Here is a 57671-nt window from a genome sequence, read left to right on the forward strand (position 1 = left end):
GTATATATGTCATATCAATATTAATTTAATTGGCAGAATAATTATAATGGAAAAAATCAAAGCTCCTTGTCCATACTGTAAAGGTGAAAAAAATTGTCACACAATAGGCTATAAAAAAAGAGAATGGAGTGAGGGTGATGGGGACAACTATTTTTGGGCTGAAAGTGAATACAAATTATTAGAGTGCATGGGATGCGACGGAATATTTACATATATTAAATCCCGTCATAGTGAAGATTACGACTATGAAAGAGATGAGTCAGGCTATGATTGTATAGTATATAACTATCATATATCAACATATCCTACGCAAGAGCAAGAAGAGATTAGACCCACTTGGTTTGGCGAGATATTAAGCAAAGATTATCAGCTTTATGTGATAATGAACGAAATGTATATTGCATTTCAAAATAAATCACTCATTTTAGCGGCAATTGGGCTCAGAACTATTTTTGATAGAACAGTCGAAGTTTTAAACATTCACCCGGGACATACATTAGGCCAGAAGGTTGACATTCTTAAAGAGGAAGGTTTTATTGGGGAAACAGAAAGGAGCCAACTTAAAATTGTAACCGAAGCTGGCAACTCAGCAGCACACAGGGCGTGGTCACCGAACGAAGCTGAATTTAAATCACTTTTGGTAATTATAGAAAATTTTGTAATGCGAACAATACTAAAAGATGAGGGTGTATTTAAGATTGCAGAAAAATTACCTGAGAAACACCCAAAACCTCCCAAAAAGCAAGAATAATGTAGGCAAGTCTAAATAGAGCCAAGATATTATACCTTGGCTCTGGTTACATCTATTTTTAATGCCTTAACTGATTCTTTAAACAAGAAACTACCTCCTGTCAGCTTTCGCTCACAGCAGACCTTGTGGCACTCCAGGCGGTCCGCTTTGTTCCAGGAGCGGAAGTAGCTAACAATAGTCTATGTGGAGCAACGGGGAGCAGATCACAATCCTAAACTGGCGATGAGTCGTTTTAGGATCGAGTTAGGTGATCGCCTGAGCGATCACTTATGATACGATTGCAGCAACACTGAATTATGGGTACACATTAAGATATTTTATAGTTCTTTTTAGCCAATCTATCGTTGTTATATTTATTCTCTAGCTTCACAATAATTATGTCAATATACTCAACCCTTGTTTTCAATAAATAATAACTTTCTTCTAATTTAATCCTGATTACATTTCTCCTGCTTGTATCATAAGCAGAAAACTTAACTTTAACTCTTCTCTCATGCTCTTCGATAGCATTAGTCACAGTATTAATTAAATTTGTCATGTTTGGGTCATAACAAAAAAGAACCAATTGGAGGATTATGTTATTTTCTATTCTCCTATAATGATTTTGTGAATATCGTTCATATAACTGATCCAATCCCTTGCGAATAACCTCGGTTCTATTTTCATCTCCTTGCTTTAAAAGCTTGACTTCTATAATGCCGATGGTTTCCTTATTGTGCTTTATTTGTATATCTGTCCTTCCATTGCCGTTTAACTCTTCTTGAGTAAAATCAATGTAAGGTTTTTTGTTACTAATTGATAATAATTCCTTGTATATCCCTGCGATGTTCGTCTCGTGAAATAGCGTGTTTGAATGTTCTATTTTATAAAGATATTTATTCTGTGGAATGACATAAACACACTTGTTAAGGTCGTTCACTAATGAATTTATTCCATTTATGGTATCAATCCTATAGTTACAGTTATCAACAAATCTCTGGATGGTCTCAATAGCACTACTATGTTCGTGAAATGCATCTGAAAATAAATCATTCATAAGTTTTTCGCAAATTGAGCGAAGATGGCTCAGATGATAATCTATATACTCAGATTTAATCCCATAATCAAAGTATATGCCAATGTTATATTTTTTGAGTTCAATCTTTTTGATTAGGAGTTTAACTCTGGATACCACTTTGCTTCTTAATTCATCTTCTATAATAAAGCTCGCATTATTATTATTTTTTACGCTCGACTCAAGCCTGTACATGTTTCTGCAAAAAAGGTCAAACAGAGCGGTGCAACTGTAATGAGATACATGCCCGCTACCACTCATCCAAATAACTTTTGAAATAGGTCCTAAAGTGTAAAGCTTCAGAATTTCCTCATCAGAAAAATCTTCACTTAAAATGCACAGAACTAAATTTTTCTTGAAAAGATCGGAAAGTTCTTCATATTTATTTTTCAGCGTACTGTCAAGAAAGCATAAGGCGTAGCCGGGAAAATCCACAAACCACCCGCATGCAAATCTGGTGAATAAATTTGGTAGGGGGGTGTTATTTACTAGGCTATCATGGTAACACTCAACCAAATAGTTTTGATCATATAATTTGACAAAATAATTCCTGGATTTATTTTTTATACTTATTTGTTCTTCACTCAAGAATTTAGCGGCAAGAATTATGTAATCATTTACAGCATCAGGCAAAGAAGAGCTTTGGCTATATTGCTTCAAATCCAAACTCAATATAAAACGTTCGCGTCTAGAAGTATAGCGACCATTTGGAGGGTTTTTGTGTAGCGATTCAGCAATGTTTAGTGCGTATAAAATCGGCGTATAGTTGTACCCATTACATAAAAGCTTAGAACCATCATATGTTTCTTCTATATCTTTTTTTCTGTCAAATATCATTTTTCGCTCTGTTATATCAATAATTTAAAATTAGGGTTTTATCCTACATAGGTACGCAAAATAGTAGATCATTTGAAGGTAACTCAGCCCGGGTAGTATGATCTGCTCCATCGGCAAATATTACAATTCATCAACCAGACTGGGCGATGACGATCATAGCACCAATTTCCAGTGACGGATAACGCGCTATGCATAAAACAGATCCTCTAACTGAAAGCACTAGTAAACCACCAAAATATTTCCGCTTGCAACTACCTCTCGTCATCATAAGGCGTGTTGAGGTGAACTTCCGCTTTTCGCTCATTTCAGACGCGTCTGGTCTCTTTTACTGTTCATTGTACCGCCTCGATTAGCTCCGGCCCCTGGTTCTTCACATTACCCACGGCGCGCGTCACGGCGTGCCAGATAAATTTGTCAGCTGGCACAGCACCGTCTGCGGCTATCTCCTCAGCTTCTTTCCCGGCTATATCCTGGCGCATCCACGCTCTAGCAGCTTCAGGCGATAGAACCAGTGGCCTACGGTCATGAATGTCGACCAGTCCTTTGTCAGCTGCAGACGTCACTATCAGGAAACCTTCTGCTTCATCGCCGCGTTCGAATGGCGTACTGCCGATCGCGGCCATAAATATCGGCTGACCGTCTGCCCGGTGAATAAAATATGGCTGCTTTTTGTCGCCTTCCTTCTTCCACTCGAACCATCCATCAGCAAAGCAGATTGCCCGGCCATGCTGCCAGAGAGGTTTGAACATCCTGCTGGTGGCCGCTGTCTCGACACGCGCGTTTATCAATGGTGTTTTATCCCACCATCCGGGCGCGTAAGACCACAGGACCGGATCGAGATGCAGCTGCTCGTCACGTTCGCTCAGCAACAGAACTTTGGTACCTGGCGCCACGTTGTAACGTCCAATAGGCTCAGGGTCGTATGCGATGTCGCGATCGGCTTCATCGGCCAGGTAAGCCAGATATTCTTCACGTGTTTGAGCTTGTGCAAAGCGTCCACACATAGAAACCTCGAACCAGATGTCAGACTTAAAGTATAGGGCAGGGAGAATAAGGGTGGCGCACTGGCTAAAGTTAGGGGCAAATTTAGGGGCAAAAATGCGAAATAGGGGCAAAAAAGGGCACTAAAGTTGTAGTTCTGGGTAGCTTTAGGGAGAAACTATAATACTATAACTAATTGATTTAAAATAAAAAACAAATGATATCAATGAGTTGGAAAAATCAGCGTAGCTTATTGAGGTTGTATTGCTCTTTTTTGTTAATCTCTTGATTTTCTTGCATTGAGTACTACCTTCGGAGCCAGCAGGGGCAAACATTGTATGCCGCGTATGGTACGGATTCCGGCGACGAATACCAGCACGTTTTACAGCTCATTAAATCCGGAGCCGATACGCGAAAAGCGTAGCAGACTTTCTGTGTGCCCCTGTGCATCCTGGGCATAAAAACAAATCGCAGGTTTTGATGCTCCCATGAGGACCAGCGCGAGGAGAACTTACGTTGTCTTTTACCGGAACGAATTCAGCGAAGGTACCATCCTGGCCACTTAATCTCCGCTTACAGCACATCAACCAATTCAAATTCTTCTGCGATCAGTTCCATATCTTTAGAAAAATGACCTTCGCAGACGAAAAATCGCTGATGCTCTTTCTGCCAGTATTCAAGGCTTAAATCACCTTCACCCTCTTTGCGAGCGAATTCTTCAGTAACATCGCAAAAACGCACCAGCCGCTGTGAAACCAGCCTGATCACACAGACCGGGACGTTTTGTCCATCAAGGATTATGTTGTAGCTACCCACCCGCGGTGCAGACACATCCTGCGAGTACGAGGCAAAAGATCCGCAGGTGGCCGTTTTGATTCCTTTTTTAATCAGGTCCGCAAGCTTGCTCGCCAGTTCCGGGCTGTCACCCATTTGCCAGGCCGCTGCGCCTGGGTACTTCGTTTTTAATACCTCAACCTTAACCATTCAAATTCCTTCTAAACACTTGACCAAAAGAAACGAAGTAGCGTTTTTAGCATAAACCCCCTCGATATTAGAAGCGTAGTCGGCTTTCCTTCCACCTTTTTGCTCTGGTGGGTACGAAAACAAAGCGTTGCGCGTATTGCCCGAGTAAATATAACCTTATGGGGTTATCTGTGTGGTGAATCTGCTGTCTTCAGCCAGGCGCGTGGCTTTGTATATCATTAACGTGTCACCAGGATGCAATCAGCACCATGCTTTTCTTATAACTTTATCCCATTGGAAGGGGGCACGTGTTCAAATTTAATTCATTACTACTGGCGGTTTTGCTGTTATCAGGCTGTAGTTCCGATCTTGTTCTCAATCCACCTACACAACCCGAATACAAGTCAATGCCAGAAATTACGCAGTCTGTGACGCCAACGCAACAGCGTGCCATCATGGCTGGCGAGCGACCTGACTGGTCAGAAAGAACCCCTATCAATACAATAAAGCGGTACTAATAAACACTTATCCATCAGGGCTGCCGTTCGGTGGCCCTTTGTTCCCACTCCATCTGGCTTGCGAGAAAATTTCTGACGCCTGATATGGTATTTATTTCTTTATCAACCATGCTTAAGACGAAGATAATTCAATCACTTCAGGATCGCTGAAGCGGCAACTTTACTCAAATCGAGAACCCTAAATGCGCCATGCATCTATTCCCTTAGCTGCAGCCACGACAATGTTTTTGCTCGGCGTTTTTATCATCAATTTACAGGTTTGGTATTCTGCACGTGCTGACAGCCTGGCAGAGGCGCGCTACGTCGTACGGAACATGAACGTTATTCTTAAAGAAGCCCGTCATGCGACTCAGATGGCAATGCAACTTGCCGAGAATGAGTGTGATGCAGAAGGGCAATATCGGCTGGGTACCGAGGCAGCATTACAGCCTCACCTGAGAACGATCATTATTCTGAAAAATAACGCGGTCTGGTGCTCCTCATTACCGGGAAACCGCGTATTGTTGGTCAATAGCTCAGTGCTGCCTGAGTCATCATTGCTCCTGGTTCCTTCGGGGAGTACCGTCAACGGTCTTCCGGTTCTCTTATACCAGACAACCCACGCCGGAAGCCGAATCATCGTTAGTATCAGTGATAGCCATATCCGGGATGCGCTGGATATGCCATTAAACGGCGTTGAATATTCTCTAAGAGTAGGCAATACCCTTTTAGGCCTGACAGGCGATGTGACTACGGTAGACCATACGAAGAAAGAGGTATTAACGGTCAAGGCCTCAGCTTTTCCTTTCTCGGTACAATTTAATTCTCCACCTCTTTTTAGTCTTAAGAGATTACTCAATCGAGCCGGAGGCGTAGTGTTATTCCTGCTGATAATATCGTCTCTTTCTGCTTATATTCTTCAGCGATATCTTTCTAAGGATGTTTCACCGGAAGAGTCACTGCGTACCGCCATATACAGAAATGAAATTATTCCGTATTACCAGCCCGTTGTCAGCGGCAAAGAGGGGGCGCTACGAGGTGTGGAAGTGCTGGCCAGATGGAAGCATCCACAGTCAGGGTTTATTTCTCCGGCTTCATTTATTCCTCTCGCGGAGAAATCAGGCTTAATCATTCCCTTAACTCAGAGCTTAATGCGTCAGGTTGCATCGCATATGAATTCGATCTCTACGTTGCTGCCAGAAGGGTTCCACGTCGGTATTAACTTCAGCGCGTCCCATATCGTTGCGTTCACCTTCGTTGAAGAGTGTCTCCATTACAAGCAAAGCTTTACTCGACAGGATCTTAACCTGGTCATTGAGGTGACCGAGCGTGAACCTCTCGATATCGATGACCATCTCGTTAAGACCCTCAATGCGCTACATGAGATTGGATTTGCCATTGCTCTTGATGATTTTGGTACGGGGTATTCTGGTCTGTCCTACCTGCAGGATCTGCATATCGATTACATTAAAATCGACCAAAGCTTTGTTGCCAGGGTTAATGCCAGTGAGGACTCAACCGTTATACTGGATTCGGTACTGGAACTGGCAAAAAAATTATCAATCAGTATTGTGGCGGAAGGTGTTGAAACACAAGAGCAACTTGATTATCTCACCCATAACCACATCAAGTTCTTACAAGGTTTCTTCTTCTACAAACCCACGCCGTTTAAGGAACTGGTAAAAGTCCTTCTGTCGAAACCAAAAGTGAAGATAATGGTGGAATGAGGTTTATCACATCGGAAAAATGGGGGGACATCACCCCCCCTAAAGGAATGCAGATATTATTTTTTAACTACGGTGATATTTTGTTATTCATTGACCATCTGGTCAAATTAATTGTGTTCAACTGTAATGCTAAACGCTGGGCATGACACGACGCGGCTAAAAATTATCTGCTTGTTTTATAAATTGATCTCCATCAATATTTCTTACCCGTCTGTTTACACAGCCACTGCATTCGTTTTTATTTTGTTAAAGGGATGCACGCACAATGTGTTTTTGCAGTGAGCCGTTTCAGAATATTTTTTTAAGAAAAATATGTAAACTGCACGATTATAATGAAAGGATGCTTGACTGATTAATGCCGTTTAAATGTTAATCAGTAAAGCGCCAGGCATTCACCCTGTTTTAAAGAAGTAAACTTTACCTGTTTTGGGTATCATATGCCGTCGAAAACCGTTTAACAGCCTGTGACCAGAACAATGACTCTCAATCGCTTTTGCTATGTACTACTGATTTTCGCTGCTATTGCTAGCCTGTTGACTCCGAATCCGTTGGTAATCTGGTTTCTGCTGATCAATCTGCTGACAATAGTCATGTATGGCGCCGATAAAATGGCGGCGCGGAAGGGGATGCGCAGGGTGCCGGAAGCTACTTTGCTGGTATTTGGCGTAACAGGTGGCTGGCCTGGCGCCATTGTGGGGCAACAGCTCTTTCACCATAAAACCCAAAAGCAGCCTTTCAAAACGTACTTTTTCATCAGCGTCGTGGTCAGCATCGCCATGATGGCGGTGGTTTACCATTTATCTTCTTATTCTTCTTTGTATTAATCCCTCTGTTACTGCCAATAGTAGTAGGGCTTTTCTTAAGGGGTTGCTGTTTTTTGCACAATCTGAATAATACGTGCAACAACACGGACGACAACATCCCATGAAAATAGAATCTCTTATACTGGCAGTGCTGGTGGTCTTTTCTGCGCCTTCCTGGTCTGCTTTTCAGGAGCGGGAATATAATACCTGGTATATGAAAAATGCCGTCCTTTATGATATGACTCAGACCTCGGAAGGTTTCCCGGTCATGGTGAGTGTTTCTCAGCCAGGGAGGAAATCCGCTAACTTGCTGGTGTCATTTATTACTGAAGGCCGTTGTAGTGAAAACAACCAGTCGCTAAATGTTAATGGTAAGGAGCTGCCCGCAAAATATTATTGTGTTGAGGTAGGGCAAAATAGAATTGAACATTTTTCTGTGGTTGATGCGGACAGCGTCAATGGAATGGTGACGCATTTAAAATCAGATTTCACTATTCTGTTGCAAAACAATATCAAGGTTTGGGCTGCAAATATCAAAACGCCAAAGTATGGGCTGACGCCGAGATTCTAAATAGAGAATGGCTGCGTTGTCACAGGATTTTTTGGATGTAAGACAATCATTTATAAAGTAATAGTTTCTGCGCATTACTAATCAAAATGAAGAGTAAGTGGCCCTGTTTTTTTACGTGTTTAAATGTACTGTATGCAAACCAATACGAAGCAGCATAAGTAAACCTTGCTGAAATTATGGATAAAGCTCACTGCCAGACTTACGCTTGTTAGCAACTTTTTAGTTGTTCAACACATCTTTATTGGTAAGGAGCAGAAAATGTCACAACGTAATAGTCTGGATTTACTAAGCCGTAAAGAAGGAATGTGTTTGTTAGAGCAAAGCATGGGTTTTGTCTGGCAGGCAGCACTTCGGGCTGTCGCGGTATTAGGGGTCGCAGATCGTCTGGTTGATGGAAAAAAATCCGTGAATCAACTGGCGAAGGAGTTGAATGTCGACGTTGACTATCTTCATCGAATCATGCGCTTATTGTCCTCTCGTGGGGTTTTCAACGAATTATCTGACGCCGAATACAGCCTTAGCCAATCAGCACAATTCCTCTGTTCTGAGCATGAATTTTCCTTGCGTGCAGCAGTGCTCATGCTTACAGACCAGACATTCTGGCAGCCAGCGGCAAAAATGGATGAGATATTGCAAGGCAAACCTGTCTTTAATGAATTGTTTGGCAAGCCTTTTTACGAGTACTGGCAGCATGACGATAGTGGGGCTGACAGCAACATTTTTCATGCCGGTATGGCCTCTATGTCATCCGTAGAGAATGAAGTCATCGCAGACAGCTATTCGTTCCCTCAAAACGCTGTCGTTGCCGATATCGCCGGTGGGCTGGGTAATTTATTGCTGGCCGTTTTACGGCGAAACCCGACCCTGACGGGGATCCTTTTTGATCAAACAGACGTGCTTGAGCGGAATCGACTGTATCTGTTGAATGATCATCGCCGATGGGAGACCGTAGAGGGCAGTTTTTTTGAAGCCTGTCCTGTAGCAGACATTTATCTACTTAAATACATTTTAATGGACTGGCCTGATGAAAAGGCCATTCAGATACTTCAATGCTGCAGAAATGCTATGAAAGAAAACTCCAGGCTATTAATTTTTGAGCCACTTATTAAAAAAGAAAATAATGAACAGGGACGATTTGAAATTGATCTTCTTTTGTTAACAAGCTTTGATGGAGGACGGGCAAGAACAGAGTCCGAGTATCAGACCTTGTTTGAAAAGACTCGTCTGAAGCTAAACAAAATAATAGACACCCGTTCGTATCTGTCGATTTTAGAAGTCGTACCTGTTTGAACTGTTTAAATATTATTCACAGATCATGTGTCTGGCATTCCGTTTTACCATATTCCTGCTACCCTTGTTTGTTGTACCAGGAGCATGAATATGAAAAACAAAGATGAACAAACCGGATTAGTGGGGCTGGCGATTGGGGCCGCCGTTATTGGGCTGGTTTCAGCGCAAAAACCGATCCATCGCAACAGTATAGTGGATGAACTGGTCAGACTCGGCAGGCAAAAAGGCGATGGTGTAGAAGACGAGGTTTTCGTTAAAGCGGCCGAGCTCGTGAGAAAAGGGGTATAGCCCATGGCTGAAAGACGAAATGCGAAGTGCCACTGCGGCGCGGTGGCATTCACCGTTGAACTTACTGATGGCCTCAACACCGCGCGGCGCTGCAGCTGTTCCTTTTGTCGAATGCGAGGCGCTGTCGTCGTTTCTGCGCCGCTGTCTGGGATTACGGTGACCAAAGGTGAGGATAAGCTCACCGAGTACCGCTTTAACACGGGAACGGCACGGCATTTCTTCTGCTCGGTGTGCGGGATTTACACGTTCCATCAGCGGCGTTCTAACCCAAACGAATATGGTGTGAATGTCGCCTGTTTTGAAGACGTTTCACCATTTGATTTTCCAGAGGTGAAGGTGATGGACGGGGTTAACCATCCCATGGATGGAGAAAGTGGCGTATTTGGCTATCTCACTTTTCGCGAGAAAGGTGAACAGCAGGCATGATTGCCGCCTGGCCACTCTTTAATCAGCCTGGCTATAGTGGAGAATGGTTATCTGATACAGGAGAAACTATGCTTTGTGTTGAAAAAGACGATCCGCGTGAGGCCCCTGAATCAGGCGATAAAAAGCCTCAACCTGTGAAAAAATAACGCGACCTATGCGTATATCCGCCACCGGCACTGCTGGTGGCTTTTTGTTTCCAGGGAAACGGTCAACTGCCATCCAGATGGTTTAACAGCGCGCCGAGATGCCCGACAATATCACCAAAATCAAAAATTAACGCCATCCACACCAATGCTAAAAGGGTAAGAACGGCAAGAGATACACGACCGAACAACGCTGTTATCCTTAATGACAAAAGGGCTATCTCCGTAGTCTAACCAGCTTTCTTTCAACTTTCCCTCAACCAATCCCTTTCTGAAACTATCTTTTGTGACGAACTTCAAATACAAGCGAGCCCGCACCATGGTGCGGGCTCTGACAATCAGAACTGGTAAACCAGACCTAACGCTACGACGTCATCCGTGCCGATGCCGTTGTTTTTGTAGAAGCTGTCATCTTCATCCAACAGGTTAATTTTGTAATCAACGTAGGTTGACATGTTTTTATTGAAGTAATAGGTCGCGCCTACGTCAGCGTATTTAACCAGATCCCGATCGCCCTGACCGTTGCCCAGGTCCTTACCTTTCGACTGCAGGTAGGAAAGGGACGGACGCAGGCCAAAGTCGAACTGGTACTGGGCGGTCACTTCAAAGTTCTGGGTTTTATTCGCAACGGAATCGGTTTTATCACCATACGGGGTCATATTGCGGGTTTCAGAGTACATTGCCGCCAGATAGATGTTATTGGCGTCATATTTCAGACCCGCAGTCCACGCATCCGCTTTGTCACCGCCCGCTGTGGTATTCATGACCTGTTCGTTGGTGCGGTCTGAAGAGGTGTACGCCGCACCTGCAGTAATGCCCATGCCGAAGTCATAGGTGGTAGAGATACCGAAGCCGTCGCCGTTCTCGTGACGCGTGTCGCGACCGTTGTTGGTGCCTTCCTGGTTGTTGCTGGCGTCTTCATTCTTGCCCTGATACTGCAGCGCAAAGTTCAGGCCCTGCACCAGACCATAGAAGTCGGTGTTACGGTAGGTTGCCACACCGTTGGCGCGGCTGGTCATAAAGTTGTCGGCTTTAGAGTAGGAGTCGCCGCCGAACTCAGGCAGCATATCGGTCCAGCCTTCCACATCGTACAGCACGCCGTAGTTACGACCGTAATCGAAGGAGCCGTAGTCACCCACTTTGACGCCCGCGAAGGCCAGACGAGTCCAGGACTGATTATCAGACCCTTCGGTGTTATTCGCCTGAATGTTGTATTCCCACTGCGCGTAGCCGGTCATCATGTCGTTGATCTGGGTTTCGCCTTTGAAGCCCAGACGCATGTAGGTTTGATCCCCGTCAGCGCCTTTATCGTCGGAGAAATAGTGCAGACCATCTACTTTTCCGTACAGATCTAATTTGTTGCCGTCTTTATTATAAATCTCTGCTGCATGAGTTGCGCCAGCCATTAACAGAGCCGGAATCATCAGGGCCAGTACTTTTCTTTGCATTTTGATATTCCATGGTGGTTGTTTTTATTTAATTACCTGTTGAACTTTCAGAATGAGAACGTTGTCTCATGCTAAATCACTCCGCTGCGAGAGTAATAAAATATAATTGTTACGAACTAAGTAAAATCTAAACCGAATAAATCAACTGAAACGGTCATTGACTTGATGAATGATTTAAAGTTAAGCATATTAAATTGAAATTATTAATCGGGCGTTAATTAAGGTAACCTTGATGCGTTATATGCCTTTAAGATCATTCATCCATAATTAACATGAATACTATTAAGGAAACAAAATAGATATTCAATGATTATCTGGATTCGCCCGGTGTGAATACGCCGGGCTTTTTTTATAGCAAAAAAATGCCCGGACAAGCCGGGCAGAGGTACTAGTCGCTGGTCGGTTTTTCGGCTTTACCCGCCATTTGCGCCAGGAAGTCATAACGTTTTTGCAGATCGGCCGCGGCGTCTTTCCAGAGCTGTTCCGCCACTTCCGGCTGCTGCGCGTTAAGGCGGCGGAAGCGCTGTTCCTGCATTAACGTCTCGGCCAGGGCATCTGACGGTGGACGAGAGTCCAGCGCCAGCGGTAATTTACCCTCATCAGCACGACGCGGGTCGAACCGGTACAGCGGCCAGAAGCCCGTCGCGGTCAGCTGGCGCATCTGGTCGTGGCTGAGCGCCAGATCGTAGCCATGCTCTTCGCAAGGGCTGTATGCAACGATCAGCGATGGGCCAGGATACGCTTCCGCCTCCTGAATTGCTTTCACCGTCTGGTTAAGCTGGGCACCCAGCGAAATTTGCGCGACGTAAACGTGACCGTACATCATCATGCTTACACCGAGATCTTTGCGCGCCTTGCGTTTACCGTGTTCGCCGAATTTCGTCACTGCGCCAAGCGGCGTCGCTTTCGACGCCTGACCGCCGGTGTTGGAATAACACTGCGTATCCAGAACCAGGATATTGACGTTTTCGGTCAGGCTCAGCACGTGATCCAGCCCGCCAAAGCCGATGTCGTAAGCCCAGCCGTCACCGCCAATCAGCCAGATCGATTTTTCGACCAGCGCGTCCGCGTCGATCAGCAGCTGCTCAGCTCCCGCCACGCCCTGAAGCGCCTGACGCAGCTCGGCAACCTGCTCACGACGTTCTTCTGGCGTTGCATCCGCATGAAGCGCGTCATTGAGCCCGGCAGGGAGCTGCCCGGCAAACTGCTCCAGCAGGCGCATCACGCGTGCACGGTGCTGGTCAACGGTCAGGCGGAAGCCCAGACCAAATTCGGCGTTGTCTTCGAATAGCGAGTTTGCCCATGCCGGACCGCGACCGTTGGCATCGGTGGTGTACGGCGTGGAGGGCAGGTTACCGCCATAAATAGAAGAACAGCCGGTTGCGTTGGCAATCAACATCCGGTCACCGTAAAGCTGGGTAAGCAGCTTGATATAGGGTGTTTCACCGCAGCCCGAGCAGGCGCCGGAGTATTCAAACAGCGGCGTGATCAGCTGCGAAGTGCGAATATCAATGCGTTCCAGTTTGCTGCGGTCGATTTCCGGCAGGTTCAGGAAGAAGTCATAATTGACCTTCTCCTCTTCAACATGCTCCAGACGCGACATCATATTGATGGCTTTGATCTCCGGATTCTGCCTGTCTTTCGCCGGACAGACCTCGACGCACAGGTTACAGCCGGTGCAATCTTCCGGCGCGACCTGCAGAACGTATTTCTGCCCGCGCATATCGCGGGATTTCACATCCAGTGAATGCAGGCTCGCAGGCGCGGATTCCATCTCTTCCGGTGAAACCACTTTGGCACGAATGGCTGAGTGCGGGCAGGCCGCTACGCAGTGGTTGCACTGGGTACACAGCTCTTCTTTCCATATAGGGATCGCTTCGGCGATGTTACGTTTTTCCCAGCGCGTGGTACCCATCGGCCAGGTTCCATCCGGCGGCAGCGCAGAGACGGGCAGGGCATCACCCAGACCGGCCAGCATCGCCGCCGTCACGGTCTTAACGAAATCAGGCGCCGCATCGGACACCACCGGAGGGCGGTTCGGGCTTGCGGCATTGACCGGCTGCAGCGGTACCTCATACAGCGACTCGCGCGCCAGCGCCAGCGCCTGCCAGTTACGCTCGACTAATTCCTGTCCTTTGCTGCTGTAGCTTTTGGCAATCGCGCCCTGCAGTTCCGCCAGCGCGCTGTCGCCCGGCAGGATGTTCGTCAGATGGAAGAAGGCCATCTGCATAACGGTATTGATGCGCGCGGCCAGGCCACATTCGCGGGCAATTTTCGCCGCGTTCACCACAAAGAAACGGACTTTTTTCTGGTTCAGCACCGCCTGCACTTCCTGCGGCAGGCGCGACCAGACTTCATCCACGCTGTATGGCGTATTCAGGAGGAAAATACCGCCAGGCTTCAGGCGCTCGGCCATCTGGTATTTATCGATAAACTGCAGCTGGTGACAGCCAACAAAATCAGCCTGAGAAATAAGATACGCAGAGCGGATGGGCTGTTCGCTCACCCGCAGGTGGGAAACGGTCAAGCCGCCTGCCTTTTTGGAGTCGTAAACGAAGTACCCCTGGGCATACCACGGCGTAGAGTTACCGATGATTTTGATGTTGTTTTTGGTAGCGGAGACGCTGCCGTCGCTGCCCAGACCATAGAACAGCGCCTCAAGTTTGGCGGTCGAGGGCAGGGTGTTTTCCGGCAACGACAGGGACAGATTCGTCACATCATCATAAATGCCGACGGTAAAGCGCGGCTTGGGCTTCGCTTCGCTAAGTTCGTTGAATACCGCCAGCACGCAGTCCGGCCCAAATTCCTTGGACGATAACCCATAGCGACCTCCGATCACGCGCGGCAGCGTTTCACGTTCGCCCTGATTAAAGGCTTCTGCCAGGGCCGTCATCACATCCAGATACAGCGGTTCCGCCTGCGCGCCCGGCTCTTTAGTGCGATCGAGCACCGCCACAGCGCGCGCGCTTTCAGGCAGAGCCGAAAGCAGATGTTTGGCCGAGAACGGGCGATAGAGCCGCACCTTAAGCACGCCAACTTTTTCGCCGCGCGTCAGCAGTTCATCAACAACTTCCTCGCAGGTGCCAATGGCCGACCCCATCAGCACAATGACCCGTTCCGCCTGCGGATGGCCGTAGTACTCAAAGGGTTTATATTCCCGACCGGTCGCGGCGGCAAAGTCATTCATCGCCTGTTCAACATGGTCGTAAACCGCGTTGTACCACGGGTTCGTGGCCTCGCGGGACTGGAAATAGGTATCCGGGTTTGCCGATGTCCCGCGAATAACCGGGTGTTCCGGATTGAGGGCCCGGGCACGGTGCGCGTCAATGTCCGCCTGCGGGAGCAGATTCAGGATTGTCTCGTCAGCCAGCGGGACGATTTTGTTAATTTCGTGAGAGGTTCGGAAACCATCAAAGAAGTGAATAAACGGCACGCGGCTTTTAAGCGTGGCGATATGTGAAATTAAGGCAAAGTCCTGGGCTTCCTGAACGCTGCTTGCGCACAGCATCGCGCAGCCGGTCTGGCGTACCGCCATCACGTCAGAGTGATCGCCAAAGATAGAGAGCGCGTGAGTGGCAACGGTACGCGCCGCAACGTGCAGAACGAAGGGGGTCAGTTGACCGGCGAGTTTGTACAGAGTAGGGATCATTAACAGCAATCCCTGAGATGAGGTAAACGACGTGGAAAGCGCGCCGGTTTGCAGCGCGCCGTGCACCGTGGCAATCGCACCGGCTTCAGACTGCATTTCTACCACTCTCGGGACATCGCCCCAGACGTTTTTTAACCCGTTACCAGCCCAGGCATCCGCCTGCTCGGCCATGGTAGAACTTGGCGTAATCGGGTAGATGGCGATAACTTCACTGGTGCGAAACGCGACTGAGGCAACTGCACCATTACCGTCAATAGTTTGCATAGGACAACACCCTTACATTGCGCAAAAAATAGGGGTCTGTATTACGGCAACAAACCCTGAATATTATCTGTGTATTCTAGCAAACGGGTGATTTTACGATTTTCGCTTTTGTGTCCTTGGTATTCTCGCCATCAATGAGTAGATCAAACTTTTGGCGAAAAAATTGCGAAAAATTGTTTCCGGAGCGCATAAATACGCACTTTCGCTCTCGACGACACGGGCTGTGATGCCTATTATGCATAGGTTTCGCATCATTTATGGGGGAGAAAGCATGCGCTCAGCGTTTTTGGTAGGGTGTGCCGCATTATTGTTGTCGGCATGTAGCAGTGAACCCGTTCAGCAGGCAACGGCAGCCCACGTGGCGCCGGGAATGAAAGCGGCGATGTCCAGCGCTGGTCAGGCTAACTGCGCAATGATTGGCGGTTCGCTGTCTGTCGCTCGCCAGCTTGATGGTTCTGCTATTGGGATGTGCGCCTTGCCAAACGGCAAACGCTGTAGCGAACAGTCGCTTGCCGTTGGAAGCTGCGGTAACTACTGATTATTCTACACGCTTAAACATCAGCGTTTTATCGGCTGTCGCCAGCGTTAACTGGTCCTCAGTCAGGTCGACCTGCGCCCCTTTGCGCAGCATGTCGCCGATGGCCTGATCCAGCTCATTCAGCTGCGGTTCAGTACAGAGCTTGCGCGTCATGGCCAGCGTTTTAACCTTAAGCTCGCCTTCGGACAATTTCCCCTGTCCGTTGAAGCGGTTACACATCTGGCCGGAAACGCTGATGTTATTCACCAGGCTGATATCAGGCAGCGCGCTAAAACTGAGCTCAGGTGGCGTTGTCGCGGTCTTCACGGCCTTACCGTTCACGTTTTCCAGCACGAAGCGGTGATTCTGAAGTTGCTCCGGCTGAACGGAGGCTTTACCCGGATTAACGCAGCCGGTAAGAACAAGACTGATAACACTTAACGCGATGAGCTTTTTCATTTTTCTTCTCAAACTATAAACACTGTGAATCTTTTTCCAGTGTAACGATACGCTGCCATGCGTTAATGGGGTTTATCTGAAAGTGCGGGGGAACAGGGCAACGCAGCGGTTGCCCGGAATGATGTTAATGCGATTTAAACCCTGCAGCCGTCATTAGCATACGGAAGAGCATGCTGACAGCAGCCAGTGCCAGTACGCTGCCGCCCCAGATAATGGCCAGCCACAGTAATCTTTTCCAGACCGGTTGTTGCATCAGTGATAACCCTCCCCATGCTGAACTTTGCCGCGAAATACGTAGTAACTCCAGAAGGTGTAGACCAGAATAACGGGAATGATCAACAGCGCGCCGACCAGCATAAAGCCCTGGCTTTGCGTCGGTGCGGCGGCCTGCCAAAGGGTGATCGACGGTGGAATAATATGCGGCCAGATGCTGATCCCAAGCCCGCTAAAGCCGAGGAATACCAGCCCCAGTGTCAGAATAAACGGACGGCTATGGCTGGCGGGATTATTCAGGCAGCGCCACTGGTACAGGCTAAAAATCACCACCAGAGCAGGAACCGGCAGCAGATAAAACAGATTCGGCAGCGTAAACCAGCGCGCGGCGATGGCCGGTTGTGCCAGCGGCGTCCAGAGGCTAATGGCGGCAATAAACGCCAGCAGCACGATTAACAGCGTTTTCGATACCTCGCGCATCCGCTGCTGCAGCGCGTTTTCGCTTTTCATCACCAGCCAGGTCGAGCCTAACAGCGCATAGGCCACCACCAGCCCGGCGCCGCAAAACAGGTTAAACGCGGTAAACCAGTCAAAGGGGCCGCCGGTATAGGCCCGGCCGGTGACGGTAAAGCCGTTAATGACGGCGCCTACCGTCACGCCCTGGGTAAACGTCGCCAGAATGGAACCGCCTATAAACGCCTTATCCCAGAAAGGACGGTGCGCCGGGGTGGCCTTAAAACGAAATTCAAATGCCACCCCGCGGAAAATAAGTCCGATCAGCATTAACGTCAGTGGAATGGTGAGGGCATCCACGATCACCGCGTAGGCAAGTGGGAATGCGCCAAACAGCGCAGCGCCGCCAAGCACCAGCCAGGTTTCATTTCCGTCCCAGACCGGCGCGACGCTGTTGACCATTACGTCGCGATCGTCGGCGTTCTGCGTTGCCGGGAACAGAATGCCAATCCCCAGATCAAAACCGTCCATGACGATATACATCAGCGTGGCGAAAACGATGATCACAAACCAGATAATGGAAAGATCGATACCCATTATGGCTGCTCCTTATGTTCAGTTGTGACGGCAGAAAGCGGGCGCGCCGGACGTCCGTCGGACTCGGTGGCGAAAGATTCATGCGGCTGCGGGCCTTTTCGGATGAGGCGCACCATATAGCTGTAACCCACGCCGAATACCGAGGTATAGACGACGAAGAAGGCCAGCAGGCTCACGCTCATGTGCAAATCACCATGGGCAGAAACCGCATCCTTCGTTCGCTGGAGCCCATAGACCACCCAAGGCTGGCGGCCCACTTCGGTGGTGATCCACCCGGCCAGAATGGCAATCAGCCCCGATGGCCCCATCAACAGCGCAAACCACAGGAAGGGGCGCGACGAATAAACGCGCTTTTTATATCGCAGCCAGAGTGCCGTTACCCCAAGAAGCAGCATCAGCATGCCCAGACCCGCCATAATGCGGAACGACCAGAAGACGATGGTGGAATTCGGGCGGTCTTCCTTTGGAAACTCTTTCAGCGCCGGAACCTGTTTATCCAGGCTGTGCGTCAGGATGAGACTCCCCAGCGCCGGGATCTCCAGCCCAAAGCGGGTGCGCTCCTGCTCCATATCCGGCCAGCCAAACAGCAGCAGCGGGGTAGGCTCACCCGGCGGATTTTCCCAGTGTCCTTCAATCGCGGCTATCTTGGCGGGCTGGTGCTTTAAGGTGTTCAACCCGTGCATATCGCCAACCATGGCCTGGATGGGGGCGACAATCAGCGTCATCCACAGCGCCATCGAAAACATCGCCCGGATGGCGGGGGTATTATTCCCGCGCAGCAGATGCCATGCCGCGGATGCGCCCACAAACAGGGCGCTGCTCAGGAACGCGGCTATCGACATATGCAGCAGGCGGTAAGGGAAGGAGGGGTTAAACACCACCGCGAACCAGTCCACCGGCACCACCTGACCGTTGACGATCTCATAGCCCTGCGGGGTCTGCATCCAGCTGTTTGAAGAGAGGATCCAGAAGGTAGAGATAATGGTCCCCAGCGCCACCATGCAGGTGGAGAAGAAGTGCAGACCCGGTCCGACCTTGTTCCAGCCGAACAGCATTACGCCGAGGAACCCGGCTTCGAGGAAGAAGGCGGTAAGCACTTCATAGGTCAGAAGCGGGCCGGTAATACTGCCCGCAAACTGCGAAAAGCCGCTCCAGTTGGTGCCAAACTGGTAGGCCATCACCAGCCCGGACACCACGCCCATGCCAAAGTTGACGGCAAATATCTTCGACCAGAAATGGTACAGCGAGCGCCAGACCGGATTTTTTGTTTTCAGCCACAGCCCTTCGAGCACGGCAAGATAGCTTGCAAGACCGATGGTAATGGCCGGGAAAATAATGTGAAAGGATACGGTAAAGGCAAACTGTATCCGCGCAAGGTGAAACGCATCTAAACCAAACATGCACAGCCTCAATGTCAAACGGTGTGCTGTTATGGTATAGGGGCGAAGATCTGACTATCAGACTCAGAAAAGTGATTTTTAACCATAACAGTTGGCATAATACTCATGCTTTAGCCATCTGATATACTTCTCGAATGAGGAATAAAAACACTGTTTTTATGAATTTTACGCATAAAACAGCTTGCTTTGTCGCCAACGCCGTGCGTTAATGGTCTTCTGGTTTTGAGTCCAAATAAATATCTGACGTAGTTTTATAAAGCAGTTCTCATCACGTTGTGCCTCTCCGCAGCCTCTCTTGGGTCTTTATCTACATTCCGATTCGTTTTGTTTAAAACCATTATGCCCAATCGGCCCATTAGTAATTTACGTTTTTACGTTCACAGGAGAATCCTATGACTTCTTATATTCATTTCCGCTGCCCATGCTGTCATGGCTCGCAGTACCGTACCTCAGTCTTTGATGTGTCTGAGAAAAACCCACTCGGCGCGAAATGCATCTTTTGCAAATCGTCGATGATAACGCTCGATCACCTGGCCGCTGCGCGTCAGGCGCAAAGCCACGTTACCGAGTACCGCAAGTAATTCGTTTCCCGAACTATAACAGTTAGCTAAATCTTCTCTTTTTCTCCTGCTGATATACACTGTCAGCCACAAGGAGAATCTGATGAAAAAATACCAGCGTCTGGCGCAACAAATTATCTCGCAGATAGAGCTCGGCGTATGGCTGCCGGGCGATAAGCTGCCTTCTCTGCGAGAGCAGGTGGCGAGCAGCGGCATGAGTTTTATGACCGTTGGCCATGCGTATCAGATGCTGGAAAGTCAGGGGCGCATTGTCGCCAGACCGCAGTCGGGCTATTACGTTGCCTCGCGCCCGACCGCACATCAGCCTGCTCCACCTGCCCAGGTGATGCGTGACGAAGTCGTGGATATTAACACCTACATCTTCGACGTCTTACAGGCCAGCCGCGACCCGTCCGTTGTCCCTTTTGCCTCCGCCTTTCCCGACCCACGGCTTTTCCCGCTGCAGCAGCTCAACCGCTCGCTGGCGAACGTCAGCAAAACCGCAACGGCGATGAGCGTGATTGAGAACCTGCCGCCGGGTAACGTTGATCTCCGCCACGCCATTGCCCGCCGCTACGCGCAGCAGGGGATGAACATCTCCCCGGAAGAGATTGTGATCACCGCAGGCGCCCTTGAAGCGCTCAATCTCAGCCTGCAGGCGGTGACCGAGCCGGGCGACTGGGTGATTGTCGAAAACCCCTGTTTCTACGGCGCGCTGCAGGCGCTCGAACGCCTGAAGCTTAAAGCGTTGTCGATTGCGACGGACGTCCGCGAAGGGATTGACCTGAATGCCCTTGAACAGGCGCTGAAGGAGTATCCGGTTAAAGCCTGCTGGATAATGACCAACAGTCAGAACCCGCTTGGCTTCACGCTGAGCGCGGAGAAAAAAGCGCAGCTTGTCGCCCTGTTAACGCAGCACAACGTTCCTCTGATTGAAGACGACGTCTACAGCGAGCTCTATTTTGGGCGCGAAAAACCGCTTCCGGCGAAAGCATGGGATCGTCAGGATATGACGCTGCACTGCTCGTCCTTTTCAAAATGTCTGGTGGCCGGTTTTCGCATCGGCTGGGTTGCGGCAGGAAAACACGCGCGACGTATTCAGCAGCTGCAGCTGATGAGCACGCTCTCCACAAGCTCACCTGTGCAGCTGGCGCTGGTTGATTACCTGGCGACGAAACGCTACGACGCCCATCTGCGCCGCCTGCGGCGTACGCTCGCCGAGCGAAAGCAGCAGGCCTGGCAGTCCCTTTTGCGCCATATGCCTGCCGGCGTCAAAATCCATCATAACGACAGCGGTTACTTTTTATGGCTGGAGCTTCCGGCGCATCTGGACGCGGGGCTGCTGAGCGAAAAAGCCCTAACGCATCACATCAGCATTGCCCCCGGAAAGATGTTTTCCACTTCTGACGCATGGACGCCGTTCTTCCGTTTTAATACGTCGTGGGCCTGGGGAGAGCGAGAAGAGCAGGCGGTCATTCAGTTAGGCAAATTAATTAGCACGATGCTTGAATAATCCTTTTTTCGTTTTTTAAATATTCATTTCTTATCCTGATGACGGCACTGTGAATATTTCGCGGTGCCCTGTCATAGGAAATCTGCATACCGTCTCTCGCGGCTAACTCCTTGTCTATAATCCAGTTAACGGGGAATGCGTCCTCGGTCACACCTTGATGAAATTTCCTGAAGCCGAACGGTGCGGCGCATTTGCGCGGTCTACGTTTAATGAGGGAGATATTTTTACGGCACGGCTGCCGCTAAATTTCATTGCGACAGGAGTAACCCTTATGAGCAAAAAATTTGCCCGCAGCAGCCTGTGCGCGCTCGGCATGACTATCATGACAGCGCAAGCCGCAGAACCTCCAAAGGCCATCGGCGACGGGGAAGGTCGACTGGATATTATCGCCTGGCCGGGGTACATCGAACGCGGACAGACGGATAAAAACTACGACTGGGTCACCCAGTTTGAAAAAGAGACCGGGTGTGCGGTCAACGTCAAAACGGCGGCCACGTCGGATGAAATGGTCAGCCTGATGGCGAAAGGGGGATATGACCTGGTCACCGCCTCAGGTGACGCTTCCCTGCGCCTGATCATGGGCAAACGCGTCCAGCCGATTAACCCCGACCTCATTCCCAACTGGAAAACCCTCGACGGACGGATTGTGAAAGGGGAATGGTTTAACGTCGGCGGGAAAGTCTACGGCACGCCGTACCAGTGGGGGCCAAACCTGCTGATGTACAACACCAAAACCTTCCCGACGCCGCCTGACAGCTGGAGCGTGGTCTTTACCAAACAGGATCTGCCGGACGGTAAAACCAATCAGGGACGCGTGCAGGCGTATGACGGCCCGATTTACATCGCGGATGCCGCGCTGTTCGTCAAGGCCACGCAGCCGCAGCTGGGTATTAAAGACCCGTACCAGCTCACCGAAGCACAGTATGCCGCCGTGCTTAAGGTGCTTCGCGACCAGCATGCTCTGATTCACCGCTACTGGCACGACACCACCGTCCAGATGAGCGATTTCAAAAACGAGGGCGTCGTGGCCTCCAGCGCCTGGCCGTATCAGGCGAATGCCCTGAAGGCCGAGAACCAGCCTATTGCAACCGTCTTCCCGAAAGAGGGGGTGACCGGCTGGGCGGATACCACCATGCTGCACGCGCAGGCAAAACACCCGATGTGCGCCTACAAGTGGATGAACTGGTCGCTGACGCCGAAAGTGCAGGGCGATCTGGCAGCATGGTTTGGCTCCCTGCCCGTGGTGCCGGAAGGGTGTAAAGCCAGCACGCTGCTGGGCGATAAAGGCTGTGAAACAAACGGTTATAACGAGTTCGACAAAATCATGTTCTGGAAAACCCCCATCGCCGAAGGCGGCAAATTTGTGCCTTACAGCCGCTGGACGCAGGATTACATCGCCATCATGGGCGGTCGTTAATTGCCCGGGAGCAGAACATGACGTACGCGGTAGAGTTTAACAATGTTTCCCGTCTGTACGGCGACGTACGGGCGGTGGATGGGGTCACCATTGCGATTCGTGACGGAGAGTTTTTCTCCATGCTGGGGCCTTCGGGCTCCGGCAAAACCACCTGCCTGCGCCTGATTGCCGGTTTTGAACAGCTGTCAGGCGGGACGATCTCTATCTTCGGCATAGAGGCGAGCGAACTGCCTCCCTGGGAGCGGGATGTGAACACCGTCTTTCAGGATTACGCGCTGTTCCCGCATATGTCGATCCTCGACAACGTTGCCTACGGGCTGATGGTCAAAGGCATCGACAAGAAAAAACGCCATGCGCAGGCCCGTGATGCCCTCGAAAAAGTGGGCCTGAGCTTTGCCATTGCCCGCAAACCTTCGCAACTTTCCGGCGGCCAGCGGCAGCGTGTCGCCATCGCCCGGGCGCTGGTCAATGAGCCGCGCGTCCTGCTGCTGGATGAGCCCTTAGGTGCGCTCGATCTCAAACTGCGTGAACAGATGCAGTTCGAGCTGAAGAAGCTTCAGCAGGAACTCGGCATCACCTTCATTTTCGTCACCCACGATCAGGGTGAAGCCCTTTCAATGTCAGACCGGGTGGCGGTGTTTAATAACGGGCGGATCGAGCAGGTGGACACCCCGCGCGATCTCTACATGCGTCCGCGCACGCCGTTTGTCGCGAGTTTTGTGGGCACTTCCAACGTCTTTGATGCCGGACTAGCGCAGAAAATTTGCGGTATGGAAGGTAGCTATTCCCTGCGTCCGGAACATATTCGTCTTAACGAGGGCGGAGACGTTCAGGTTCAGGGCATCGTGCAGGCCGTTCAGTATCAGGGGGCGGCCACGCGGCTGGAGCTGAAGCTTGCCGATGGCGCCAAACTGCTGGTGAGCCAGGCCAATCTCAGTGAAACCTCGCCGCTGAGCGGCATTGCGCCGGGGCAGGCGGTGATGGCGTCATGGTCACGCGAGGCGATGATTCGCCTGCACGAGGAGAGGTGAAATGTCTATGAGTGTCGCGCATCCTCCCGCCCTGCACGGCCGCTTCAGCCGCATGACGGCGCTGTTCTGGCGAAAACCGTCGCTCGGCCTGTTCCTGCTTCTGCTCGCGCCGCTCATGTGGTTTGGCATCGTCTATTTAGGATCGCTTCTGACCCTGCTGTGGCAAGGGTTTTACACCTTTGACGATTTCACCATGGCGGTCACGCCGGACCTGACCCTGGCGAATATTCAGGCGCTCTTCAACCCGGCTAACTACGACATCATCCTGCGAACCTTAACGATGGCGATTGCGGTGACGATTGCCAGCGCCATTCTCGCATTCCCGATGGCCTGGTACATGGCGCGATACACCCGCGGCAAGTGGAAGGCTTTCTTCTATATCGCCGTGATGCTGCCAATGTGGGCGAGCTATATCGTCAAAGCCTACGCCTGGACGCTGCTGCTGGCGAAGGACGGCGTGGCGCAATGGTTTCTCAACCATCTCGGGCTGGAGCCGATTCTGACCTCACTCCTGACGCTCCCGGCGATTGGCGGCAACACCTTGTCCACCTCCGGGCTGGGACGGTTTTTGGTCTTCGTTTACATCTGGCTGCCGTTTATGATCCTGCCCGTACAGGCGGCGCTGGAACGCCTGCCGGCCTCGCTGCTGCAGGCCTCGGCCGACCTCGGCGCCCGCCCGCGCCAGACCTTTCGCTACGTCGTTCTGCCGCTGGCCATTCCGGGCATTGCGGCGGGATCCATTTTCACCTTCTCCCTGACGCTGGGGGATTTCATCGTTCCGCAGCTGGTGGGGCCGCCGGGCTACTTCATCGGTAACATGGTCTACTCGCAGCAGGGTGCCATTGGCAATATGCCCATGGCCGCCGCGTTCACGCTGGTACCCATCGTGCTTATTTCTCTTTATCTGGCGTTCGTGAAACGTCTGGGAGCATTCGATGCACTCTGAACGCGCACCGCTGTTCCTCAAAGTGGCAGCGTGGGGAGGCGTTATCTTTCTGCACTTCCCGCTGCTGATAATCGCGACCTACGCCTTCAACACCGAAGACGCCGCTTTCAGCTTTCCGCCTCAGGGGCTAACGCTGAAGTGGTTTAGCGTGGCGGCGGGGCGCGGCGATATTATCGAATCCGTGACGTTGTCACTTCAAATTGCCGCGCTTTCCACCGCCATTGCCCTTGTGCTTGGCACGCTTGCTGCAGCGGCGCTGTGGCGAAGCGAGTTTTTTGGCAAGAATGCGATCTCTCTGCTGCTGCTGTTACCGATTGCGTTACCGGGGATCATCACCGGCCTGGCGCTGCTGACGGCCTTCAAAACGATTGACCTTGAGCCGGGGTTTTTCACCATCGTGGTGGGACACGCCACCTTTTGCGTGGTGGTGGTGTTTAACAACGTAATTGCCCGGTTCAGGCGCACCTCCTGGAGTCTGGTCGAAGCGTCGATGGATCTCGGGGCCGACGGATGGCAAACCTTCCGCTATGTGGTGCTGCCCAATCTGGGTTCAGCGCTGCTGGCAGGGGGTATGCTGGCGTTTGCCCTGTCGTTTGACGAGATAATCGTCACAACATTTACGGCGGGACACGAGCGCACGTTACCGCTGTGGTTGCTCAACCAGCTCGGGCGTCCGCGCGACGTGCCGGTCACCAACGTCGTGGCTCTGCTGGTGATGCTGGTGACAACTATCCCCATTCTGGGAGCCTGGTGGCTAACCCGCGACGGCGAAAACATTGCCGGCAGCGGGAAATAACAGTGAATTCAACAGGAAAATGCTATGCAAAAACATCTGCTGATAAACGGTGAACTGGTTGCCGGAGAGGGTGAGAAACAGCCGGTTTATAACCCGGCCACCGGAGAGGTGCTGCTGGAGATTGCTGAGGCGTCAGCGGCCCAGGTCGACGCGGCGGTTCAGGCTGCCGACCGTGCTTTTGTGGCGTGGGGACAAACGACGCCGAAAACCCGCGCCGAGAGCCTGCTGAAGCTGGCGGATGCGATTGAAGCCCACGGCGAGGAGTTTGCCCGGCTCGAATCCCTCAACTGCGGCAAGCCGCTGCACTGCGCGCTGGGTGATGAAATTCCGGCGGTGGTTGACGTTTTCCGTTTCTTTGCCGGGGCCGCCCGCTGCCTTAACGGGCTGGCCGCCGGAGAGTACCTTGACGGCCATACGTCGATGATCCGCCGCGACCCGGTGGGCGTGGTTGCCTCTATTGCACCGTGGAACTACCCGCTGATGATGGCAGCCTGGAAACTGGCACCCGCGCTTGCGGCAGGGAACTGCGTGGTGATTAAGCCCTCTGAGATTACGCCCCTGACCGCGCTTAAGCTGGCAGAGCTGGCAAAAGATATCTTCCCGGCGGGCGTTCTTAACGTGCTGTTTGGTCGGGGCAAAACGGTCGGCGATCCGCTTACCGGACATGAAAAAGTCCGTATGGTCTCGCTGACCGGTTCAATTGCTACCGGGGAACATATCATCGGCCATACGGCGTCCTCCATTAAACGCACCCACATGGAGCTGGGCGGTAAAGCGCCGGTGATCGTGTTTGATGATGCCGACCTGGATGCGGTCGTCGAAGGGGTGAGGACGTTTGGCTTCTACAACGCCGGGCAGGACTGTACCGCCGCCTGTCGTATCTACGCGCAAAAGGGCATTTACGCCGCGCTGGTGGAAAAACTGGGTGCTGCGGTTGCTAGCCTGAAAATGGGCGCACCCGAGGACGAATCAACCGAGCTGGGGCCGCTGAGTTCGGCGGCGCATTTATCCCGCGTGTGCAAAGCGGTGGATGAGGCCAAAGCCCTGAGCCACGTCACCGTCGTGACCGGGGGCAGCAAAAAAGAGGGGGCGGGCTACTACTTCCAGCCAACCCTGCTGGCGGGGGCCAAACAGGAAGATGCCATTGTGCAGCGCGAGGTGTTTGGCCCGGTGGTGAGCGTCACCGAATTTGATGATGAGGCGCAGGTGCTGGCCTGGGCGAACGATTCGCAATATGGCCTGGCGTCTTCGGTCTGGACCAAAGACGTGGGCCGCGCCCATCGCCTGAGCGCGCGCCTGCAGTATGGCTGCACCTGGGTGAATACCCATTTTATGCTGGTGAGCGAAATGCCGCACGGCGGCATGAAACTATCGGGCTACGGGAAGGATATGTCGGTCTACGGGCTTGAGGATTATACGGTCGTGCGGCATGTCATGATAAAACACTAATCCTCCCAGCCTGGCCGCATGCGAGGCCAGGCGTTCTCCTTGCCTGCCACACGTGTTACGAAAGATACTCAATTGTTATTAGCCGTAATTTTTAAGTGGTTATTCTGTAACGAAAAAACTTGATCTGTGTCAACATATGACGCATATTGCGTGCGGTTATTTTTTCGGCTCTGGTATACAGAATGACGTTGTATCAAAAGATGTTGGTTTTTTACGCAATCATGGCTTCCATCTGCGCATTAATTACCTGGTTCCTCTCTAAAGACCGCAAACGTATCCGCCTGCTCAGCGCTTTTCTGGTGGGGTCAACCTGGCCAATGAGCTTTCCCGTTGCGCTGCTGGTCTCGCTTTTCTGAAGCACGCTTCCAGTTTTAAAAGATGAACATAGCATTCCTGATGTGGTGACTGTATAAATACACAGTGCATCATAAAAAGGAGTGCTTATGAACAGTTTTTACTCGCAGCAGGCCGGTTGCACCGTGCGCTGGCATGACCTGCCCGGCACCGGCGATCCCGTGGTGTTTATTCACGGGCTGGGCTGCGCCTCTTCCTACGAATATCCCCGCGTCGTACATGACCCGCTGTTTGGCGCGCGCAGAGCGATTCTCATCGACTTGCCCGGCAGCGGCTACAGCGATAAGCCTGAGCACTACAGCTATAAAACCACTGACCAGGCGCACGTTGTCGCGGAACTGATTGACCATCTTGAGCTGGATTCCTTCTGGTTATACGGCCACAGCATGGGCGGTAGTATCGCTATCGAAACGGCGGGGCTGCTGGGGTCGCGCGTGAAGGGACTGATGGTGTCAGAGCCCAATTTCCACGCGGGTGGGGGCATGTTCAGCCGGTCTATTGCAGCGCAAACCGAGCAACAGTTTCTGGAGCAGGGTTATGACGCCATGCTTAGCGCAGAAAAAACGGCGTGGGCCGGGTGCCTGCAGAGTAATGCGCCGTATGCCGTCTGGCGGGGCGCATCGAGCCTGGTGGCGGGCGTTGAGCCCGAGTGGGAAGCGCATTTCCTGTCACTCCCTTGCCCGGTAACGTTGATTTTTGGCGAGCTCTCTCTGCCGGATGACGATGTGGATAATCTGAAGCAAAAGGGCGTTGAGGTAAAAATTATCCCTGCGGCGGGGCACTCGATGTCGTGGGAAAACCCCTCTGCGCTGGCGCGGGCCTTAGCCGAATGTATGACGATGTGATTATTGTGCGATTTATCATCGTTGCGAAATGTAGGCCGGGTAAGCGCAGCGCCACCCGGCAAGAAGGGCGGCTACTTTATTAAAGCCCGCAGTGCCTGACGTGCGTCAGGCTGAACATCATGCGGGTGCTGGTAATCAATGTTCTCTATCGCGCGGCTATAGAGTGCGACCAGCCAGTCGTACACGTACGCGGTGGCCGCATGTACAGGCTGTTCTCCCAGGCGCGTCAAACGAGGCTCGGCGCTGCTGACCACCGGCGTGACGAAGATGGCCTGGCCCTTGCGGATGCGGCTTGCCGGACGCGTTGCCACGGGCGTCTGGTCGTAACCCAGCCAGCCAACGAAATTGCCCATCACGGCATGCAGCTGTGCCGCGCTACTTTTATCCGCTTCGACAATGCGCTGAAGCTGTTGAGGCAAATTCAGCCGGTAGCTGGTGACGACCAGCACATCCGCGATTTGCTGTAACACCTCAGGATCCAGCCCAAGACGGGCGGCGGTCGCCTCGTTGCGGCTCCACTGGCGCAGATGATTTATCCAGACTCGGTGCGCGAGACGCGCTTTGTCTTTTGTCTGGAACAGGCCAGTGCTTTCCTGCGCGTTCTCGGCAAACAGGTCAATGGTGTCCGTAAACAGCCCGTTCACCTGCTCCTCGCGAGGCTGCTGAACGGCGAGCAGCGTTTCAAAGGCTTTCAGAGGCGGCAGCAAGCCTTCAAGCAGTTCGCCGTGGCGGGCGGCGCTGCTTTGCAGCATGCGCACCATGTTTTCCGCCTGAGCGCGTCTTGTCCCCGGTTCCTCAACCAGCGGTGCCAGATAGCTTTGCACCAGCGCCGACAGCTCCTGACGCAGCGCGTTTTTCAGCGTGCCGAGACGTTTCTGTCGCTGCGCGGGTAACGTGGCCTGGGACAGCCATTCGATGACGCGCTGCATGCTGTGGCTGTCCAGCGCCTGCAGCGTGCCCCAGCGTAAACCCGGCTTTCCGAGCAGATGCTGTACGGCTTCATCGAGATTCTGCCGGGTAGTAAAGCGGGCGTCATGCGGGGTGATCGCCCACACCAGCCCCGGCAGGGCAGATTCTTCAGCAGGCTGCGTTTCCTTGACCCAGTTCATCAGCACTTTTGCTTTTTTAGCCGTCTGCTCGTGATGCGCCGTCGCATTGCAAATCACCAGCACATCCGGCTGAAGCTGTTGACGGTAATGTTCAAGAAGCCACTGGGATTTTGCCTGGCGTAACGGATCGGCACGGTTATCTTCAAAAACCGGAATATCAATAATATCGACGTTATCCAGAGCGCCGTTCTCAACCGGCAGCACCAGCTCGCGGGTCAGGAATGCCAGCACGTCGACCGGGATGCTGATGGCGTTAAGCATTTCACCGCTATTCAGCGGATGAAGCAGCGTCTCCTGCGCGTCCTGAAGGTCTAACGCGCCGTCGTGCGTCAGGAACCCTTCACCCGGCAGCCCAAAGCTGTCCACCAGCAGGCTAAGCGGGGCAGCAAGATCGCCGGCATGGCTGGTCTGGTGCAGCACATGGGCCAGTTTTAACCACTGCTGGGTCAACTCCTGCTGCTCGCCCCAGAGCAGCGACCAGACGCTGGCTCGCGTGCTGAGATCGAGAGAAGGTACCAGTTGGGCAAACTCATGCCACAGGGCATCATCGATTTGCTGCTTAGCGGCGGGAACCGTGCTTTGCCAGAAGCGGGCAATCGTCCCCACTTCCTGAGCCGTGATGCCGGGCACGCTCTGCGGCTGGCGCAGCCCGCGCCACTTCTCCAGACGTGTCTCAATGACCGCTTTATCCACCGCGCGCATCTGTGGATGGAGGGTCGTACGGGCAATAAACAGCTGTACCAGCTCGGCCTCGGTGACAAGACTCAGACGCAGCGGGAACGCTTCATCCGCCACCTCCGTGTTTTCACGGGTAAAGCGGACGGCCATATTGGTCAGGGCATGTCCCGGATTGATATGCGAAAAATAGTCAAAGGTGCGCTGGCCCGGCGTCACGTTCAGGCGTCCATTACCGCTGCCGCAAAGAGACAACAGCAGGTGCGCTTTCGCGCTCTGCGAATGGCCGTAAAGCCCAACGCTGCTCTGGCGGGTCATGGCGCGTTCAATAGCCTGTTCCCGCGCCTGCGCCGCGTTGATGCGGGCAAGCAGGGCGTCGGCATCGTTATCCAGCACAGGGGCGTTCAGGCGCGTCTCATTAATCCACCCAATTAAGGCCTGAGTGGTGGTCGTCGTCTCTGTCATTTCAGGTATACGCTCCCGCTGTCGATCCAGTAGTGGCTACCGCTGTGTCGGCGATCGGCCAAAGTGTTCAGTTTGAAGGTTAATGCGTCAGGCGCAACAGGCGTGCCGTCCTGCAGCCAGGCATCGCTCAGCTCGAAGGCCTCCGGCCCCTCCTGCTTGCTGCCGCCGCAGAGCCTGAGCCGCACGTTCAGCACGCCGTCACCGGCAATGGCTTTCGCCAGTTCAGCCGAGTTGATGCTGAGCGTGTAGAGCGGCGTGGCGGGCCAGCGCGCGTTCGCCAACTGGCGGAAGCCGAGAGTCACGTTACCGCGCAGCGGGAAGTGCAGACGCGCGTCAAGCTTCGCGCCGGGTTTATCCAGGTCGATATCCTGGTACCAGACGTTTTCCTCGCGCAGGGTATTGACGGTGTTATCCAGCACGCCCAGATAGCGCACGGTGGAATACGCGCCAATGTCCGCAGCTTTAAAGTTAAAGCGCGGCAGGCGCAGGTCAAGCGCCAGGCTGCAGAGCATGGCCCCGACTGCAGCTGTCGATTTCGGGTTGCCAATGCGCCCCTGCTGGCTGAACGGATACCACTCATGTACCTGGTATTTATCCAGCCAGACGATGCGGTTGACCGGCACCGGCTGCAGATGTCGAATGAGCGCCTGCACACCGGGCAGGCAGCCGGGGCGTCCGGTGATCAGCAGAATATCGCAGCTGTAATGTGAAATCGCCTCACACACCGCGTGCAGCGGGGAGGCCAGCGTAAACTGCCCGGCCAGCATCGCATCCTGCATTTCGCGGAAGCTGACGTGCAGCGGCACGGCGAACAGGTCGAAAGCGTCAGAGCCCGCAGGCAGGGCATGATCGATCGCCTGCTGCAGGTAGTTCATCACGTTGCGCGTCGGCTTCTGCGGCAGGAGATCGCCAAAGGTGGCATGCAGACCGGCCAGCGGATCGTCAACGTCGCTCGATTCCCACGCGGCAAGAATGGCATGGCCAATCGGCATAAAGAGCTGCAGCGCCGTCTGCTGGCGGAGTACGGCCTGGGTATCAATACGCCCGGAGTCGCCGAACAGCGAGGCCATCAGCAGCGAGGCATCAGCAATACCGGATTTCTGCAGCTGCGTTTGCAGCGCGGGCAACACGTAGCGCTGAATCACGTCCAGAAGCGTATCGTCGCCCGCGACCTTAAATCCTTCACGGAACAGCAGCTGAGGGGTGATTTTGACGTTATTGCCAGAACCGTCGTCCAGCTGATAATGGGTGATCGCCATATCCGTTGTGCCGCCGCCGATGTCGATGGACGCGACGCGCAGCGCGCGGCCCGGCTGGCTACCCGGCTCAGGTTCGCGGTCCGGACGGGCCAGAGAGGCGAAGAAGGCTTCGGTCTGGCCGCCAAAGCGGGAGATGGCTTCGTTATACAGCCAGACCAGCTGACCGCAGCTGGCTTCATCCCACTCCATCTGGATTTCTGGTACCGGCACCACGCTTTTTTCCTGCTGTTTGCGGGTGACAAAATCCTCATCCTGCGGGTGCCATCCCATCGCTTTCCAGACGATGGCGATGGCTTCAAACATGCGGCGACGGAAGATCTCGCGCTCCTGCTTTGGCATGGCGGAGGGCAGCGTCAGGATCAGCGTGCGCAGCTGGCGCGGCGACGCCGGGAATCCCAGACGTAAGCGCGTGGCGACGCTGTTGATCTGCCCCAGCGCCTGCGCCAGCAGCTCGCACAGCATGTGGGTCATCAGCGTACTGCGGCTGTACTGCGGCGAGAAGACCGGCAGCCGCTCGTCCTGCGGCAGCGTGAAGAGCGGCTCGCCGTCATCGTTCATCAGGTTCATCAGCGGAAACGCGGTGGCAAGCGGTTCACGCTGGGTCTTGCTGTTCATCTGGCTAAAGCGCCAGTCCTGCACGACCGGCGTTTCATCCCACAGGTAGCGACGCGGGCTCGAGATGCCGCTGTTGCCTTCGGTCCCCAGACGCTGCATCGCCAGCTTGCGGGCTTCATCACCCACGCGAACAATGGACGGCCAGACAAAGGCATCTTCGCGACCGCTTTCAACCGAGAAGTGCTGCTTGCCAAAACGCGCTTCCGAAAACTCGAGACGGCTGGTGAACAGCGGCGCATTCAGGAACTGCGGCTCGCTTAGCGAGCGAACCTGCAGCTCGGCGGTCTGGCGCAGGCCATCGTTGGCATCGCCGTGGTCTTCAATAATGACGCCACAGGTGTGGGTATTGCCCACGTCGAGGATCAGATCGACCGGAATGGCAGGCGTGCTGAGCGTATGGGTTACAAATTTCACTTCCGGCACGGTGAGCTGTTCACCGAGCATGGTCATCAGGTTGAGCCAGTGGGCCTGATATTCAAAACCGCGCATCGCCTGCTGGAGATCGCGTTCAGAGCGGTTTTCAACGCCGTCGGCATACTGGGTAAATGCCTCGCGCAGCCAGCCGTCAATCCACGTCTGGTCGAGGAAGCTTTCAACCTCCTTGTCTCGCCAGGCCAGCGCGAAACGGGTCCCGTTCAGAATATCGTTTTCAACCGGGGAAAGGGCGGAGGTGGCGTGTTCAGCAATCTGGCTGTCAAGGGCGAGAGTGACGCGGTGCGTATTGCCTGCCGTGTCGGGTGTATCCAGCCTGCGCACCTGAACGCGCGCCCAGTTATCCGGCCCCTCAACGAAGGTTCGCGGCGGGTTGAAGCGCAGGAACGGAACCGGAAGCCAGACGCCGTCCAGCACCGCCAGGGACTGATGCAGCGGGATGGTGGTTTCCGGCTTAACCACTTCAGGCTGCCCGCCGTTCGTTCCCGGCAGGGTATAGCGCCCGTTAACCAGGTCGAAATCGAGTCGCAAAAGCGGGCCGTTCGCGGTTTTACGTACGAAGCGCCCGTTGCTGGCGGTGTCCTGCGGCGTCAGACCGAAATCAAGGAACTGCACGCCGCTGTTGGCAATAAGCGTGACGCTTTGTTTATAGTCGCAAAGATTTACCAGCATAGGATCAGGCACCTGCTTTCTTGAACGTCAGTGGAACGACGGTATTGGCATCATAACGGGCGCGACATTCTGCGATATCGCTGGCGCCTGCTTTACAGGCAACTTCCGGCATCGGGTAGCGGGAACCGTCGGTGCAGCGGGCAGTACCGCGACTTTTAATCATCAGCTCGCCGTTGCTGTGCAGCCCGGAGAAGACCTCCGCGCGGCAGACGACGTTGTCGCCATGGACAACCCGGGCGAAGCCTTTATTGTTCTGGATCTGATAGCGCATTGACGGCGGTTTGCCGGTGACCGGATCTTTCACGTCGAGAACCGCACGCCAGGTACCGTTCAGGAAACGCGTCGATCCCGCTTTCACCTGATTCGCTTCCATCACCATGGCATCTTTCGGGATGGCGACAATCACCACCGGGGCAGGCTGTGGTGCAGGCGCTGGAGCAGGCTCTTTTTCTTTGTTTGCCAGCACCTCTGCCTGATGCAGCGGCAGTTTCATCGCCAGCGGCTCAACCGCTTTGATCGGCTTTGGCGCAATCTCGACGGGTTCTGGTGCGGGCACCGGTGCGGGCTCAGCGGAGGGCGACTGTTTTGGCCACAGCAGCGGTGCGGCAATGGCGGCAACGATCACGGCAGCAACCGGCAGCGTCCACAGGGGAACACGACGTTTTTTCGCGACGATCGGCAGAGCAGGTTCCTGAGCGGGTTGCGCAACCGCCGGGGCTGGCTTTGGCTCATACAGCTCTTCCGGCGTGATGCGCACCACCGTGGAAGGGGCGATCAGCGGCTCGTCGGCGTATTCAAAGGCTACAACCGGTTCTGGCTCAGGCTCGGGCTCAGGATCTTCAATCACAACGGGGGCAGGCTCAGGGACCAGCGATTCTCGCAGGCAGTCGAGAACATCGTCGCGCGCATTTTCGTTCAGGTTTACAAAGCCCCAGAAGCTGATGACAGGCTTTCCGTCCACCAGGAAAAGGAAGTTTTCACCCGGGAACTGAAACGCCTTTGACAGCAGAGAGCCAAAAAGCTGCTGCGCGGTTTTGGGGGACTGGAGGCATTTCTTGCTTAACGACTCAACGCTGGCGAGCGTGTTTTCCAGATAGCGCAGGGCGCGATAGCGGTCATCTTCATCTGCCGCTTTCCAGCTGGTTACGCTCCCTTCAACGGGGGAATACCAGTCCACGCGGTCACCGCTGTCGTTGACCTGAGGAATAGCCAGACAGTCGACGATGGCCTGTTGTTTGCGCAACCGGAGCGCTTCCCGGATTTGTAACGCTGATTCAAAAACGGCTTGTCCGCCGCCGCCAACGGCCTGAAAGTCATCCAGGTTACCGCTGCGTAAAAGAGTTTTTGCCACGATTTGATCCCATATACTTCTTCACACCGTTACTTTAACGAAACCAGGAAGCAACCAAACGGGGGAAGAGACGCTAAAAGGACCGATTTCTTGCGGCATAGAAAGTGACGGTTGTGCTTGACGAATAATGGCACTTAAGGCAAATCATCTTTTTGGGCGCTGGCGGTTAAAACAGCAAAAAACGCGGCTTTAGAATAACCTGATAGTGTTTCGTTATTTGCCAGGTCAAAACGCCTGTGCTGTTATTACTGTCCTATATAATAAAACTGTCAGGGTTATAACCATGTCTACAGGGAAAACACTGCTCGCCCTTGCGCTGAGCGCGCTGTTACCAGCCGGTGCCGCATGGGCGGCAAACAACGACACCCTTATTTACTGTTCTGAAGCGTCCCCCGAGTCCTTCAACCCGCAAATCGCCAGCTCTGGCCCGTCTTTTGTGGCGAGTTCTCAGGTACTGTACAACCGCCTGATCAATTTCGACCCGGTGAAAAACACCCCGGTGCCGTCGCTGGCAGAGTCCTGGACGATCTCGCCGGACGGCAAGACTTATACCTTTGCCCTGCGCAAAGGGGTGAAGTTCAACAGCAATAAATACTTCAAACCGACGCGCGACTTTAACGCCGATGACGTTATTTTCTCAGTCATGCGTCAGAAAGACCCTAAACACCCGTACCACAACGTGTCGCAGGGCAACTACGAATACTTTAACGATGTGGGTCTCGATAAGCTGATCCAGGACGTTAAAAAGGTCGACGATTATCACGTTCAGTTCACCCTCAGCGAACCCAACGCCGCGTTTCTGGCCGACTGGGGGATGGATTTCGCCTCCATTCTCTCCGCCGAATACGCCGACGCGATGCTGAAAAAAGGCACGCCTGAGAACGTGGACACCTGGCCGATTGGTACCGGGCCTTACGTGCTGCAGCAGTACAAAGTGGATTCGCTGATCCGCTACGTCGCAAACCCGAACTACTGGGAAGGCGAAGTGCCGACGAAGCATCTCATCTTCTCCATTACGCCAAACGTGGAAACCCGCCTGGCGAAGCTGCAGACCAACGAGTGCCAGATTATTCCTGCGCCATCCCCGGTTCAGTTTGACGCCATTAAGAACAACAAAGACCTGACGCTGCACTCGGTCGATGCGCTGAACGTCGGCTATCTGGCGTTCAACACAGAGAAAAAACCGTTCGATAACGTGCTGGTGCGTCAGGCGCTTAACTACGCGACCGACAAGAAGGCCATCGTTAATGCGGTCTTTATGGGATCGGGCACGGTGGCAAAATCGCCGATCCCGCCAAATATGCTGGGCTTCAATAAAGACCTGAAGGACTACAGCTACGATCCTGAAAAAGCGAAAGCACTGCTGAAGCAGGCGGGTCTGGAGAAGGGCGCGGAAGTCACGCTGTGGTCAATGCCGGTTCAGCGTCCGTATAACCCGAACTCGCGTCGTATCGCGGAGATGATCCAGAGCGACTGGGCGAAAGTCGGCGTTAAAGCCAAAATTGTCTCCTACGAGTGGGGCGAATATCTCTCCGGAATGCGTAAAGGCGAACATGACTCCGCGCTGTTTGGCTGGATGTCCGATAACGGCGACCCGGACAACTTTGCCGACGTGCTGCTGGGCTGCAACAGCATTAAAACCGGCTCAAACGCCGCGCGCTGGTGCGATAAGGGGTATGATGCGCTGGTGCAGAAAGCGAAGCTGACCAGTAACCCGGCCGAGCGCGCGAAACTTTACGGCCAGGCGCAGGAGATTTTCTACCAGCAGGCGCCGTGGATCGCGCTGGCCAACGGAAAAACGTTCTACGCGACCCGCAGCAACGTGACCGGATACAGCGTGAGCCTGATGGGCAGCGATTTCTCTAAGGCGAAGCTGAACTGATCGTTTGCCCGGTGGCGCTGCGCTTACCGGGCCTACGGTTCCCCCTGTAGGCCGGGTAAGGCGTAGCCGCCACCCGGCACATAACAAGGAGTGACAATGTCACATTTAAATGAAGTTATCGCCCGCGTCGATGCCGCCATCGAAGAGAGCGTGATTACCCACATGAACGAGCTGCTGATTGAATTAAGCGATGATGCTGAGCTCAGTCGTGAAGATCGCTATACCCAGCAGCAGCGTCTGCGCACCGCGATTTCGCACCACGGTAAGCAGCATAAAGAGGAGATGGAAGCGCGTGAGGAACAGCTGACGAAAGGCGGCACCATACTGTAACGTTTAAAACTGGCGTCGCGCCACCAGCCAGGCTCCGACCACCAGCATCACCGCACCGCACACCGGGCCAATCAGGGCGCGCAGCGGAATGCCATTGCTCCTTAGCACGTCCATCACCAGCCCGCCAATCAGCTGGCTTGCCACCAGCACGGCGATGGTCGTCGCCGCGCCAACGTTCTGATATCCGCTGATGCTGGCAAACACGAAAAACGACCCCAGCAGCCCCGGTATAAGCGTCCACCAGCGAACCGTTGCGGCCAGCTCGCTGAACCCGGCGACGCCCTGTTTCAGCAGCAGAATGCTGACAAACAGCACAATGCCGACCAGGGAGTTCAGCAGCATCGCGATGAGAATGGTGGAGGAGGACTGGGTGATACGCACCATCAAGGTGTTTTGCACCACCAGACCAATTCCCGCCGCCACCAGAAACGCCAGCGTCAGCGACTGATTCATGGGATTGCGTCCGGTTCGCTGCGCTCGTCCAGCTGCAGCTGCATAAAGGTTAAGTCCAGCCAGCGGCCAAACTTGGTTCCCACCTGCGGCATCTGCCCCGTGATGACAAAGCCGAGCGTTTCGTGGAGGTGAATCGAGGCATGGTTTTGCGCTTCAATCCCGGCCACCATCACGTGTTTACCGATGGCGCGGGCCTCGTTTATCAGCGCGATCATCAGCGTGCGGCCAATGCCTTTTCCCTGATGTTCCGGGTGGACGTAGACCGAGTGCTCAACCGTATGACGAAAACCGTCGAAGGCGCGCCAGTCGCCGAAAGAGGCGTAGCCGGTAATCACGCCGTCTTCTTCGCTTACCAGAACCGGGTAACCCGCGAGAGTGCGTGCCTCAAACCAGGCGATTCGGTTATCGGTATCGACGGTTTTATCGTTCCAGATCGCGGCTGTATGCAGCACCGCGTGGTTGTAAATCTCTCCTATCGCAGCGCAGTCTTCTTTGCAGGCATGACGAACGATCATGATTAAACCTCTGTGTGTTGTTCACTATAGTGTTACGTTGTGGCTACGATATTACACAACCGTATAGCTCGAACGCTACGGCATAAGCCATATTTTTTTGTTATCAAAAGCCCATTGAAATGCTCTTCATTCACTATAGTATGACGTCATGAACACCATAACAGACACGATGAATCAACGGATTAGCGCAAGAATTCGCCTGGAGCGTGAGTCTCGCGGGTGGTCCCTGAGCGAGCTGGCCGACCGGGCAGGCGTCTCCCGCGCCATGATCCACAAGATTGAACGCGGGGACAGTAGCCCGACGGCCACCTTGCTTGCCCGCCTGTCTGGCGCGTTTGGCATCAGCATGTCCACGCTGATTGCCCGGGCCGAGATGCAGGAAGGCAAGCTGCTGCGCCTTGCAAACCAGCCCGTCTGGCGCGATCCGCAGACGCACTACCTGCGCCGCCATGTTTCTCCCCGCACCGATCTGCCCATCGACCTTGTTCAGGTTGAACTGCCTGCGGGCAGCGATGTTCCGATGCCTGCATCTTCTTACGCGCTGGCGCGTCAGCTTATCTGGCTCCAGTCCGGTGAGCTGGTGTTTCAGGAGGGCGACACTCGCCACGAAATGCACGCCGGCGACTGTCTCGAGCTGGGGCCGCCAAATGACTGCCGGTTCATCAACGAAACGAATGAAACCTGCATCTATCTGGTTGTACGGCTTAACCAGTCCGGCTCGTAATGCTAATGCGATAACGCCGATCGTGAGCCAGGCTGTAATAACATTTGTACCAGAAGGAGATCCTGATGAATCAACCTGTTTCGCAAAATCGCCGCTGGGTGCTGGCCTCTCGTCCTCAGGGCGCGCCGGTGGCGGAAAATTTTCGTCTGGAAACGCAGCCTGTTCCAGCCCCTGTTGAGGGGCAGCTTTTGCTTCGTACCGTCTGGCTGTCGCTGGACCCGTACATGCGGGGGCGCATGAGCGATGCGCCATCCTATTCACCGCCGGTTGAGCTGGGTGCGGTGATGGTGGGGGGAACGGTCAGCCGGGTTGAGCAGTCGAATCATCCCGATTTCAAACCGGGTGAATGGGTGCTGGGCTACAGCGGCTGGCAGGAGTATGACCTCTCGGACGGCAGCGGCCTTGTGAAGCTGGGCGAAAATCCGGCTCATCCTTCCTGGTCGCTGGGGATACTGGGTATGCCGGGCTTTACCGCCTATATGGGGCTGCTGGATATCGGGCAACCGAAAGCGGGTGAAACGCTGGTGGTGGCGGCGGCGACCGGCCCGGTTGGCGCGACCGTCGGGCAGATCGGCAAAATCAAGGGTTGTCGGGTGGTTGGTGTGGCCGGTGGCGCAGAGAAATGCCGCCATGCCGTTGAGGTTCTCGGGTTTGACCTGTGTCTGGATCATCACGCGGCCGATTTTGCCGACCAGCTGAAGCACGCCTGCCCGAAAGGAATTGATGTCTATTATGAAAACGTCGGCGGAAAAGTATTTGACGCCGTGCTGCCGTTACTCAATACCTCCGCGCGCGTGCCGGTATGCGGTCTGGTAAGCGGCTACAATGCGACGGGCTTGCCCGAGGGGCCGGATCGCCTGCCGCTTCTGATGGCGACCATCCTGAAGAAACGCATTCGTATGCAGGGCTTTATCATCGGACAGGATTACGGGCACCGCATTAAGGAGTTCCAGGAAGAGATGGGGCGCTGGGTGCAGGAGGGGAAAATCCAATATCGCGAACAGGTAACGGACGGGCTGGAGAACGCCCCCGAGGCGCTGATTGGCCTGCTGGAAGGACGAAACTTCGGCAAAGTCGTGATTCGCGTCGCGAGTGACAATAAATAAACAGCAATATGGCGGGGTTTCCCGCCATATTTATTTGTGAAGATACGATATATTGTCTTTAATTACTGGACATAGCTTTTCGCGCCATCATCCCGGATGAGCCCGAAAACGATAAAAAACAAAATTTGCTTTTTTTGCTGTTTTTACGTACTTCCCACCACCAGGCATGACGATACAGGATATATCGGACCAGCGCCGTTTTATTAAAACTGGCGTTTAAAAATAGCATTAAGTTTTAGCTACAGGAATTCCACATGCTTGATTTGGATCACTTAGAAAAAGCCCAAAGGGTCAGTCTTACTATGCAAGTTGAACTCAGTTTGAAAGGAGCGTTAATTACAGGCTCACTCAAACCTGGGGCGCGACTGATTACGAAAGAGATTGCCGATAAATTAGGAACCAGTATTACCCCTGTTCGCGAGGCGCTTTTGCGCCTGGTGTCATCAGGGGCATTACACGCTACGCCCGCGCAGGCATTTCTGGTTCCGGAGGTTACGCTGGAGCGCTATAACGAGATTAACGCCATAAGAAAACAGCTTGAGCCAATGGCGGTTGCCGCAGCCTGTCGGAATATGTCTGATAGCAAACTGGAGGCGTTGCGCAAATTGTCGGAGGCCTTCCATGAGGCCATGCGCAACGGGAACGTCCAGCAGGCGTTGCATGCGAATCGCGTCTTCCGGTTTACGCTGTATCAGTATGCGGAAATGCCTACGCTTAATGCATTAATTGAGCAGCTCTGGGTGCGCATCGGGCCCTGTATGAACTATCTGCATCAGGAGCTTAACGATATCAAAGCCTCGACATATCACTATGACGAACTCCTTTCCGCCCTTGAGAGAAGAGATGTTGTTGCCTGCCAGAAGGCGATTGATAAGGTGATTGATGAAGCGAATTTGCTTTTACAGCGACAATATTTTAACTAAGAGATTATTTAGCAGGGCGACTATATTTCGCACCTAATTATTTATCCGGTGAATAACTCCTGATGGTTTATTGCCATCAGGAGCGTTATTTTATTAATCAAATAAACTTTTTTTTTAGCTTACTCGAAGCGATAAGAGACCGACAGCCCGACCCCGTAGTTACGGCCTGGTGCAGGCTCGTAATAACGACCGTTAGACTCGTTGACAATAACCGAGCCCGCGTACTCTTTATCGAACAGGTTATCGACGCGGCCAAAGACGTCCATGCCCCAGCTGCCGTAGTTGAATTTGTACCCTGTGTTCAGCCCGACCACCGTATACGACGGCGCTTTCGCCGTATTCTCGTCGTCGGCCATGATATCGCTCATGTAACGCACGTCCGTGCCCGCGTACCAGCCTTCCTCCGGCTGCCAGCCAAACGAGGCGAAACCCATATTGCGGGCAATACCCGGCATCCGGTTACCGTTACAGTCTGCGTCGCTGCAGACGTTAGTCCGGTAGGTGGCATCCAGATACGTCCACGCCATCTTCAGCTTCCAGTTCTCAGCAAACTGCTGATCGAGGGAAACTTCCACACCCTGACGACGAGTTTTCCCGGCATTTTTATAGGTTGTGCGGCCGCCTGAACTGGAGTCCACCACGATCTCGTCATCCGTATCGGTGCGGAACAACGCCGCCGTCAGCAGGCCGTTGCCGATTCGGGTTTTGCTGCCCACTTCATACGTATTGTTGGTGGACGGCTGCAGCCCAATGTTGAGGCCTCCCTGGTTATCGGCGCGATAGGAGAGTTCGTTGATAGTTGGCGTTTCGAATCCACGCCCTGCGGCAGCGTAGAGGTTCCATCCGTCCGTCACCGCATACTTCACGGAACCGGCCGGAAGCCATTTGTGATAGCTCGCGTCACCGCTGTCATCACCGTTGCCCGGCGTAACGTAATGATCGTTGGAATCAAACCAGACCGAACTGTAGCGCACCCCCGCATCAACAGAGAGTTTCTGCGTCAGCTGCCAGCTCGTTTGCAGGTAAGGGTCAACGTTCCACATCAGGTTGCGTTCGTTTCGACGCTTATCACCCTTCACGCCGTAGTCCGGCACGCCGTTGCTCATCACGAAGTTCTCGTATCCGCGACGATCTTCACTCAGGTTTTCGTAGTTCAGACCGGTGGTAAAAGTCACCGGTACCAGCAGCTCGCCGCGGTGCGTCCAGCGGGTATCCACGCCCTGATAGTGGCGCTGCATATCAATCACCCCGCCGGAATGGGAGGCTTTTAGCTGAGGCTGATACGGAATCGACTGGTACTGCGTCATTTCACGCTCACCGGCGTACATCATCACGCTCAGGTCGTCCTGAGCGCTGAGCTGACGATCGTAGCGCAGACCGGCCTGGGTCTGCTTGATGGTCTTGCGGGTGTTGTACTGGTCGCCGCGCGGAGACTGACGCGGATTGTTCTGCCACTCCTGATAGCTCAGCCCGCCCGGATCGTTGGCCTTCATGTCCACGCTGTTGAAAATCAGCGTCAGCTTGCTGACGTCGTCAATGCGCACGCCCAGTTTGGCGTTAGCGAGGTTTTTCCGCGCGCCGCTGTGGTCGCGGTAGCCTTTGGTGGTGAAACGGGTGGTGGAAACGGTGTAATCCACATCGCCCGCGTGGGTGCCATCACCCATCGCGCCGGTGGCTTTCATGCCGTAGCGCCAGGTACCGTAGCTGCCGTAATAGCTGCTGGCTTCAATGGTCGGCGGCTGCTTACCGGTCTGGGTGTTGATGTTAATCACGCCGCCGGAGGCGTTGCCGTACAGGGCTGAGAAGGGGCCGCGCAGCACTTCAACGCTCTCCACGCTGGAAAGATCGATGTTGGACGTCTGGCCCTGTCCGTCCGGCATGGTGGCAGGGATACCGTCGACATACATACGGATACCGCGCACGCCAAACGTTGAGCGGGCACCAAATCCGCGCATCGAAAGCTGGAGATCCTGGGCATAGTTCTGACGGTTCTGAATTTGCAGCCCGGGTACGCTGCCAAGAGATTCAGACAGGTTGATGCGCGGCGCGGCCTGGCGCATGTCATCGCCATTAACGACGCTGACCGCTGCCGGTGTATCGAGTTCCGATACGGTTTGCGGCGTGGCGCTGACGATCATGGTTTGTTCTTCCGCGCTCATTGCGGTGAGCGGCGCAAAAATAACAGGAACCAGCAGCAGCGGGAGAGAAGCCTTACGGGCAGAAATGATTTTCATGAATAAAACCGGTTGTGGTATGTAAACGAACCAAATGGAACATGTCCATATATGTTAAAGGTTTTGTAAAAGTTTTGAAAACTATAACCGCACATTGCGTTAATGGAAGGCGAAGCGGGAAAGAAAAACTCCACATTCAACTGATTAATGATTACTATTCTCATTATCAAAAGGCAATGCCATGACGTTGTCTGCCGGAAGTGATGTCAGCCCAAACCCCACTTTTCAGAAAAGGAATTGTTATGTCTTTACGTCATCTGTGCTCACCGCGTCTGAGCCTGTCACTGCTGTCTGCCACTTTACTGCTTGCCGGGACGTTCCAGGTGCATGCCGCCGAAGAGGTGCTGCGTAAAGCGGTGGGCAAAGGGGCGTATGAAATGGCGGTCAGCCAGCAGGAGAATGCGCTGTGGGTGGCGACCTCGCAAAGCCGTAAAACCGATAAGGGCGGAGTTGTCTACCGTCTTGATCCGGTCACGCTGGACGTGACGCAGGCGATCCATAGCGATCTCAAGCCCTTTGGTGCCACCATTGACAATGCGACCCAAACGCTGTGGTTCGGCAATACGATCAACGGCGCGGTAACCGCGATTGATGCTAAAACGGGTGACGTAAAAGGGCGGCTGGTGCTGGACGGGCGTCAACGCAGCGAAACCGTCAAACCGCTGCAGCCGCGCCAGCTGGTGGCGGACGACGCGAGCAACACCATTTACATCACCGGTGTCGGTAAAGAGAGCGTGATTTGGGTGGTGGATGGCGCCACGCTGAAGCTAAAAGAGACCATTGCCAGGACCGGTACTTACAGCACCGGCCTGGCGCTGGATGGGCAGGCTAAACGTCTTTACACCACGAATGCGGACGGCGAGCTGTTAACCATTGATACGGCCACGAACAAAATCCTGAGCCGTAAAAAAGTACAGGATGACGGGAAAGAGCACTTCTACCTGAACCTGAGCCTCGACACAGCCGGTCAGCGTGCGTTCCTGACTGATTCAAAACAGCCGGAAGTGCTGGTGGTGAGCCTGAAAGACGGCAGCGTGATCGCGAAAATCGCCGCGCCGGAATCCCTGGCGGTCCTGTTTAACCCGGCCCGCAATGAAGCCTATGTGACGCACCGTGAAGCCGGCAAGGTGAGCGTGATAGATGCGAAAACGTATAAGGTGACTAAAACGTTCGACACGCCGGTCTACCCGAACAGCCTGGCGCTCTCTGCGGATGGCAAAACCCTGTACGTGACGGTGAAACAAAAATCGACTCGCCAGCAGGAAGCCACCCAGCCTGACGATGTCATTCGTATCGCGCTGTAAGATAAAAAAAGGGAAGGCATTTGCCTTCCCTTTTTAATGCTTACCGGATGCTTAACGCGAGGTTTCTTCCACCAGCGGCGCGTCGTGTTTTTCATCATCAGGATGAACCGGCGCGGTGCTGTGAATTTCATGAACGCGTTTACGCACGCCAAACCAGCCGGCAATCAGCAGAACGGCCAGCAGCGGAATGGTCGCGATGGTGTAGGTGCCGTTCGGGTAGTCGAACGCCATCAGCACCAGCACGCTGAACAGGAAGAGCAGGGTGAGCCAGGAGGTCACCGGCGCGCCAGGCAGCTTAAAGCTGACGTCAGCGGCTTTGCCTTCTTTAATCGCTTTGCGCAGACGCATCTGGCAGACCACGATAAAGCCCCAGGACGCGATAATCCCGAGTGCCGCCACGTTCAGAACGATTTCGAATACCTGAGACGGCACCAGATAGTTCAGGAACACGCCGAAGACATAGACAACCAGCGTAGCCAGAATACCGGCGTACGGCACGTGCTGCTTGCTCATCTTCGACATGAATTTCGGCGCAGAACCGCCCATGGACATGGAGCGCAGGATACGGCCGGTAGAGTAAAGACCGGAGTTCAGGCTGGAGAGCGCTGCGGTCAGGACCACGATGTTCATGATGCTGCCAACGTAAGGCACGCCCAGCTTAGAGAAGAAGGTCACGAACGGACTCTGACCCGCCTGATAGGCAGTCCACGGGAGCAGCAGAACCAGCAGCACCACGGAACCGACGTAGAACAGACCGATACGCCAGATCACGCTATTAATGGCTTTTGGCACCATGGTCTGCGGGTCTTTACATTCACCTGCTGCGGTACCCACCAGTTCGATGGAGGCGAAGGCGAACACGACGCCCTGAACCAGCACCAGCGCAGGCAGCAGACCGTGCGGGAAGAATCCACCGTTATCGGTTATCAGGTGGAAGCCGGTGGCATTGCCGTCCAGCGGCTTACCGCTGCCGAGGAAGACGGTACCCACGACCAGGAACACCACGATGGCCAGTACTTTTACCAGCGCAAACCAGAACTCCATCTCCGCGAACCACTTCACGCCGATCATGTTCATGGTGCCGACAATCGCCAGCGCGCCAAGCGCAAAGACCCACTGTGGCACATCGCCAAATGCGCCCCAGTAGTGCATATACAGCGCTACGGCGGTGATATCGACGATACCGGTCATTGCCCAGTTGACGAAGTACATCCAGCCCGCAACGTAAGCGGCTTTTTCACCGAGGAATTCACGGGCATAAGAGACGAAGCTGCCGCTGGAAGGGCGATGCAGTACCAGTTCGCCCAGCGCGCGTAGAATGAAGAAAGAGAAGATCCCGCACACCAGATAGACCAGGGCGAGAGCCGGGCCAGCCATCTGCAGGCGTGCACCAGCACCTAAAAACAGACCCGTTCCGATAGCGCCGCCGATGGCGATCATTTGAACCTGACGGTTGCCCATCGCTTTGTGGTAGCCCTCTTCGTGGGAGTTCAACCAGCGACGTTTAGCAGCGTGATGATCGGCTGCGCTTTTATTGCTTGTTTTCATTGAGTTACCTGTTTGCCTGTCTGAACCATTATCGTGATAGTCCTGCCTGGCAGAGCGCAATACAAACGATTGCTTCTGCGCAAACACATGTCGCCTTCCCAGTCATTCTGCGTATGGATAAGGCGAAACATGGCGAGGCATCCTACCTGCAATTCATAAGCGACGCAAAATATAACCGTGCCGAAAGTGATGCACGTCGAAGGAAATCGTGTGGTCAGAGCAGACGGGGATCACAACACGCTGAATCGTGATGAGTTTTTAGTCAAAACAATCGCGAGGTTGATTATTTAATCATCAGAATATCTTAATTATTACCAGATGGTATAAATTGGGGTTACCTCAGAGCACCCGCCGTTAACATGAAACGGTAACAGGCGGGTGACGGATCTGCGATAACGCACAAAAATAATCTCAGGCTTCACAGACCCCGAACGGCTAACCGCCAAAAACGGCAATCGCCTGCTTAAGGCGCGTCGTGCGCTCCGTCAGGTGATTCGCGGCGTGAGTGACGTTATCCACCATCCCCGTATTGTTGTGGGTCATTGCGCCGATACGGGAGATGGATGCGTTGATGAGCGTCAGCGCCTGGGTTTGCTCCTGCGTGGCGTGGCCGATCTCCTTAATCAGGGAGGAGACCCGCAGCACGTTGTCGATCATAACCGTCAGCTGCGTTTCGGTCTGTTCCACTTTCTCCACGCCAGCGTTGACGCTGGAGACGTTTTTCTCGATCAGCGCTTTGATCTCTTTCGCCGCCGTCGCGGAGTGCTGCGCAAGATTACGCACCTCAGCCGCCACCACGGCAAAACCGCGCCCGGCTTCACCCGCACGCGCCGCTTCAACGGCAGCGTTCAGCGCAAGAATGTTGGTCTGGAAGGCAATGCGATCGATAACGCTGATAATATCAACGATTTGGCTGTTATCCTGCGACACGGACTGCATCATACCGATGGTCTCTTTCATCATCGCTTCACCGCGGTGTGCGCTGTCGCTGGTGCGATCGGCCATCTGGATCGCCTCGTTCGCGGTTTCAGCCGTCTGCTTCACCGCGCTGGCAATCTCTTCTACTGCCGACGCGGTTTGCTGCAGAAAGTCTGCTGTTTCTTCAGAGCGCGTCTGTAGCGCCGCACCTTCTTTGGCAACCTGCTGGCTGATGGTGCTAATTCCGCTGATTTGCGCCCCGACATCGTCAACCAGCGAATTCAGGTTCAAACCTGATTGATTCACCAGGCGCATCATCAGCCCGATGTCATCGATCCTGTCAAAATGGTAATAGTCCGTTTTACGTCCTGAAACCACGCGCTGCATCTGTTGCACAATGGATTTTAACGGACTGGCGATCTGCGCATGAAGATAATAAGCCAGGGAAGTAAACAGCAGCATCAGACTTGCCGATTGCACAAATTTATCAGGAAATAAATACACGGCCAGACAGGAGAGTAACGCCGTCGTCGCAATACCAAGATGGATTCGTTTACTGGTGCTGAGACATTTAAAGAGCGAGATAAATGAAAATAAACCGCGTCGAACCAGCAATCCTTTATAAAAACGGTAATGTTTTAATTCGTTATTACGCACTTTTGTATAGAGTTTTTCACTGGCCGCAATCTCCTCGCGTGTGGGTTTATTTCGCACGGAAATATAGCCCGTCAGGGAGCCGCCCTGCCAGACCGGCGTCACGTTTGCTCGCACCCAGTAGTGATCGCCATTATGACGACGATTCTTCACCAGCCCGGTCCAGGTCTCACCTTGCTGCAGGGTAAACCACATGTCGCCAAACGCTTCGGCAGGCATGTCGGGATGGCGGATGAGGTTATGCGGCTCGCCCAAAAGATGCTCTTCTTTATATCCGCTGGCTTCAATAAAAGCGGAATTAGCGTAGGTAATATGACTTTTTGTATCGGTGGTCGACATTAACGTCGAACCATCGTTAAGTAAATACTCGTTTTGTGTAACGGGAGTGTTACGCCTCATGAGTAACTCCATGGTGATGTGCAAGAATAAAAAACATCCGGAAAATGCTCCGGCAAGATGAGGGTGATTATTTTTTATAACTGTCTTGTTCTTATTCTCTCTGAAATTCTGACAGCCTGAAATACCCACCGTTCATTATTTTTAATCTGTTAATGTTGTCGGATGTAATAAAAATGAAAATATTTTCAGGGGCATTTTTGGATGGTGATGCAAATAAATGACATAACCCAAACTGCAAGAGGGAGATCGTCACTCTGGAAAAATTGTCATGCTGAAATAGCGTTTCGTTAACAGGATGAAAACGCTATCATTTGGTCAGTTTTCGTTAACACAGTGAGGCTGAGGTGAAAATTAACGTCATCGGAACCAGCGGGAGCGGAAAAAGCACGCTGGCGAAGCAGATTGCGACCGCGCTGTCTATTCCCTGTATCGAGATGGACAGACTCTACTGGCATGCTGACTGGCAGGGCACGCCGGACGATGAGTTTCAGGAAAAGCTGGAGCAGGCGCTACAGGCTTCGCCAGACTGGGTGCTCGACGGAAACTACAACCGTACGCGACCGGTGAAATGGCGCAATGTAGACGTGGTGGTGTGGGTGGATTATGGGTTTGCCCGCACCCTCAGGCAGGCGGTCACCCGAGCAATAAAACGGGCCTGGCATAAACACGAGCTTTGGCCCGGAACGGGAAATAAAGAGAGTTTCCGGCGCGCGTTCTTCAGCAAAGAATCCATTATCATCTGGACGATCAAAACCTGGCGTAATAACCGCACGCGCTATGAAGCCGATCTGCAAAACCCGCAATACAGCCATATTCGCTTCGTCCGCATTACCCGTCGGGAGCAGGTGGAAACGCTGATCGCCTCCTTAAAGTCTTATTCTTAGCATGGTTTTATATATCTGATTTCCGGCAAACTAAATGTAAATTAATTGTTTCTCAGTGGTGAAATGCGCCTTTAATAATGTCGACATGTTAAGTCAAACGAGAACGCAACATGTCATGGCGAATCAGCATTCTGGATAAAAGCCCCATCGCTGAAAACGAAACGGCTGCCGATGCGCTGGCGCGTACCCTGGCGCTGGCGCAGCAGGCAGAAAATCTGGGCTATCACCGCTTCTGGATTGCCGAACACCACAACACCCCACAGCTTGCCAGCCCTTCGCCGGAGCTGCTGATTGCCTGGATCCTCGGGCAAACCACGCGCATTCGCGTTGGCTCTGGCGGCGTGATGCTCCAGCACTACAGCCCTTATAAAGTCGCTGAGAATTTCAACGTGCTGGCCGCGCTGGCGCCTGGCCGTGTGGATCTCGGCGTCGGGAAAGCCCCCGGCGGATTACCGCTCTCAACCCGCGCGCTGCAGCAGGGCCTGAATCAACAGGAAAAGGGCAGCTTTGCAGAACAGCTGGCCCAGCTCGATCGCTGGATCCGTCCTGAGCATCAGTCAAATGAAGAGGCGGTCCGCGCCACGCCGCTGCCGCCGTCGCCTGCTGAGGGTTTCCTGCTGGGCGCGAGTATCGATAGCGCGCTGCTGGCCGCCGGGCTCGACTGGAACTTTGTGTTTGCCGCGCACCTGAACGGCGATCCGGACCTGCTGCGTGAGGTGGTTTCGACCTGGCGTAAGAACAGCGCGCGGGACGTGATAGTGGCGGTACAGGCGATCGTCGCGCCGACGCAGGCCGAAGCAGACGCGCTGGCGCAGAAGGTCGAAGTGTGGGGCGTTGAGCTTGCAAACGGACAGCGTGTCACCGTGGCCAGCGAAGAGCAGGCCTACGCGTTTGCGCGGCAGGCGGGCAGCGAGCCGGTGCGCATCGCACGTCGCGCGCAGTCGCTGCTGGCGGGCACCGCTGAGTCGGTAGTGGAACAGCTCAACGCGCTGCATCAGCAGTGGGGCATTGACGAATTTATCATCGATACGCCGGTAGCGGAGGGGGCTACGCGCGTCGCGTCGCTGCGCCTGCTTGCCGAGGCGCGTCTTAACAAGGAGGTCACCGTATGAGCTTTGGCGAACAGCTGATTGCCTGGCGTCGCGAACTGCACCAGAACCCGGAGCTGTCCGGCCAGGAAGTGGAGACCACAACGCGCCTGCGCCAGTGGCTGACGAATGCCGGGATTACCCCGCAGCCATACGACCTGTCGACCGGGCTGGTGGCGGAAATCGGCTCGGGCAGCAAACTGATTGCGCTACGGGCGGATATTGATGCCCTGCCGATTGAAGAGCGCAGCGGCGTGCCGTTCAGCTCGCAGCGTGCAGGCGTAATGCACGCCTGCGGACACGATATCCACACCAGCGTGATCCTCGGCGCCGCGTTAAAGCTGAAAGAGCGAGAAGCCTCGCTAAACGGCCGGGTGCGGATCCTGTTTCAGCCTGCCGAAGAGAATTTTGGCGGTGCGAAGAGCATGGTGCGCGCCGGTGCCCTGCGCGATGTCAGCGCGATTTTCGGTATGCACAACGAGCCCGGCCTGCCGGTCGGTGAGTTCGCCACCCGCGGCGGGCCGTTCTATGCCAACGTCGACCGCTTTGTGATCCGCATTACCGGTAAAGGCGCGCACGCCGCGCGTCCTCACGAAGGCAATGACGCCATTGTGCTGGCAAGCCAGCTGGTGACGGCGCTGCAAAGCGTCGCCAGCCGCAACGTCAACACGCTGGATTCGGTGGTGCTGAGCGTGACCCGCATCGCGGGCGGCAACACCTGGAACGTGCTGCCGGAAAGCGTCGAGCTGGAAGGCACGCTGCGCACCCATCGCACGGAAGTGCAGCAGAATGTGAAAGCCCGCGTGGGTGAAATCGCCGCCGGGTTTGCCAGCGCCTTCAGCGCGCAGATTGATATCACCTGGTATGCCGGGCCCACCGCGCTGGTGAACGATGAGCGCTGGGCCGATTTTGCCACCTCGGTCGCGCGTGACGCCGGATATGAAACCCGGCACGCGGAACTGCATATGGGCGGGGAAGATTTTGCGGTCTATTTGCAGTCAGTTCCCGGCGCGTTTGTCAGCATTGGCAGCAACAGCCCGTATGGTTTACATCATCCGGCCTTCAACCCGGATGAAGCGCTGATTGAGCCCGCTGCCCGCTATTTTGCACAGCTTGCGGAAAAAGCCCTGCAACACGTTTAATTCAGGAGAGGTAAATATGTCTGCAACCCGACAACTGCGGCTGGGCACCATTCTGCATGGTGCATCCGGAAATATGTCCGCGTGGCGCCATCCTGCGGCGATCGCCAACGCCAGTATTAATTTCGACTTCGTGAAAGCGACGGCGTTAAAGGCCGAGGAAGGTAAGCTCGATTTTCTCTTTGTGGCCGACGGTCTCTATATTAACGAGAAATCGATCCCTCATTTTCTGAATCGTTTTGAACCGTTAACCGTGCTTTCCGCACTGGCCAGCATCACCTCGCGCCTGGGACTGGTGGGAACCTTATCCACCTCCTACAGCGAGCCCTTCACCACGGCGCGCCAGTTTGCCAGCCTCGATCACCTCAGTAACGGCCGTGCGGGCTGGAACGTGGTGACCTCGCCGCTGGAAGGGTCGGCGAAGAACTTTTCCCGCGAAAAACACCCCGAACACGCGCTGCGCTATCGCATTGCCGATGAGTATCTCGACGTGGTGAAAGGGCTGTGGGATTCCTGGGAAGGCGACGCGTTTATCCGCAACAAAGAGAGCGGTCAATTTTTTGACCCGGCCAAACTGCATACGCTCGATCACCACGGTGACTTCTTCCAGGTCGCCGGTCCGCTGAATATTGGCCGCACGCCGCAGGGTCGCCCGATTGTCTTTCAGGCCGGGGCGTCGGACGACGGGAAAAAACTGGCGGCGAAACATGCCGACGCCATTTTCACCCACCACGAGACCTTCGACGAGGCAAAAGCCTTTTATCAGGACGTAAAACAGCAGCTGGAAACAAACGGTCGCCGCGCCTCGGATCTCCATATTTTCCAGGGCGTCAGCGTGATTGTGGGTAAAGACGCCGATGACGTGGAAAATCAGTACCAGACTACGGCGGCGCTGGTGTCGATTAACGACGCCCTCAATTACCTCGGACGCTATTTTGAACATCACGATTTCAGTCAGTATCCGCTCGACGAGCCGTTCCCGGATATCGGCGACTTAGGCAAAAACAGCTTCCGCAGCACCACCGATGAAATTAAGCGTAATGCCCGAGAGCGCAACTTAACCCTGCGTCAGGTGGCCCTTGAAGCCGCTTCGCCGCGTCCGCGCTTTTCCGGTACGCCGGAAGAGGTAGCCGATGGTCTGCAGGCCTGGTTCGAAGGCTATGCCGCTGACGGCTTCATCATTCAGGGCGGCACGCCGGACACCTTCCCGCGCTTTGTTGACCAGGTAGTACCTGTTCTGCAGGCCCGCGGCCTGTTCCGTACCGACTACCCGGGCACCACGCTGCGCGAAAGCCTTGGCTTAGACCAACCGAAAAACCAGTACACACAACAATAAAGAGAACCCCGCTATGCAGAAATCATCGCTTATTCTGGCGCTCGCGCTGGCCTTTACCCCTGCCGTCTGGGCAGAGAACGTCAATATTAACGGCACCGGCGTGAGCATTGAGGCCAATAAAACGCCGATTAATACCGCCAAAAACAATGATGCGGTGGCACAGCTGCCGAAAGACTATCGCTTTGCCGTGCCGGGGAAATTTACCGTGGCGGTGGCGGGCCTCAATCAACCGCCGCTGACGGTTTTCTCCGACGACAACAAAACGCTGCTGGGAAGCGAGGTTGACGTCGCCCGTCTGGTCGCCGACAGCCTGGGACTCGAGCTGAACGTTGTGCCAACCTCCTGGGAAGACTGGCCCCTGGGCGTGGCGTCCGGGAAATACGATGCCGCAATCAGCAACATCACCGTCACGAAAGAGCGTAAAGAGAAGTTTGATTTTGCCACCTACCGGAAGGACTCCCTCGGCTTTTACGTGAAGTCCACCAGCCCGATTACGTCGCTGCAGAAGGCGGAAGACATCGCCGGGCTGCGGATTATCGTCGGCTCCGGCACCAATCAGGAGGCCATCCTGCTGGCATGGAATGCTGAAAATCTGAAGAAAGGATTGAAGCCCTTTACCCCGATCTACACCAAAGACGATGCGGCCCAAACCCTGGCGCTGCAGTCCGGGCGCGCGGATGCCTACTTTGGTCCGAACGTGATTGGCGCATGGAAAGCGGCGCTGAACGGGAAAACCAAACTTGTGGGCAGCGTCGACGGCGGCTGGCCGAAGGCTGCGCACATCGCGGTCACGCTGAAGAAAGGCAGCGGGCTGGTTGAGCCGGTGCAAACCGCGCTGAACGGCGTCATCAAAAACGGCGATTACGACAAAGTGCTGAACCGCTGGGGTGAAGGGGTTGAGCGCATTCCTCAGTCAGAAGTGAACCCGGCAGGCCTGGGCGATTAAGGAGGCGTGATGAGCGAACGATTTCGTGATGTTTCACCGGAAGATGCCGAGCTTCAGCCCATTATCGAGGGGCTGTTCGGGGAATATGCGGCCCGCTACGGGGACTACTTCTCTAAAGACGCGGAAGTGGAGCTCACCGAGTGGTATTTAGCGCCGCAGGGGCTGTTTATCGTCCTGGAGCGCGACGGGAAGATTATTGCCACCGGCGCGTACAAACCGTTCGACGAACGCACCGCAGAAATCAAACGCATCTGGACGGACAAAACCCTGCGTCAGCAGGGGCTTGCCGGGCGCGTGGTGCAGGAGCTTGAGCGCAGGGCGGTGCTGGCAGGGTACAGTCAGATCTACCTGACAACCGGCTTTCGCCAGCCGGAAGCGGTCAGGCTCTATCTCAGCCAGGGCTATCAGGCGCAGTTCGATCTGAACCGCGATCCGGAAGAGTACAGCCAGCCGCCGTTTGACGGTCGGCTGCGATTCACTAAAACGCTGGTACGCGAAGCGTTCAGTAAAACCGCATGAGGAACGACGATGAGCAACGTTGAAACCATTAAGGTGATCCCGGCGCGTTATCCGCTGCGGGCCGTCGGCGCCGCGGTGGCGCTGTTTGTCCTGGCGGTCGTGATTCAGTCAGTCGCCTTTAACCCGCGCTGGGAGTGGGCGGTGTTCGCCCGCTGGTTCTTCGACCCAGTGATCCTCGAAGGCGTCGGGCAGACCCTGCTGCTGACGCTGATCGGTACCGCGTTGAGCGTGGTGTTTGGCGGCATGCTGGCCCTGGCGAGACTCTCTTCTTCCTGGCTGCTGAGCAGCCTGGCGTGGGCCTACATCTGGCTGTTTCGCTCGCTGCCGCTGATCGTCGTACTGATTATCCTGTACAACTTTTCCTATCTCTACGATACGCTCTCGCTCGGCGTGCCGTTTACCGGCATCACCTGGGGCAGCTTTGAAACCATCAACGTGCTGGGGCAGTTCTCTACCGCAGTGGTGGGGTTAACCCTGGTGCAGAGCGCCTATACCGCCGAGATCATTCGCGGCGGATTCCTCGGGGTCGATCACGGGCAGTATGAAGCCGCCGCCGCGCTCGGCCTGCCGGCCTGGCGCCGCACGGTCCGCATTATTTTGCCTCAGGCGCTGCGCACTATTCTGCCGTCGGGCTTCAATGAAATCATCAGCCTCGCCAAGGGCACGGCGATGGTGTACGTCCTGGCGATGCCGGAGCTGTTTTATACCATCCAGATGATCTACAACCGCACGCAGGAGGTGATCCCGCTGCTGATGGTCGGTGCCGCGTGGTACCTGGCGATCACCACCGTCCTGTCCGCTATCCAGTACGGTGTTGAACGCGCGCTTGCCCGCAGCGAACGTCGCTCTGCGGTTAATCAGAACCGTGCCGCTCGTCGTACCCGTTCCGTCACCACCACGACAGCACAGGAGCCTATCCATGCAAGCCTCTCCTGAAGGACATATCTTGATTACCGGCGTCAGCAAGTATTTTGGACGCCATAAGGCGCTCGACAACGTTTCGCTTGAGATCCCGCCCGGTTCCGTGACGGTCATTCTCGGGCCGTCCGGGTCGGGCAAATCGACGCTGCTGCGCACCATTAACCACCTGGAGCGCGTCGACGAAGGCTTTATTCAGATTGACGGTGACTACATTGGCTACCGTCGTCAGGGCGACAAGCTCTACGAGCTGAAGGAGAAAGAGATCCTCAAGCAGCGCGTCAACGTGGGCTACGTTTTTCAGAACTTCAACCTCTTTCCGCACCTCACGGTGCTGGAAAACCTGATTGAGGCGCCCATCGCGCATAAAAAGCTCAGCAAAAAAGAGGCGGTGGAAAGAGCGTACAGCCTGCTGGATGTGGTCGGACTGCGGGATAAAGCCGATGCCTGGTCCCGGCATCTTTCCGGCGGGCAACAGCAGCGTATTGCCATTGCCCGCGCGCTGGCGTTACGTCCACGCGTGATGCTGTTTGATGAACCCACCTCGGCGCTGGATCCGGAGCTGGTGGGGGAAGTGCTGGATGTTATCAAAAAACTGGCCCGCTCCGGCACTACGCTGGTGGTGGTCACTCACGAGATCGGCTTTGCCCGGGAAGTGGCGGATCAGGTGGTGTTTATGGTCGACGGAAAAATTGTCGAGCAGGGCAGCAGTGACGAGGTGTTAAACCGTCCGTCACACGCGCGAACGCGCCAGTTCTTGTCAAAAGTGCTGTAAGGAGCGCAGATGAAATACGGACTTCTGGCGGGGCTACTTTTTACGACGGCGAGCCACGCCAGCATCGATCTGAAAGCCAACGAACAGCCGCTGCCGGTGACGGTGGATCGGCAGGCCGTGGCGAAGATCCCCGCCGGTTATAAATTCGTTGAGCCGGGTACGCTGACGGTCGCCGTCTCGATGCTGAACTCCCCGCCGCTGGCGCTGCTGGCCAGCGATAACCGCACGCGGATTGGCAGCGACCCGGATATTGCTCGCCTGCTGGCGGGCAGCCTGGGGCTGAAGCTAAAGCTGGTGCCGACGGCGTGGGAAGACTGGCCGCTGGGGATCGCTTCCGGGCGCTACGACGTGGCGCTGGTGAACATTGCTGTGACCGAACAGCGTAAAGAGAAGTTTGATTTTGCGACCTACCGCGTCGATTCGCTGGCGTTTTCGGTGAAATCGACCAGCGAGATTAAGTCAATCAAAAGCGCGGCAGATCTGGCCGGAAAAAGGGTGATTGTTGGCTCTGGCACCAATCAGGAGCGCATCCTGCTGGGCTGGAACGAAGAGAACAAAAAGGCGGGGCGGGCGCCAGCGCTGCCGGTCTATCTCCACGACGATGCCTCGGGCAATCTCTATATCCAGTCCGGCAGGGCGGATGTGTTCTTTGGCCCTCAGTCGGTTTCAGCTTACAAAGCGGCGCTCACCGGCAAAACCCGCGTGGTCGGTTTAGGGCCGAAGAAAGCTTATGTCGCCACCACGACCAAAAAAGGCAATCAACTGGTTTATGCCCTGCAGGCCGCGCTGAACGGTGCGATTGAGCGCGGAGAGTACCAGAAGGTGCTGGCGCGCTGGGGCGAGCAGGGCGAAGCGGTGACGCAATCGGAGGTCAATCCGCCTGGGATAACCTACTAATGGTGCTCTACACTTAGGATTTTCACTCCTGAGGGGGCAACATGATTAAACTTTATGGCGTACCCGGCTGGGGCTCGGCAATCAGTGAGGTGATGCTGACCCTGGCTAATATCCCTTATCAATTTATCAACGTGGACGGGTTTGACCAGCCCGGTCCGCAGCGTGAATTGCTGCACAAGCTCAATCCGCTGTGCCAGGTGCCGACGCTGGAGCTGGAAAATGGTGCCATCATGACCGAAACGGCGGCGATTGCCCTGATGGTGCTCGACCGGTGTCCCGATCTCGCCCCGCCCGTGGGGCAGGCTGAACGTCAGCAGTTTCAGCGTTTGCTCATCTGGTTCGTAGCCAACGTCTATCCCACGTTTACCTATGCAGACTATCCCGAACGCTGGGTGCCGGATGCGCCCGAACAGCTGCAGAAAAACTGCATCGAATACCGGAAGTCCCTCTATTTGTGGTTCGAAAGCCAGCTTAAGGCTACCCCGTTTGCGCTGGGGGAACGGCTGACGCTGCTCGATGTGTATATTGCGGTGGCGCGCACCTGGGGGCCTCGTCACGCATGGTTTGCCGAGAACACCCCTAAATTCACGGCGATTGCGGACACCGTATGTCAGCTGCCGGAACTGCACAAGGTGTTAAAGGCAAATAATATTATCTGATAACGTGGAACCCACATTCACAACCGGAAGCCTGCACATGCCACACGTAGATATCAAATGTTTTCCCCGTGATTTGAACGACGAACAAAAAACCGCACTGGCCGAGGATATTGCTGAGGTCATCATTCGCCATTTCAACAGCAAAGACAGTTCCGTGTCCGTTGCGTTGAATCAGGTGAACCAGGAGGACTGGAAGGCGCAGGTCTGGGATACCGAAATAGGACCAAAGCTGGACGAACTAATCAAAAAGCCAGGCTATTCGATGTAAGCGCAACTGCCGGGGGGAGCTCTCTCCCCGGTTTTTCCCGTCTCCTCTTCCTGCTTTTTCGCAAAAATCGATAAAAATGCGTTTTGTCTTATCCGCTACAATTAACGTTTCTGACTGGCATATTATTCATCCTTAGGAAAGATCTTCAACAGAATCAATTAAGGACAGACACGTTAAAGGATAATTTTCTGATGACAAAATTACCCCGTTTTTCATTCGCCTTTCTTCATCCCCGTTACTGGCTAAGCTGGGCCGGCATTGCGGCTCTGTGGCTCATCATGCTGCTCCCTTATCCGCTTCTGTTCAGAATCGGTCATGGCCTGGGTCGACTGGCGATGCGCCTGCTTCCGCGCCGCGTCGAGATTGCACGCCGCAACCTGGAGCTCTGTTTCCCGGAGATGAAAAAGGCGGAGAGAGAGTCATTGCTGCAGC

Annotated in this window: 51 protein-coding genes and 2 pseudogenes (1 of these 53 running past the window's edge); 35 read left to right on the forward strand and 18 right to left on the reverse strand. The window is 54.1% G+C overall.

The window, feature by feature from the left end; genetic code table 11:
• Positions 1-751: DUF4145 domain-containing protein (locus tag UR504_RS00005; protein WP_320739126.1), on the forward strand; the 751-nt coding region annotated here is incomplete at its 5' end.
• A gap of 307 nt (positions 752-1058) precedes the next feature.
• Here UR504_RS00005 and UR504_RS00010 read toward each other — a convergent pair.
• The 4 genes and pseudogenes from UR504_RS00010 to UR504_RS00020 all read right to left on the reverse strand — a co-directional run bounded on the left by UR504_RS00010 (position 1059) and on the right by UR504_RS00020 (position 4607).
• A complete protein-coding gene (locus UR504_RS00010; protein WP_320739127.1) occupies positions 1059-2642 on the reverse strand; it encodes a hypothetical protein in 1584 nt (527 codons plus the stop codon).
• A gap of 332 nt (positions 2643-2974) precedes the next feature.
• Positions 2975-3646 (reverse strand): SOS response-associated peptidase, encoded by a 672-nt coding sequence (locus tag UR504_RS00015; protein ID WP_320739128.1) that lies wholly within the window; start codon positions 3644-3646, stop codon positions 2975-2977.
• A 312-nt stretch (positions 3647-3958) separates the two neighbouring features.
• Positions 3959-4109: pseudogene (locus UR504_RS21540) on the reverse strand (site-specific integrase); the annotation flags it as partial.
• 87 nt (positions 4110-4196) lie between these two features.
• On the reverse strand, positions 4197-4607 hold the full coding sequence (locus UR504_RS00020) for an ASCH domain-containing protein (protein ID WP_302235425.1): 411 nt from the start codon (positions 4605-4607) through the stop codon (positions 4197-4199).
• A gap of 679 nt (positions 4608-5286) precedes the next feature.
• Here UR504_RS00020 and UR504_RS00025 point away from each other — a divergent pair.
• The 7 genes from UR504_RS00025 to UR504_RS00055 all read left to right on the forward strand — a co-directional run bounded on the left by UR504_RS00025 (position 5287) and on the right by UR504_RS00055 (position 10334).
• Positions 5287-6810: a cyclic diguanylate phosphodiesterase gene (locus UR504_RS00025; RefSeq protein ID WP_302235426.1), complete on the forward strand. Its 1524-nt coding sequence runs from the start codon at positions 5287-5289 to the stop codon at positions 6808-6810.
• 476 nt (positions 6811-7286) lie between these two features.
• Positions 7287-7634 (forward strand): DUF1294 domain-containing protein, encoded by a 348-nt coding sequence (locus tag UR504_RS00030; RefSeq protein WP_302235427.1) that lies wholly within the window; start codon positions 7287-7289, stop codon positions 7632-7634.
• Positions 7635-7734: 100 nt separating this feature from the next.
• Positions 7735-8184: a hypothetical protein gene (locus tag UR504_RS00035; protein WP_271368020.1), complete on the forward strand. Its 450-nt coding sequence runs from the start codon at positions 7735-7737 to the stop codon at positions 8182-8184.
• Between the two features lie 258 nt (positions 8185-8442).
• Positions 8443-9474 carry a methyltransferase gene (locus UR504_RS00040; RefSeq protein ID WP_302235428.1) on the forward strand — a complete coding sequence of 344 codons (1032 nt, stop codon included), beginning with the start codon at positions 8443-8445 and terminating at the stop codon, positions 9472-9474.
• Between the two features lie 90 nt (positions 9475-9564).
• Entirely contained in the window at positions 9565-9762 is a 198-nt protein-coding gene (locus UR504_RS00045) for a hypothetical protein (RefSeq protein WP_023312007.1), read from the forward strand.
• A 3-nt stretch (positions 9763-9765) separates the two neighbouring features.
• Positions 9766-10188 carry a GFA family protein gene (locus UR504_RS00050; RefSeq protein ID WP_133294537.1) on the forward strand — a complete coding sequence of 141 codons (423 nt, stop codon included), beginning with the start codon at positions 9766-9768 and terminating at the stop codon, positions 10186-10188.
• A 68-nt stretch (positions 10189-10256) separates the two neighbouring features.
• Positions 10257-10334, forward strand: coding sequence for a hypothetical protein (locus tag UR504_RS00055; protein WP_223239581.1), 78 nt, complete (start codon positions 10257-10259; stop codon positions 10332-10334).
• Between the two features lie 335 nt (positions 10335-10669).
• Here UR504_RS00055 and ompC read toward each other — a convergent pair whose 3' ends face one another.
• Both ompC and nifJ read right to left on the reverse strand, forming a co-directional pair.
• Positions 10670-11779 carry a porin OmpC gene (gene ompC, locus UR504_RS00060; protein WP_274239517.1) on the reverse strand — a complete coding sequence of 370 codons (1110 nt, stop codon included), beginning with the start codon at positions 11777-11779 and terminating at the stop codon, positions 10670-10672.
• Positions 11780-12167: 388 nt separating this feature from the next.
• Entirely contained in the window at positions 12168-15692 is a 3525-nt protein-coding gene (nifJ, locus tag UR504_RS00065) for a pyruvate:ferredoxin (flavodoxin) oxidoreductase (protein ID WP_302235429.1), read from the reverse strand.
• A 271-nt stretch (positions 15693-15963) separates the two neighbouring features.
• On the opposite strand from nifJ, the gene UR504_RS00070 reads away from it, so the two are divergent.
• Complete coding sequence (locus UR504_RS00070; protein ID WP_115876072.1) at positions 15964-16230, forward strand: DUF333 domain-containing protein; 267 nt, start codon at positions 15964-15966, stop codon at positions 16228-16230.
• Here the strand turns inward: UR504_RS00070 and hslJ are convergent, their stop codons facing one another.
• The 4 genes from hslJ to UR504_RS00090 all read right to left on the reverse strand — a co-directional run bounded on the left by hslJ (position 16231) and on the right by UR504_RS00090 (position 19331).
• The gene (hslJ, locus tag UR504_RS00075; protein WP_115875300.1) at positions 16231-16668 is read right to left on the reverse strand and encodes a heat shock protein HslJ; all 438 of its coding nucleotides are present in this window, start codon (positions 16666-16668) and stop codon (positions 16231-16233) included.
• A gap of 124 nt (positions 16669-16792) precedes the next feature.
• On the reverse strand, positions 16793-16921 hold the full coding sequence (locus UR504_RS00080) for a DUF2474 domain-containing protein (RefSeq protein ID WP_008501283.1): 129 nt from the start codon (positions 16919-16921) through the stop codon (positions 16793-16795).
• Complete coding sequence (cydB, locus tag UR504_RS00085; RefSeq protein WP_115875298.1) at positions 16921-17931, reverse strand: cytochrome d ubiquinol oxidase subunit II; 1011 nt, start codon at positions 17929-17931, stop codon at positions 16921-16923. The genes UR504_RS00080 and cydB overlap by 1 nt, the downstream gene beginning before the upstream one ends.
• Positions 17931-19331, reverse strand: a complete 1401-nt coding sequence (locus UR504_RS00090; RefSeq protein WP_115875297.1) for a cytochrome ubiquinol oxidase subunit I — start codon at positions 19329-19331, stop codon at positions 17931-17933. The genes cydB and UR504_RS00090 overlap by 1 nt, the downstream gene beginning before the upstream one ends.
• A gap of 392 nt (positions 19332-19723) precedes the next feature.
• Here UR504_RS00090 and UR504_RS00095 point away from each other — a divergent pair, with 392 nt between their 5' ends.
• From UR504_RS00095 to UR504_RS00135, 9 genes are all read left to right on the forward strand, one after another.
• A complete protein-coding gene (locus UR504_RS00095; protein WP_028013309.1) occupies positions 19724-19912 on the forward strand; it encodes a hypothetical protein in 189 nt (62 codons plus the stop codon).
• Between the two features lie 82 nt (positions 19913-19994).
• Positions 19995-21404 (forward strand): PLP-dependent aminotransferase family protein, encoded by a 1410-nt coding sequence (locus UR504_RS00100; protein WP_127731091.1) that lies wholly within the window; start codon positions 19995-19997, stop codon positions 21402-21404.
• A 271-nt stretch (positions 21405-21675) separates the two neighbouring features.
• A complete protein-coding gene (ydcS, locus tag UR504_RS00105; protein ID WP_115875287.1) occupies positions 21676-22821 on the forward strand; it encodes a putative ABC transporter substrate-binding protein YdcS in 1146 nt (381 codons plus the stop codon).
• Positions 22822-22838: 17 nt separating this feature from the next.
• Complete coding sequence (locus UR504_RS00110) at positions 22839-23852, forward strand: ABC transporter ATP-binding protein (protein WP_271368006.1); 1014 nt, start codon at positions 22839-22841, stop codon at positions 23850-23852.
• 7 nt (positions 23853-23859) lie between these two features.
• Entirely contained in the window at positions 23860-24798 is a 939-nt protein-coding gene (locus UR504_RS00115) for an ABC transporter permease (protein WP_414464873.1), read from the forward strand.
• Complete coding sequence (locus UR504_RS00120; RefSeq protein ID WP_029741505.1) at positions 24788-25594, forward strand: ABC transporter permease; 807 nt, start codon at positions 24788-24790, stop codon at positions 25592-25594. The genes UR504_RS00115 and UR504_RS00120 overlap by 11 nt, the downstream gene beginning before the upstream one ends.
• 24 nt (positions 25595-25618) lie before the next feature.
• Entirely contained in the window at positions 25619-27043 is a 1425-nt protein-coding gene (patD, locus tag UR504_RS00125) for an aminobutyraldehyde dehydrogenase (RefSeq protein WP_302235431.1), read from the forward strand.
• Between the two features lie 182 nt (positions 27044-27225).
• Entirely contained in the window at positions 27226-27399 is a 174-nt protein-coding gene (locus tag UR504_RS00130) for a GhoT/OrtT family toxin (RefSeq protein ID WP_013096478.1), read from the forward strand.
• An 87-nt stretch (positions 27400-27486) separates the two neighbouring features.
• A complete protein-coding gene (locus UR504_RS00135; RefSeq protein WP_271367999.1) occupies positions 27487-28242 on the forward strand; it encodes an alpha/beta fold hydrolase in 756 nt (251 codons plus the stop codon).
• A 71-nt stretch (positions 28243-28313) separates the two neighbouring features.
• Here UR504_RS00135 and UR504_RS00140 read toward each other — a convergent pair whose 3' ends face one another.
• From UR504_RS00140 to UR504_RS00150, 3 genes are read right to left on the reverse strand one after another with little or no spacing between them, the layout of a single operon-like run.
• A complete protein-coding gene (locus UR504_RS00140; RefSeq protein WP_302235432.1) occupies positions 28314-30491 on the reverse strand; it encodes a virulence factor SrfC family protein in 2178 nt (725 codons plus the stop codon).
• Entirely contained in the window at positions 30488-33469 is a 2982-nt protein-coding gene (locus tag UR504_RS00145) for a virulence factor SrfB (protein WP_302235433.1), read from the reverse strand. Before UR504_RS00145 ends, UR504_RS00140 begins: the two co-directional genes overlap by 4 nt.
• A gap of 4 nt (positions 33470-33473) precedes the next feature.
• Complete coding sequence (locus tag UR504_RS00150; protein WP_302235434.1) at positions 33474-34820, reverse strand: SrfA family protein; 1347 nt, start codon at positions 34818-34820, stop codon at positions 33474-33476.
• Positions 34821-35103: 283 nt separating this feature from the next.
• Here UR504_RS00150 and UR504_RS00155 point away from each other — a divergent pair, with 283 nt between their 5' ends.
• Positions 35104-36702 carry an ABC transporter substrate-binding protein gene (locus UR504_RS00155; RefSeq protein ID WP_249575973.1) on the forward strand — a complete coding sequence of 533 codons (1599 nt, stop codon included), beginning with the start codon at positions 35104-35106 and terminating at the stop codon, positions 36700-36702.
• A gap of 96 nt (positions 36703-36798) precedes the next feature.
• Positions 36799-37032: a YdcY family protein gene (locus UR504_RS00160; protein WP_127731079.1), complete on the forward strand. Its 234-nt coding sequence runs from the start codon at positions 36799-36801 to the stop codon at positions 37030-37032.
• Positions 37033-37035: 3 nt separating this feature from the next.
• Here UR504_RS00160 and UR504_RS00165 read toward each other — a convergent pair whose 3' ends face one another.
• Both UR504_RS00165 and UR504_RS00170 read right to left on the reverse strand, forming a co-directional pair.
• Complete coding sequence (locus UR504_RS00165; protein ID WP_032656841.1) at positions 37036-37485, reverse strand: DMT family transporter; 450 nt, start codon at positions 37483-37485, stop codon at positions 37036-37038.
• On the reverse strand, positions 37482-38000 hold the full coding sequence (locus UR504_RS00170) for a GNAT family N-acetyltransferase (RefSeq protein ID WP_115875262.1): 519 nt from the start codon (positions 37998-38000) through the stop codon (positions 37482-37484). The genes UR504_RS00165 and UR504_RS00170 overlap by 4 nt, the downstream gene beginning before the upstream one ends.
• A 148-nt stretch (positions 38001-38148) precedes the next feature.
• Between UR504_RS00170 and UR504_RS00175 the strand changes: the two genes are divergently transcribed.
• The 3 genes from UR504_RS00175 (at position 38149) to UR504_RS00185 (ending at position 40753) form a co-directional block, all read left to right on the forward strand.
• Positions 38149-38724, forward strand: a complete 576-nt coding sequence (locus UR504_RS00175) for a helix-turn-helix domain-containing protein (protein ID WP_008501301.1) — start codon at positions 38149-38151, stop codon at positions 38722-38724.
• Positions 38725-38789: 65 nt separating this feature from the next.
• Positions 38790-39830, forward strand: a complete 1041-nt coding sequence (locus tag UR504_RS00180; protein ID WP_320739129.1) for an NADP-dependent oxidoreductase — start codon at positions 38790-38792, stop codon at positions 39828-39830.
• A gap of 254 nt (positions 39831-40084) precedes the next feature.
• The gene (locus tag UR504_RS00185; protein ID WP_111963665.1) at positions 40085-40753 is read left to right on the forward strand and encodes a GntR family transcriptional regulator; all 669 of its coding nucleotides are present in this window, start codon (positions 40085-40087) and stop codon (positions 40751-40753) included.
• Positions 40754-40872: 119 nt separating this feature from the next.
• Here UR504_RS00185 and pqqU read toward each other — a convergent pair whose 3' ends face one another.
• On the reverse strand, positions 40873-42987 hold the full coding sequence (gene pqqU, locus UR504_RS00190; RefSeq protein ID WP_302235435.1) for a TonB-dependent receptor PqqU: 2115 nt from the start codon (positions 42985-42987) through the stop codon (positions 40873-40875).
• A 242-nt stretch (positions 42988-43229) separates the two neighbouring features.
• Between pqqU and UR504_RS00195 the strand changes: the two genes are divergently transcribed.
• On the forward strand, positions 43230-44291 hold the full coding sequence (locus tag UR504_RS00195) for a YncE family protein (protein WP_127731071.1): 1062 nt from the start codon (positions 43230-43232) through the stop codon (positions 44289-44291).
• A 51-nt stretch (positions 44292-44342) separates the two neighbouring features.
• On the opposite strand, the gene ansP is transcribed toward UR504_RS00195, so the two are convergent.
• Entirely contained in the window at positions 44343-45839 is a 1497-nt protein-coding gene (ansP, locus tag UR504_RS00200; protein WP_111963662.1) for an L-asparagine permease, read from the reverse strand.
• 435 nt (positions 45840-46274) lie between these two features.
• The gene (locus tag UR504_RS00205) at positions 46275-47810 is read right to left on the reverse strand and encodes a methyl-accepting chemotaxis protein (RefSeq protein ID WP_271367989.1); all 1536 of its coding nucleotides are present in this window, start codon (positions 47808-47810) and stop codon (positions 46275-46277) included.
• Between the two features lie 344 nt (positions 47811-48154).
• Here UR504_RS00205 and UR504_RS00210 point away from each other — a divergent pair, with 344 nt between their 5' ends.
• The 11 genes and pseudogenes from UR504_RS00210 to UR504_RS00260 all read left to right on the forward strand — a co-directional run.
• Positions 48155-48694, forward strand: a complete 540-nt coding sequence (locus tag UR504_RS00210) for an AAA family ATPase (RefSeq protein WP_271367988.1) — start codon at positions 48155-48157, stop codon at positions 48692-48694.
• 110 nt (positions 48695-48804) lie between these two features.
• Entirely contained in the window at positions 48805-49806 is a 1002-nt protein-coding gene (locus UR504_RS00215; RefSeq protein WP_115875249.1) for an LLM class flavin-dependent oxidoreductase, read from the forward strand.
• Positions 49803-50924 carry a M20 peptidase aminoacylase family protein gene (locus tag UR504_RS00220; protein WP_271367987.1) on the forward strand — a complete coding sequence of 374 codons (1122 nt, stop codon included), beginning with the start codon at positions 49803-49805 and terminating at the stop codon, positions 50922-50924. The genes UR504_RS00215 and UR504_RS00220 overlap by 4 nt, the downstream gene beginning before the upstream one ends.
• Positions 50925-50940: 16 nt before the next feature.
• A pseudogene (locus UR504_RS00225) lies at positions 50941-53203 on the forward strand (NtaA/DmoA family FMN-dependent monooxygenase).
• A gap of 9 nt (positions 53204-53212) precedes the next feature.
• Positions 53213-53722 carry a GNAT family N-acetyltransferase gene (locus tag UR504_RS00230; protein ID WP_032656866.1) on the forward strand — a complete coding sequence of 170 codons (510 nt, stop codon included), beginning with the start codon at positions 53213-53215 and terminating at the stop codon, positions 53720-53722.
• 9 nt (positions 53723-53731) lie between these two features.
• Positions 53732-54658, forward strand: a complete 927-nt coding sequence (locus UR504_RS00235) for an amino acid ABC transporter permease (protein WP_302235437.1) — start codon at positions 53732-53734, stop codon at positions 54656-54658.
• Positions 54642-55415 carry an amino acid ABC transporter ATP-binding protein gene (locus UR504_RS00240; RefSeq protein ID WP_271367984.1) on the forward strand — a complete coding sequence of 258 codons (774 nt, stop codon included), beginning with the start codon at positions 54642-54644 and terminating at the stop codon, positions 55413-55415. The genes UR504_RS00235 and UR504_RS00240 overlap by 17 nt, the downstream gene beginning before the upstream one ends.
• A 9-nt stretch (positions 55416-55424) precedes the next feature.
• Positions 55425-56312, forward strand: a complete 888-nt coding sequence (locus UR504_RS00245) for an ABC transporter substrate-binding protein (protein WP_115875239.1) — start codon at positions 55425-55427, stop codon at positions 56310-56312.
• 41 nt (positions 56313-56353) lie between these two features.
• Positions 56354-56971 (forward strand): glutathione S-transferase family protein, encoded by a 618-nt coding sequence (locus UR504_RS00250; protein ID WP_302235438.1) that lies wholly within the window; start codon positions 56354-56356, stop codon positions 56969-56971.
• A 37-nt stretch (positions 56972-57008) separates the two neighbouring features.
• Complete coding sequence (pptA, locus tag UR504_RS00255) at positions 57009-57239, forward strand: tautomerase PptA (RefSeq protein ID WP_023335848.1); 231 nt, start codon at positions 57009-57011, stop codon at positions 57237-57239.
• A 191-nt stretch (positions 57240-57430) separates the two neighbouring features.
• Positions 57431-57671: the 5' portion of a Kdo(2)-lipid IV(A) acyltransferase gene (locus tag UR504_RS00260; protein WP_274239464.1), read on the forward strand. It continues 761 nt past the right edge of the window; only the first 241 of its 1002 coding nucleotides appear in the window; it begins with the start codon at positions 57431-57433; its stop codon lies beyond the right edge, outside the window.

The sequence above is a fragment of the Enterobacter sp. 241F3 genome, assembly GCF_034106785.1.
In the GTDB taxonomy this organism is placed as follows: Bacteria; Pseudomonadota; Gammaproteobacteria; order Enterobacterales; family Enterobacteriaceae; genus Enterobacter; species Enterobacter vonholyi.

Excerpts from the sequence above, each read along its gene's own strand:
- UR504_RS00010 (WP_320739127.1), bottom strand. The coding sequence starts at position 2,642 with ATGATATTTGACAGAAAAAAAGATATAGAAGAAACATATGATGGTTCT.
- UR504_RS00015 (WP_320739128.1), bottom strand. The coding sequence starts at position 3,646 with ATGTGTGGACGCTTTGCACAAGCTCAAACACGTGAAGAATATCTGGCT.
- UR504_RS00020 (WP_302235425.1), bottom strand. The coding sequence starts at position 4,607 with ATGGTTAAGGTTGAGGTATTAAAAACGAAGTACCCAGGCGCAGCGGCC.
- UR504_RS00025 (WP_302235426.1), top strand. The coding sequence starts at position 5,287 with ATGCGCCATGCATCTATTCCCTTAGCTGCAGCCACGACAATGTTTTTG.
- UR504_RS00030 (WP_302235427.1), top strand. The coding sequence starts at position 7,287 with ATGACTCTCAATCGCTTTTGCTATGTACTACTGATTTTCGCTGCTATT.
- UR504_RS00035 (WP_271368020.1), top strand. The coding sequence starts at position 7,735 with ATGAAAATAGAATCTCTTATACTGGCAGTGCTGGTGGTCTTTTCTGCG.
- UR504_RS00040 (WP_302235428.1), top strand. The coding sequence starts at position 8,443 with ATGTCACAACGTAATAGTCTGGATTTACTAAGCCGTAAAGAAGGAATG.
- UR504_RS00045 (WP_023312007.1), top strand. The coding sequence starts at position 9,565 with ATGAAAAACAAAGATGAACAAACCGGATTAGTGGGGCTGGCGATTGGG.
- UR504_RS00050 (WP_133294537.1), top strand. The coding sequence starts at position 9,766 with ATGGCTGAAAGACGAAATGCGAAGTGCCACTGCGGCGCGGTGGCATTC.
- UR504_RS00055 (WP_223239581.1), top strand. The coding sequence starts at position 10,257 with ATGCTTTGTGTTGAAAAAGACGATCCGCGTGAGGCCCCTGAATCAGGC.
- ompC (WP_274239517.1), bottom strand. The coding sequence starts at position 11,779 with ATGCAAAGAAAAGTACTGGCCCTGATGATTCCGGCTCTGTTAATGGCT.
- nifJ (WP_302235429.1), bottom strand. The coding sequence starts at position 15,692 with ATGCAAACTATTGACGGTAATGGTGCAGTTGCCTCAGTCGCGTTTCGC.
- UR504_RS00070 (WP_115876072.1), top strand. The coding sequence starts at position 15,964 with ATGCGCTCAGCGTTTTTGGTAGGGTGTGCCGCATTATTGTTGTCGGCA.
- hslJ (WP_115875300.1), bottom strand. The coding sequence starts at position 16,668 with ATGAAAAAGCTCATCGCGTTAAGTGTTATCAGTCTTGTTCTTACCGGC.
- UR504_RS00080 (WP_008501283.1), bottom strand. The coding sequence starts at position 16,921 with ATGCAACAACCGGTCTGGAAAAGATTACTGTGGCTGGCCATTATCTGG.
- cydB (WP_115875298.1), bottom strand. The coding sequence starts at position 17,931 with ATGGGTATCGATCTTTCCATTATCTGGTTTGTGATCATCGTTTTCGCC.
- UR504_RS00090 (WP_115875297.1), bottom strand. The coding sequence starts at position 19,331 with ATGTTTGGTTTAGATGCGTTTCACCTTGCGCGGATACAGTTTGCCTTT.
- UR504_RS00095 (WP_028013309.1), top strand. The coding sequence starts at position 19,724 with ATGACTTCTTATATTCATTTCCGCTGCCCATGCTGTCATGGCTCGCAG.
- UR504_RS00100 (WP_127731091.1), top strand. The coding sequence starts at position 19,995 with ATGAAAAAATACCAGCGTCTGGCGCAACAAATTATCTCGCAGATAGAG.
- ydcS (WP_115875287.1), top strand. The coding sequence starts at position 21,676 with ATGAGCAAAAAATTTGCCCGCAGCAGCCTGTGCGCGCTCGGCATGACT.
- UR504_RS00110 (WP_271368006.1), top strand. The coding sequence starts at position 22,839 with ATGACGTACGCGGTAGAGTTTAACAATGTTTCCCGTCTGTACGGCGAC.
- UR504_RS00115 (WP_414464873.1), top strand. The coding sequence starts at position 23,860 with ATGAGTGTCGCGCATCCTCCCGCCCTGCACGGCCGCTTCAGCCGCATG.
- UR504_RS00120 (WP_029741505.1), top strand. The coding sequence starts at position 24,788 with ATGCACTCTGAACGCGCACCGCTGTTCCTCAAAGTGGCAGCGTGGGGA.
- patD (WP_302235431.1), top strand. The coding sequence starts at position 25,619 with ATGCAAAAACATCTGCTGATAAACGGTGAACTGGTTGCCGGAGAGGGT.
- UR504_RS00130 (WP_013096478.1), top strand. The coding sequence starts at position 27,226 with ATGACGTTGTATCAAAAGATGTTGGTTTTTTACGCAATCATGGCTTCC.
- UR504_RS00135 (WP_271367999.1), top strand. The coding sequence starts at position 27,487 with ATGAACAGTTTTTACTCGCAGCAGGCCGGTTGCACCGTGCGCTGGCAT.
- UR504_RS00140 (WP_302235432.1), bottom strand. The coding sequence starts at position 30,491 with ATGACAGAGACGACGACCACCACTCAGGCCTTAATTGGGTGGATTAAT.
- UR504_RS00145 (WP_302235433.1), bottom strand. The coding sequence starts at position 33,469 with ATGCTGGTAAATCTTTGCGACTATAAACAAAGCGTCACGCTTATTGCC.
- UR504_RS00155 (WP_249575973.1), top strand. The coding sequence starts at position 35,104 with ATGTCTACAGGGAAAACACTGCTCGCCCTTGCGCTGAGCGCGCTGTTA.
- UR504_RS00160 (WP_127731079.1), top strand. The coding sequence starts at position 36,799 with ATGTCACATTTAAATGAAGTTATCGCCCGCGTCGATGCCGCCATCGAA.
- UR504_RS00165 (WP_032656841.1), bottom strand. The coding sequence starts at position 37,485 with ATGAATCAGTCGCTGACGCTGGCGTTTCTGGTGGCGGCGGGAATTGGT.
- UR504_RS00170 (WP_115875262.1), bottom strand. The coding sequence starts at position 38,000 with ATGATCGTTCGTCATGCCTGCAAAGAAGACTGCGCTGCGATAGGAGAG.
- UR504_RS00175 (WP_008501301.1), top strand. The coding sequence starts at position 38,149 with ATGAACACCATAACAGACACGATGAATCAACGGATTAGCGCAAGAATT.
- UR504_RS00180 (WP_320739129.1), top strand. The coding sequence starts at position 38,790 with ATGAATCAACCTGTTTCGCAAAATCGCCGCTGGGTGCTGGCCTCTCGT.
- UR504_RS00185 (WP_111963665.1), top strand. The coding sequence starts at position 40,085 with ATGCTTGATTTGGATCACTTAGAAAAAGCCCAAAGGGTCAGTCTTACT.
- pqqU (WP_302235435.1), bottom strand. The coding sequence starts at position 42,987 with ATGAAAATCATTTCTGCCCGTAAGGCTTCTCTCCCGCTGCTGCTGGTT.
- UR504_RS00195 (WP_127731071.1), top strand. The coding sequence starts at position 43,230 with ATGTCTTTACGTCATCTGTGCTCACCGCGTCTGAGCCTGTCACTGCTG.
- ansP (WP_111963662.1), bottom strand. The coding sequence starts at position 45,839 with ATGAAAACAAGCAATAAAAGCGCAGCCGATCATCACGCTGCTAAACGT.
- UR504_RS00205 (WP_271367989.1), bottom strand. The coding sequence starts at position 47,810 with ATGAGGCGTAACACTCCCGTTACACAAAACGAGTATTTACTTAACGAT.
- UR504_RS00215 (WP_115875249.1), top strand. The coding sequence starts at position 48,805 with ATGTCATGGCGAATCAGCATTCTGGATAAAAGCCCCATCGCTGAAAAC.
- UR504_RS00220 (WP_271367987.1), top strand. The coding sequence starts at position 49,803 with ATGAGCTTTGGCGAACAGCTGATTGCCTGGCGTCGCGAACTGCACCAG.
- UR504_RS00230 (WP_032656866.1), top strand. The coding sequence starts at position 53,213 with ATGAGCGAACGATTTCGTGATGTTTCACCGGAAGATGCCGAGCTTCAG.
- UR504_RS00235 (WP_302235437.1), top strand. The coding sequence starts at position 53,732 with ATGAGCAACGTTGAAACCATTAAGGTGATCCCGGCGCGTTATCCGCTG.
- UR504_RS00240 (WP_271367984.1), top strand. The coding sequence starts at position 54,642 with ATGCAAGCCTCTCCTGAAGGACATATCTTGATTACCGGCGTCAGCAAG.
- UR504_RS00245 (WP_115875239.1), top strand. The coding sequence starts at position 55,425 with ATGAAATACGGACTTCTGGCGGGGCTACTTTTTACGACGGCGAGCCAC.
- UR504_RS00250 (WP_302235438.1), top strand. The coding sequence starts at position 56,354 with ATGATTAAACTTTATGGCGTACCCGGCTGGGGCTCGGCAATCAGTGAG.
- pptA (WP_023335848.1), top strand. The coding sequence starts at position 57,009 with ATGCCACACGTAGATATCAAATGTTTTCCCCGTGATTTGAACGACGAA.